This is a genomic window from Pseudomonas sp. UBA3149, from assembly GCF_002364655.1.
Classification (GTDB): Bacteria; Pseudomonadota; Gammaproteobacteria; order Pseudomonadales; family Pseudomonadaceae; genus Chryseomonas; species Chryseomonas luteola.
Window position 1 is genome coordinate 1 of the sequence record NZ_DEYV01000013.1, and the last position, 57406, is coordinate 57406.

Below are 57406 nucleotides of genomic sequence, written 5' to 3' on the forward strand. Positions count from 1 at the left end.
GCTACTTCAGACCTTCCTTAAAGAATGTATCTTTTTTTGTTTTCCTCCTATGCTCGAAGCTTCAAAAGCTCAATACCGCTCTGCTTCAACACTCTACTTGTTCCCAGCGCCGCATCTTACAGACGCCGCCAACACAGGCCTACAGGCGAACATAAGCCTGAATGCAAGCCTGTTAATGAACCTGTATGTAAAAAAGCTTTATATAACCGTCCCTGAGCCACTTACGCAAAACAATAACCAAATATTCTTACCAGCCATTTGAACTTAATTAATCTCAGGCTATTCCTATTACGTGTTTCACAAAAAGACACGCTTCAGGCTACCGCTATAATGGGATGCTGCTTTTGCTTGGGACCATTCGTATAGATAGGCGACATTGAGAAATCTATAAATAGTAATCAATCCCGTTTTAAAGGTTTAACTGCTCATTGGACGAGGAACAAAATGATCAATGTTACGCAGCCTTTCCCTGGTAACAAAGCCAAACTCCAGTCTTATATAGATCAGATATATGCTTCCGGCTGTTTTACCAATCATGGTCCTCTTACTCGTCAGCTTGAGCAGCGCCTAAAGGAGTATCTAGGCGTACGGAATATCGTGCTTACAAGCAACGGTACCCTGGCTCTTCAGATCGCCTATCGTGCTTTGGGTATTCAAGGTAGCGCAATCACAACACCGTTCAGCTTCATTGCAACCAGTAGCACACTGCAGTGGGAGCATATTCGTCCGGTTTTCTCAGATATCGATCCTGTCACCTGGAACCTTGATCCCGGCCAGATCGAAGCCAGGCTACAAAAGGACACCTCAGCCATTGTCGCAACCCATGTATTCGGTAATCCGTGCGATGTGGAGCGCATCCAGGCAATCGCTGACCGTAACGGTCTGAAAACCATCTACGACGGCGCCCATGCCTTTGGCGTTCGCTATAAGGGAGAATCGATTGCCAACTGGGGCGATATCTGTACCTTGAGTTTTCACGCTACCAAGGTTTTCCATACCATCGAAGGGGGCGCCATCGTCACCAATGATGATGATTTGGCTCAACGTGCCCGTGAACTTGCCAACTTTGGTTTCTCCGAAGGCAATCGATTAAGTGGTCCGGGTATCAACGCCAAGCTCAACGAATTCTCTGCCGCAATGGGCCTGTGTGTTCTTGACGATATTGATCTGATCCTAGAGGAGCGGGCTGAAATCGGTCATCGGTATGAATTAGCCTTGGCAGGCTATCTGGATCTTCAGCATCAGCAGCCGGGTAGCGAACGTAACTACAGCTATTTTCCAATCGCTCTGCAGGAAGAAAGCGAGCTGCTCAAAGTTACAGGTCAGCTTAACGAAAGGCAGATCAATCCACGCCGCTACTTCTACCCTTCTCTCGATACCGTTGAATACCTTCAGCCGCAGCAGCCTCAATGGATTTCCAGAGGCTTGAGTAAACGCGTGCTCTGCCTGCCGATCTTTCCCGGACTTACTTGGGAGTCGCAGCGCACGGTTATCGAAACGGTGCTCAGAGAAGTCGAGGCCAGAAAGCTCGTACGCTCGCAGCGCGAGACGTCCGGGCCTTACCAGGACGCCTTTACTTTCAACACCATGAGTGCCCTACCTCTGTCCAACATGTGCAAGAAGTTCACTCTGTGAGCACTTCCCTAAAACGTTTTATGCTTAAGAACACCGGGCTCAGTTACCTGGGTCAGATCTATGTAATGCTGGCCGGCATCCTGATCATGCCGTTCTACCTCAGGCATATGGGTGCCGAAGCCTATGGCCTGATCGGTTTTTTTACGGCCATGCAGGCGTGGCTTTATCTGTTGGATGCGGGACTGTCGCCCGCGCTTGCCCGTCAGATCGCCCATTTTCGGGGCACTCAGCAACACAGCCGATACACCTCCGGCCGTCTGCTGCGCTCGTTCGAGTTGCTTATCCTGCCGATAGCCGTGCTGACCGGCCTGGCTATTCATATGGGCAGTAATGCCATAGCCCATGGGTGGCTGCAGGCGAGCCAGCTCGATCCTGTGATGATTGGGAAGTGCATTAGCCTGATGGGGCTGATGATAGTGCTGAAGCTTTACGCCACGCTCTACAAGAGCGGTATTCAAGGCATGGAGCAGCATCATTGGCTCAACGGTATCAATGTCTTTTTTGCAACGCTCCGGTATTTTGGCGCGCTGTTGTTTATTACCTATGTCAGCGCACAGCCCCTGCACTTCTTTCTCTATCAGACACTCGTAGGACTGCTGGAAACGTTGTCCTTTGCTCACCGAGCCTATGATCTGATGCCCCGTCCTCGTCGCCTGACTGGATTTCACTGGCGGCTGGTCAAGCCTGTTTTACCGTTTGCCCTGGGTATGTCGTCCAGCACCGTACTGTGGATGCTGCAAACCCAGCTGGATAAGGTGCTGCTTTCCAAAGCGCTTACGTTGCAGGAATACGGCTATTTCTCTTTAGTTGCCCTGATCGCGACCGGCATTCTGTCGCTGAGCAACCCCCTTGTACAAACGTTGTTGCCACGCCTGACCATGCTGACAGCGGAAGGCCGAATGACTGAGATGCGGGCGTTATACCTGAACGTATCACGTCTGTTTTGCAGTGTGCTGTTTCCTATGGCTGGTGTGATCGCCTTTCATGGACAAGCGATTCTCCATGCCTGGACAGGCAACGCCGAGGCCGCGCTCTGGAGCGGTCCTGTCCTGGTCTGGTACGTTCTTGGCAGTGCGTTACTCGCCATGAGCGGGTTTCAATTCTATTTGCAATATGCTCATGGCCAACTGCGGATGCATGTCTGGTTTGGTATCTGCTCAACGGCTATCAGCGTGCCGCTCATGGCTTACGCCATTTTGACCCATGGCGCGCTAGGGGCTGCCAGCGTCTGGTTTGCGGTCAGCCTTGCCTCCCTAGTCATCTGGCCTCATATCGTTCATGAGCGGTATTCACCGGGCCTCAGCTTCCTTTGGTTGTCGGACCTTTTGCGTATAGCCGCCATGACCGCCCTCGGCCTGGCGGTAGGCGACTGGCTGCTGCCAGCCCTGGATAGCAGCCAACGGATCGAGACCTTTATAGGTCTGGCAGGACGAGGACTGCTCTGCCTGCTGCTGGTGTTTGTGTCTGCCAAAGCCGTATTTTCAAAACCGTATCTCTTGGATCAAACCCCGAGCGTTTAATCATGGAAGCAAGAACCGAACAGGTCATCAGGGAGCACTGGGGTGCTGATGAGAAACCGCTGGTCAGTGTTGTCTGCCTGACCTTCAACCAAGCGGCGTTCATCCGAGAAACGCTGGAGGGCTTCCTGATTCAGGAGACGCGGTTTCCCTTCGAGGTCATCGTGCATGACGACGCTTCGACGGATGGAACACAAACCATCATCCAGGAATATGCCGCACGCTATCCCTCCATCATCAAGCCTATCTACCAGCAGCAGAACCAATACAGCCTGGGTGTTCCGTTCATTACTAAAATCTTTGCCTCGCTGGATACCCCTTATATTGCCATTTGCGAAGGTGATGATTTTTGGACGGACCCGCACAAGCTACAGCTGCAGGTCGACTTTCTTGAGCGCCATGAAGACTATGTGATGGCGTTTCACGACGCCTATATGTTCAACGAGCAGGGCATTATCCGAAACGTTCAACTGGCCGGACTGCATCGGCGCGATGCAAGTCAGCAGGAACTGCTGCGGGCTCGGTACTTTTCTACGCTCACCGTCTGCTTTCGCAATGTGATCAAGGCCCTTCCGCCCGAGCTGCACGGTGTGCGTATGGAGGACATGTGCTGGTGGTCATTGCTGGGCGCTCACGGCAAAGGCAAGTACATGAAAGAAATCCGTCCGGCTGCCTACCGTGTGCACAAGAATGGTGTCTTGTCGATGCGTCCGCAAAAGCACCGCACCGCCATGAGCCTGCACGCCTACTATAGCCTGGCCCGCTACTACCAGCGCATCGGCCAGCAAGACCTGTATGAATATTTCATGACCCAGGTATTCAGCCAGTCTCTGATTGTAATGACCCACCGCAACCGCATTCAGGCCTTCCTGCAATTGGCCCGCAAGGTTCTATTCAAACCCTTCACCAACATCATTCCTTCGGTCATTCGAAAATGATCAGGCTTTCCTCAGCGTTATTGCTGCCTTGCAATACCGCTTCTGGCCCAAGAACGCTTACGCGAACGCACGCCTATCCGATTCCTGTCATGCCGTGCAAGGAGAAGCACCATGCTTAAAACGATTTCGATGATGCAGCCCTACCTGTTTCCTTACCTGGGCTACTTTCAGCTGATCGCCGCCAGTGACGTCTTTGTGCTGGTCGATGACCTGCAGTTCGTCAAAGGCTCCTGGATGAACCGCAACCGGGTATTAACTCACGATGGTCAGCCCAAGCTGATTACCTTTCCGCTGCGTAAGGGCAGCCGCCGGGCCGCTATCAATGAGCGCTGGCTGTCAGAGACGTTCGACCAGGAAGCAGACGCACTGCTTACCATGCTTGAGCACACCTACAAGAAAGCCCCCTATAAAACAGAAGTCCTGGCGCTGCTCAAAAGCATCTTTGCCAATCCGGATCGTAACCTTGCGCGGTTCGCCGAAAACTCGATTCGAGCCCTGTGCCGGTATATGAAAATCGAGACGCCCATCCTGATGCTTTCAGAACTGGCGGATACCCGGGCGATGGATAAGCAGGACCGCATCATTCGGATCGTTCAGCAGCTGGAAGGCACCCGCTACCTCAACTCAATCGGCGGCGTCCCGCTCTACTGTCCTGACTATTTCGCCAATCATGGGCTGCAATTGCGCTTCATCAAGATGGATGAAGTGACCTATCCTCAGCTTTCTGCTGAGTTCGTCCCTTCCCTTTCCATTATCGACGTGCTGATGTTCAATTCAGCGGAGTCTGTAAAAGAACTGCTTACTCGCTATACGTTGATAGAGGGCGTGGCACACTCGGACTCACAGGTTAAGGTTGATACAATCCAGCCTGAGTGTGCCGTCATATAGACGCGATCACTTGACGGGTGTATCAGCATCAACAGGCAGGCTACTGGGTTTTCAGTACAGTACCGTAGCCTGCCATCATAACGATTTACTCAGACTAACCCCGCAACGAAGGACTTTTTGGCAGTCCTTACGCCGTTGGGTTCAAGATCGTCAACAACACCTGAGCGTGTTCTGCTGCATCCCTTCCCAAGCCTGTCAGATAACCACCGTCGACTTGACTGATCAGGCCCTTTTCATGAAGTCGCTTGATAGCGGCCAGGACTTCTTGCGTGGCGTCGTGGTGCACCTTTAAACCGGCCAGACTGTTGCTGAGGTCATATCGAGCCAGAAGGTTCATTTCTTCGATGAGTTCTTGGGTATACGGCATGGCGTGTCCTTATTTAAGTGACCCTCTTTCTGAGTCTAGCTGCCCTGCTTCAAAAAGCCTGCCTGAGAAAATGTTTCACTTTAAATCACATGCGGTATGCCGTTATCCGCTTACGGCCATATACAACACCAGTGCTGAAGCCATAACGTAAACCGCACTATGCAAAAAGGTGTTCATGATGCGCTTCCCTCACGTTTGATGACAGGAAGGAGCCTAATAGTCATCCAGATCTGGAAAAAGCCAGTACACTAGGAATGACTGTCAACCAGGAAGAGACTCAGGCCATGCAATTTGAGGATTTAAGGCTGTTTGTAACTACGATCAACGAGCAGAGCTTTACCGCTGCGGCAGAAAAGCTGGGGCTTTCCAAACAGTACGTCAGCCGAAGAACCATGGCGCTGGAAGAGGAACTGGGTGTACGCCTGCTCAACCGGACGACACGCAGCCTGAAACCTACTGACCTGGGCATGACCCTTTATGAGCGTGCCGTTCGGATTCTGGATGAAGTCAACGAGACGCAGGAGTTGGTATCCAGCCAGGGGGTGAACGTTCGCGGGACTTTACGTGTTTCGGCCCCGATGACGTTTGGTACGTTGCATGTCAGCCCGCTGTTGCCCAGGTTCATGCAAGAGAATCCATTGATCAGTCTGGAACTGGACCTTAATGATCGAGCAGTAGACCTGGTGGCCGAGGGGTATGACATGGCGATCCGCGGCGGGATGCTGGAGGATTCTACACTTATCGCCAAGCGTCTGATGGACATTCCAATGACGGCCTGCGCAAGCCCGGCGTACCTGGAGCGCCACTCAACCCCCGAAACACCGGATGATTTGCGTCACCATGAGTGCTTGCTTTACGGCCATGTGAAAAGCGTAGAGTGGAAATTTCAAACCCAGGGCCAGCTCGTATGCGTACCCGTGAAAGGCAAGCTGCGGACCAACAACGGGGAAGTTGTCCGGGACGCGGCGGTGGCCGGTCTTGGCATTGCATATCTGCCGGTTTTCATTGTCAGTGACGCGCTCAACGATGGGCGTTTGCAGCCGGTCTTACAAGCGCACCAGCCACCCACTTCAGCCTTCTATGCGGTCTACCCTCAGCATCGTCAGTCATCCCGAGCCGTCCAGACATTCGCCAACTTCCTCAAGGACCATCTGGCGGTGTAGGTATGCCCATAGTCCGCGCAACCCTCAGGCTTGCCGCATGACCTGCTGGTCTCCCGAGCGACGCCAGTTGAGCGGTGTGCATCCTACCGTCTTTGTGAATACACGGGTGAAGTGTGATTGATCTGAAAAACCACATTCCGCACCGATCTGGCTTATCGGCAAACACGTGTTCAGAAGCATCCGCTTGGCCTTGGCAATTCGTAATTGCTGATACCAGTCACGTGGCGAAACGCCTGTGTTTTTCTTGAAGGCTCGGGAAAAATGGCTTCTTGACAACGAGCAGGCACTGGCGATTTCGGATACCGATAGGCCATCGTCCAACTGCTCCATCATCAGACGCTTGGCCAGCTGTTCCTGCCAACGAGACAAGGCAATCCGATCCTCACTCGGTAAGGTCACGTGCAAAGCGTCTGGCAAAAGGCGGGCTTGCAGTTCATCTATCAAGGTACGGCTGATCGGACCTTCCCCGTCTTGAACGCTATCAAGCGTTTCGAGGAGGCGCTGCATAAGTACCTGCGCAGTGTTAGGAACACTCGACTCAGGCTTTTCAGCCGTAATTGCAGGTAAGCGGTACGATAGCTTGGAACCCAGCGTGGCCATTGCAACGCTCCTTGAGGCGGTAAGGTTGGTGTCCAGTATCGGCTCTGGGAACCCTTAAGGTCCTTGTCTTAAGTTGAAGCGTTCTTAAACGAGAATGGGTGCCTGTCATCAAGTATTAATATGTGATCGCAGCGCCTTTTGCCTCAGGTGAAACGAAAAAAGGCCGACTACCTGAAAGTAGTCGGCCTGAAGACACTAGCGTGGCTCAAAAAGAATCTGAAACGATCCTTAAGATTTCTTAATCAGCGCTTCGACTATATTTCTCGGTGCCTCCGCATAGCGTGAGAACTCCATCGAGTAGCTGGCACGACCCTGTGACATAGAACGTACATCAGTCGCATAGCCAAACATTTCGCCCAACGGAACCTCGGCCCGAACTACCTTGCCGGAAAGGGTATCTTCCATGCCTTGAATCAGGCCCCGCCGACGGTTGAGGTCTCCCATTACATCACCCATGTAGTCTTCAGGTGTCACCACCTCGACCTTCATGATGGGCTCGAGCAGTACCGCGCCCCCTTTCTGGGATAGCTGCTTGGTTGCCATCGAGGCGGCGATCTTGAATGCCATCTCGTTGGAGTCCACATCATGGTAAGAGCCGTCGAAGACCGTGGCCTTGAGACCTAGCAAGGGATACCCGGCGAGCACACCATTCTTCATCTGCTCTTCGATACCCTTTTGAATAGCCGGGATATATTCCTTGGGAATCACGCCACCCACGACCTCACTGGTAAACACCAGACCCTCCTCGCCTTCATCAATGGGTGCAAATCGAATCCAGCAATGACCGAACTGCCCACGACCACCCGACTGGCGAACAAACTTGCCTTCGATTTCGCAGGTATTGCGTATGGTCTCGCGATAGGCCACCTGAGGCTTACCAATATTCGCCTCAACGTTAAACTCACGCCGCATCCGGTCGATAAGGATATCGAGGTGCAGCTCGCCCATGCCTGAGATGATGGTCTGTCCGGTTTCCTCGTCGGTCTTGACGCGGAAAGAAGGGTCTTCCTGGGCCAGTTTGCCTAGGGCAATCCCCATCTTTTCCTGGTCAGCCTTGGTCTTAGGCTCAACCGCTACGGAGATAACCGGCTCGGGGAAATCCATACGCTCCAGGATGATCGGCTTTTCAACCGAACACAGAGTGTCGCCGGTCGTCACGTCCTTCATGCCGATCAAGGCTGCGATGTCGCCTGCGCGAACTTCTTTGATTTCTTCCCGCGTGTTGGCATGCATCTGCACCATACGGCCGACGCGCTCCTTCTTGCCTTTTACCGAGTTGAGTACCGAGTCACCTGATGAAAGCACGCCCGAATACACCCGCGCAAAAGTCAGGGTGCCCACGAAGGGATCCGTAGCGATCTTGAACGCCAGCGCCGAAAAAGGCTCGTTATCGTCGGCATGGCGCTCGTCAGTCCGCTCGGCATCGTCAGGATGCACGCCTTTGATGGCGGGAATCTCGGTAGGTGACGGCAGGTAATCGATGACCGCATCGAGTACCAAGGGTACACCCTTGTTCTTGAAGGATGAGCCACATACAGCCGGAACGACTTCACCCGCCAATGTCCTCAGCCGTAGACCCGTGCGGATTTCATCATTGGTCAGGGGCTCCCCTTCCAGGTATTTGCTCATGAAGTCTTCATTGGCTTCGGCAGCAGCTTCGACCATGCGCTCGCGCCACTCCTCGGCCTCAGCCTGCAGCTCGGCAGGAATGTCCTCTTCACGATAGGTCATCCCCTGATCATCATCATTCCAGTAGATGGCCTTCATCTTCAGCAGATCGATCTGGCCGACAAAGTTCTCTTCACGGCCAATCGGCAGCTGAATCGGAACCGGAGTATGACCCAGGCGTTTCTTGATCTGGTCAACGACGCGCAGGAAGTCCGCTCCCGCACGGTCCATCTTGTTCACATACGCAATACGAGGCACATGGTATTTGTCTGCCTGACGCCAGACCGTCTCGGATTGAGGTTCCACACCATCCGCGCCGCTGAACACCACGACCGCACCATCGAGTACCCGCAGCGAGCGCTCCACCTCAATGGTGAAGTCCACGTGCCCAGGCGTATCGATGATGTTGATCCGGTATTTGTCGAACTGCTTGGTCGAGCCAGACCAGAATGCAGTAGTCGCCGCGGACGTAATGGTGATGCCGCGCTCCTGCTCCTGCACCATCCAGTCCATGGTCGCGGCGCCGTCATGCACCTCGCCCATTTTATGGTTCACGCCGGTATAGAAAAGGATTCGCTCGGTTGTGGTGGTTTTACCAGCATCCACGTGAGCGACGATGCCGATGTTGCGATAGCGGTCGATAGAGGTCGTTCGGGCCATAGAAGATTCTCCTAGAAACCAGCATGGGTCAGCCGGCAGACAGGCGATACGGATATCCGCCCGGGTTGCAATAACAATAGACTGACTTACGAGGCTTGTATTGAACGTTTGTGCGTATCGCTAAAGGGAGCCTGTCTGATCGAGCAGACTCGTCTTACTGTCAACCAGATGGAGACTTTTTTACGCATTTCAAGTGATTTATCACCCCGCTTGATCGCTTTACTCTTGGTCGCATACCGATACAGGTAACAACATACTGTTGATTGACCAGGAGACCGAATATGTTAGCCCTTCGCAAAGCAACCGAACGTGGATTTGCCAACCATGGCTGGCTCAAGTCTTTCCACACCTTTTCCTTTGCCAATTACCGCAACCCACAAGAACAAGGGTTTTCGGATCTGTTGGTCATCAATGATGACCGTGTCGCTCAGGGGCAAGGGTTTGGCACTCATCCCCATCGGGACATGGAGATTTTCTCCTATGTACTGGAAGGTGCGCTTGAGCACAAGGATACCCTGGGTACAGGTTCCGTCATTCGTCCGGGCGACGTGCAGCTCATGAGCGCCGGAACGGGAGTCGCCCACAGTGAATACAACCACTCCCAGAATGATCCCGTACACTTTTTACAGATCTGGATCGTGCCCAACGCTCGAGGTGCTGAGCCTCGCTACCAGCAAACGCACTTCAGTGCGGATAGCAAACGTGGCCAGTTGCGCCTGATTCTTTCACCTACAGGTGAGCAGGGCTCACTGGAAATTCGTCAGGATGCTCGTGTCTACGCCGGTTTGTTCGACGGTGAAGAGCAAGCGACTCTAACGTTGGGATCAGATCGCTACGCCTATGTGCATGTAGCCCAGGGGCAGATCGAACTCAATGGCCAGACATTGACGGAGGGAGACGGTGTGCGTGTGCGTAACGAGCAGGTGCTTACGCTAGCCAAGGGCAAGCAGGCCGAGGTTATCGTTTTTGACCTGCGCCCCAATGAGCTGCCCATGATGCCATGATCGACGAGGGCCTCGAGTAGTCGAGGCCCTATCAGCCTCCGCTGTCGCTAACCGTAAACACAGTGTTTACGCCCCGCCTAGACATAAGGCCCACAACCCCACGTAGCCAGACGGAATACCTCCTTCCTTGACGCTAAGCAGATCACACGTTTACGAGGTCCATAGCGTTGCCGTAATAGGACTTCAGCGATGGATACTACTGTTGCTGCACGACAGGAGACCCGATCGATTCAGCCGATGGTCTGGCCTATAAAAAAGGCGCCACGTAGGCGCCTGAGGGCATGTCTTCCATCCAAAGGAGCATCAGAAGACATGCATAACCTTAATTAAGGACGGTCTCGGCTCCAACCTCCGCCAAGGCTCTTGAACAGATTGATCTGTGACAAGGCCAGCTGAAGCCTGGCGTCTATCAGGGTATTTTCAGCCTGATACAGCGTGCGCTGACTATCCAATTGCGTCAGGTACTCATCGAGCCCCTGCTGATACCGTTGCTGTGCAAGGACAAGGCTTCGGGCAGCGCTATCACGAAGCCGCTTTTGAGCGTCGAGCTGACGCTGAAGTGGCTGACGCGCAACCAGCTCATCGGACACCTCTTTAAAGGCGGTCTGTATGGATTTTTCATATTCCGCCACACTGATCTCTTTACGCAGCGTCGCTACCTCAAGCTGTGCGCGGTTACGACCGCCTGTGAAAATCGGCAGGTTGATCTGAGGCGTAAAGCTCCATGAGCGATTACCGCCGTTGAACAGGTCTGAAAGTTCTGCGCTGCTAAAACCGGTATTGCCCGTGAGACTGATGCTTGGAAAGAACGCAGCGCGCGCAGCTCCGATAGTGGCGTAATTGGCTTTCAGCCGGGCTTCGGCAGCCTGTATATCCGGTCGGCGGGTCAGCAGATCTGCTGGAAGCCCGGTGGGTAAGGGCTTGTCCAACCCTTGCCTTTCCAGCGAAAGGGCGGGCGGCAGATCATGAGGCAATGGTTGACCGAGCAGGAGGGCCATCGCATTGTCCGCCTGTCCTATACTACGCTCCAGTGCAGCAAGATCACTGGCAGTTGTCTCTAGCAGTGTTTGGGCCTGAGCGATATCCAGTTCAGAACCAATCCCATAGTCGAAACGTTGATGAATCAATTCCAGACTCTGCTGACGGCTCTCATAGGCCTGTCGGGTTACGGCCATTCTCTCGCTCAGGGCACGCTGGTTGGTATAGGCCGTAGCGATTTCAGCGATCAGTGATAGCTCAACCGAACGTCGCGTCTCCTGCAACGCCAGATATTCACCCAAGGCTGCATCTCGAAGATTGCGGACACGGCCAAATAGGTCTACTTCGTACGTGCTCAGCCCTACCCCTACGGTATACAGATTGGTGACTTGGCTTCCACTGCTTACGGCCTGAGCCGGTAGCCCACCGGTGTTTTCCAGCCCGAGCGCTGGAGAGCGCTGACGGGTTGCCGAGCCGCTTACGCTCACATTCGGCAACAGGTCCGCCCGCTGGATTCTGTATTGCGCCCGCGCCTCTTCAACGCGAAGCACTGCCATACGCAGGTCACGGTTCTGATTCAACCCGATCTCGATAAGCCGACGCAGGCGCGGATCTGTAAACAATGCCTGCCAGTCCGGAACCGTTTCAGCTGGGTTCACCGGAGCTGATACCACCGGATAGTCCGCTGGTATGGGTGCAGGGGGCTGCTCGTAGGTAGGCGCCAAAGAGCAGGCACCCAGCAGGCCGGCCAGCAGAAGAACAGGCAACTTACTCATGGCGCTGCCCTCCTCTGGCTTGCGAGCGGGTAAGGCGAGAGACCCAATGCATGACGCTCACAAAAAACACCGGAACAAAGACAACCGCGAAGGTAGCAGTCAGCATGCCACCGATCACGCTTGTGCCAATGGCCTGTTGACTGGCGGAGCTGGCACCCGTCGCAATAGCCAGGGGAACCACACCCAGGATAAATGCAAGCGAGGTCATTACGATCGGACGCAGACGCAGACGTGCTGCCTCGACGGTGGCCTGGAATAGGCTATGGCCCTGGTCATGAAGACTCTTGGCAAACTCGATGATCAGAATCGCATTTTTTGCCGACAGTCCAATGATGGTGATGAGCCCAACCTTGAAGAACACATCGTTTGGCATGCCTCGCAGGACGACTGCGACTACGGCACCCAGGATGCCCAGTGGTACGACCAGCAGAACGGCTGTCGGAATCGACCAACTCTCGTAAAGCGCGGCCAGAACCAAAAAGACAATCAACAAGGACAGTCCCAGCAATAAGGGAGCTTGTGCGCCGGAGGTCTTTTCCTGAAGCGAAAGCCCTGTCCATTCCAGACCAAAACCCTGAGGCAGCTGATCGACCAATCGCTGGATTTCGTCCATGGCTTCGCCTGTACTGTGCCCTTCCGAAGGCTCACCCGAAAGGCTGACCGCGGGATAGCCATTGTAACGAGTCAACTGCGCCGGTCCCGTGGTCCACACTACTTCGCAGAAGGCAGCCAGGGGTACCATCTTGCCGGACGTGTTACGCACCTCAAGCTTGAGGATATCTTCTGCCTGAAGGCGGGAATCGGCTTCGGCCTGAATAATGACCTGCTGCATGCGGCCCAGGTTGGGGAAATCATTCACGTAGGCCGAACCCATGGCAGTCGAAAGCAGGTTGCTGATATCGGCGAACGAGACACCCAGAGCGCTCGCCTGGAGCCGATCGACTTTGACCTCTACCTGTGGCGCTTCGGCCAGCGCGGTCTCCCGTACGTTTGCCAGTAGGGCGCTTTTTGCAGCGGCAGACAGCAATGTATCCCGCGCCTTCTGCAAAGCCTCGTATCCTTTTCCGCTTCTGTCCTGCAGACGTAGCTCAAAGCCGCTGGAAGTCCCAAGCCCTTCGATCGGCGGTGGGCTGAGCGAATAGGCAATGGCATCCTGCAGTCCGGCAAATGCCATATTGGCACGCTCAGCAATGGCGTCGGCCGAATCTTCGACACGGCGTTCGGCCCAGTCCTTTAATGTAGTAAATGCCAGAGCTGCATTCTGCCCGCTGCCGGAAAAGCTGAAGCCCAGCACCATGGTGGTATTGGCTACGCCAGGTTCCGTAGCATTGTGCGCCTCGATCTGCCGTGCGATTTCAATCGTGCGGTTCTGGCTGGCTCCGGGCGGCAGCTGGATATCGGTAATGGTAAAGCCCTGATCCTCGATAGGCAGAAACGAAGACGGCAGGCGAGTAAAGAGCAGCATGAGCCCTGCAAGCAGCAAACCGTAGACCAGCATGTAACGACCTGTACGGCGTATGGCATTGGCGACCCAACGCTGGTAGCCGTCCGCGGCATGATCAAACCGCTGGTTGAACCATCCAAAAAATCCTTTCTTCTCGTGATGTACACCGTGCGGTATCGGCTTGAGTAGCGTTGCGCACAGCGCAGGTGTCAAGCTCAGCGCCAGAAACGCCGACAATAGAATCGAAACCGCCATCGAGACAGAAAACTGCTGGTAAATGATTCCGACCGAGCCCGGCATGAATGCCATCGGGATGAACACCGCCGTCAGCACCAGCGTGATTCCGATAATCGCACCGGTAATTTCTGTCATGGCTTTTCGCGTGGCAGCCCGAGGCGTCAGGCCTTCGCTCGCCATGATTCGCTCGACGTTCTCAACGACAACGATAGCGTCGTCCACCAGGATACCGATCGCCAATACCATGCCAAACATGGTGAGCACGTTGATGGAAAATCCTAGGGCCAACATGCAGGCAAATGTCCCCATCAAGGCCACAGGAACCACCAGTGCGGGTATCAGGGTATAACGGAGGTTTTGCAGAAACAGAAACATGACGGCAAAGACCAGCACCATGGCTTCGATCAAGGTATGAACCACCTTTTCGATCGAGACCTTGACGAACGGCGACGTATCGTAAGGAATGTCGTAGTTCACACCGGCCGGGAAGTAGTGTGACAGCTCTTCCATCTTGGCTTTGACCAAGGTAGCCGTACTCATCGCATTACCGCCTGGCGCCAGCTGGATAGCCACAGCGGTGGTCGGCTTGCCATTGAGGCGAGTCCCGAACTGATAGCTTTGGCTGTCCACTTCGACCCGTGCGACATCACCTACGGTAACCGTCGATCCGTCGGCGTTGGCTTTGAGTACGATGGCCGAGAATTCCTCAGGTGTAGACAGCTGCCCTTTCACCTGTACGGCTGCGGTAATTTCCTGCGTGCTGCGGGTAGGCAAGTCGCCGATACTACCGGCGGGCACTTGCACATTCTGATCGCTGATCGCCTGGCTAACATCGGCCGGCGTCAGGTTGAAAGCTACCAGTTTTTGCGGATCAATCCATATTCGCATGGCGCGCTCGGCACCAAACAGCTGGGCCTTGCCTACCCCTTCGATACGCTTGAGCTCATTAACGACGTTACGCGCCATGTAGTCGCTCAGGCCGGTTTCATCCAGGCGTCCATCAGTAGACGTCAATGTGATCAGCATCAGAAACCCGGCCGAGACCTCTTCTATCTCCAGACCTTGCTGCGTAACCGCTCGGGGCAGTCTGGACTCGATCGTTTTCAAGCGGTTCTGTATATCGACCTTGCCCAGCTCCGGATCAGTGCCTGGTTTAAACGTAACCGTAAGCGTCGCCATTCCCTGGCTGCTGCTGGAGGAGAAATAGAGCAGGTGATTGACCCCGTTAAGCTCCTGCTCGATCAGACTGACAACACTTTCATCCAGGGTTTGCGGCGTGGCGCCCGGGTAGGTTGCGGTAATCTCGATCTGGGGGGGCGCAACATTGGGATACTGCGCCACCGGAAGATTGGGAATGGCCAGCACACCTGCCAGCAGAATGAACAGGGCGACGACCCAGGCAAATACCGGGCGCCTGATAAAGAAGTCTGGCATTATCGGGCTTCCTTGTCGGCAGGTGCATCGGTTGTAATTTCTGCCTCTTCTGCCTGGACAGGCATCCCCGGCCTGACGTATTGCAGGCCTGCAACGATTACGCGGTCACCTTCATGCAGTCCTTCGTCGATGATCCAGCGATCATTCTGGGCACCGCCAAGACGGACCGTCCGTTCCTCAACCTGATTCTGAGCGTTGACCAGCAAAACATTAGCCTGCCCTGCCGAGTCGCGCTGAACGGCCCGCTGCGGAACACTGATACCTCGCTCGTTCCTGGCCTGCTCAAGACGCACTCGAACAAAGCTGCCGGGCAGCAAGTCAGCCTGCGGATTGGGAAACTGGCTACGCAGGGTAATCTGCCCTGTGCTTTGATCCACTGTAAGATCCGAGAATAAGAGTTTTCCGGCTATTGGGTACGCTGTACCGTCATCCTGTACGAGCGTTACGGCGGCCTGATCCTCCCCTACGGTTTGTAACTGCCCCTCCCGCAGCGCACGGCGCAACGCGTTGATCTGCCGGGTGGATTGAGTCACATCGGCATATATAGGCTGGAGCTGCTGAATAATGGCCAGAGGCGTGGCGCTATCCTGCCCTACCAACGCGCCTTCCGTGACCAATGCCTTGCCGATGCGTCCGGAGATGGGTGCTGTGACGGTGGCATACCCCAGATTGAGCCGGGCACGTTTGAGCGTGGCCTGCGCAGCAGAGACTTCGGCTTCTGCCTGCAAAAAGGCAGCGTGCGCATTTTCGAAGTCCTGCTGGCTGACGGCGTGAGTCTTGATCAATGCAGAATAACGCTCGGCCTGCAAATGGGCCTGATAGCGATTGGCCTGGGCTTTTTTCAGGCCTGCCACGGCGCTGTCGACGTCCGCCTGCAGCGGCGCGGGGTCAATCCGAAACAATACGTCGCCTTGCTTGACTTGGCTTCCCTCACGGTAAACCCGTTGCAGCAGAACGCCTGCTACGCGGGCTCTCACTTCCGCCACACGGGGCGCTACCAAACGGCCATTGAGTTCAGTCACCAAGCTGAGCGGCTGAGGTTTGATCGTCTCGACGGTGACAGACGTATCGGGTGCTTGCTGTGCAGAGGGCGCTGGGCGGTCACATCCTGCCAGCGCTAGTAACATCAATAAGCAAAAGGGGCGTAGGGAAAACTTAACGGGCGGCATCATGGTGTGCATCCTTCAGGAACAGCGCCATGCTAAAAGCCCCGCCCTGTCGGCTTTGTAAAAGCTTGTAGGGCATTTGTGAAAAAGTGTAATGACCGCTACAGAAGCTGTCGGGTTTGTTTATGCTCTTTCAAACCCTTCAGCGTGTCCTGCTATGCCTACCATCCTCCTGGTCGAAGACGATACCGCCCTGGCTGAACTGATTGCCACCTACCTGACACGTCATGCCTTTGCGGTTTCCATACTGTCCCGGGGCGACGAGGTTCAAGCGTATGTCCGGAAAACATACCCGGATCTGGTCATCCTGGATCTTATGCTGCCGGGGCTTGATGGCTTGCAGGTGTGCCGCCAGCTCCGCGCAGATCATGCTGGCCTTCCTATTCTCATGCTCACCGCCCGCGACGATAGTCATGATCAAGTGGTCGGTCTCGAGTTGGGGGCGGATGACTACGTCACCAAACCTTGTGAACCACGGGTGCTATTGGCCAGGATTCGTACGCTGCTCCGGCGCAGCCAGCCGGAAACAGTTCGCAAGGATGCTTCGCGTGTCACCTTTGGTCGTCTGGAAATCGATTTAACCGAACGGGTTGTTCAGTGGCGGGACCAGCCGATCGAGCTGTCATCAGGCGAATTCGATCTTCTGGTGGCCCTGGCTCGTCATGCCGGTGCAGTACAGAGTCGAGACCAGCTCTTGCAACAGGTACGTGGTATCGAGTTCAACGGTATCGATCGCTCCATCGACGTCGCCATCTCGAAGTTACGTCGTAAATTCGAAGATAGCTCTGGCGAAGCACGCAAGATCAAAACGGTTTGGGGCAAGGGCTATCTCTTCAGCCGCTCCGAGTGGGAAGACTAGGATGCACCGGTCATGCTGAAGGTTCTGATCCGTTTATACCTGGTGGTGCTGATTACCTTCAGCCTCGCCAACTATGTAGTGCCCGAACTTGTCGTTTCATTGTCCAAAGATCGTTACGTTGCCTGGAATCTGGATCAGTTCAGAGGTCAGATGGCCTTGATCCAGCAACGATTCCTGGAGCGCCCCAAAACAGAATGGGATCAGTTGGAAAAGGAACTCAAAACCTCTTTTGCACCGCTTGAGGTCAGTCTTCGAGAAATGGCGAATGCTCGATTGAGCCCGGATGAGCGTGAGCAGCTTGAGCAGGGACTTATGGTCATACGCCTTGGTGAGTATGGCCTGCCTGATACGGTCCTGGCTCCGCTGGACAATGAGCATTTCATAGAAGAGTCCAGTCCCCCCCTTCCGCTGGATATCAACCTGCTGTTCTGGGCCATGAACGTCCTGACAGGCGCAGCGCTTCTGGCCTGTCTGCTGCTCTGGCTACGTCCTCATTGGCGGGATCTGGAATCGCTGAGGCGTACCGCCTCGGCATTGGGCAGGGGAAACCTGTCTGCCCGAACTCACCTTCCCTCACGGTCCAACATTGCCGAGCTGGGCCATGTATTTGACTCGATGGCCACCGATATCGAGCGCCTGCTCAATCAGCAGCAGGAGCTGCTCAATGCAGTATCCCATGAACTTCGCACTCCGCTTTCCCGGCTCGACTTCGGCCTGGCCCTGGCGTTGTCCGAAGATATTCCAGAAGCCTCTCGTACCCGCCTACTGGAGATGACCCGTCACGTTCGCGAGCTGGACGAACTGGTACTGGAGCTGTTGTCTTACAGTCGGCTGCACAGCGTGGCCGCTCAGTTGGAGCGGGTCGAACTCAATCTGGGTGAGTTTATCGATAGCATCGTTGGAGGGTTCGCTGAAGAACTGGAGCAGCGTGGAATCCTCTTGGAGGTGGACATGGCGATGGAGAAACAGCGAGTAAGTCTGGAGCCTCGTCTGACAGCCAGAGCATTACAGAACCTGATCCGAAATGCCATTCGCTACTGTAACCACCGCATCCGCCTGAGCGTAAGTGTTTTGGATCAGGATCGTTATCAGATCACAGTTGAAGATGACGGCATTGGCATCCCGGAGGCAGAGCATGAAAAGATCTTCGAGCCCTTTTACCGGCTCGACCGCAGCCGCGACCGCACAACAGGCGGCTTCGGGCTTGGCCTTGCCATCAGCCGCAGAGCGATCGAGACCCAAAACGGGATATTAGCTGCAGACACCTCACCCTTGGGCGGCGCACGTTTCCGCCTGGACATGCCATTTCATATGTAGCAACCGAGAGGCTCTATGTTCTTTTCTCTACTGGCCGCCACCTTTGTCGTTGCATTAATCACTTCCGCCACAGTCGTCGTCTTGTTCTACCATTCGACCAAGGCTGTCCTGGCCCGAATTATCAAGGATGACGTCAGTAGCGCCTGGCATCGATACATCACGTTCGCCAGCTTTGTGGTAGGTATTTCAGGTGGCGTGCGAATCTACGACCTTGAGCGCTATATCAGCGCGCCTACTACGGATGCTCAAGTACTGGTGCTTAATTCAGAACGCTGGACGCTCGAGATCTATCGCTCGCTGATTGAGACATTACAAAGTATCGCCTGGATGTATCTTGTCGTGTTTGTCGTTGCGTTGATTGCCTTCGTCATTGTTCGCGGAATCGAGGCCCGACATTCAAGATCCGGATGATGCCAATTCCACAACTAGCGTTTTGGAGGCATGCAAAGGTTATTAGGCTTATTGTGCTTGCGGATAGATGACTACATTCGCCCACCGAGCATGCTCACGACAACCAAACCAAGTGGATATAAAGTCCATACAAGGGCCGCGCATGCCCAGTGACAACAGTAAGAGTCCGTGGAAGGTCTGAACTGGATATGCGGCTCGGGTAGGCCAGACCCTTTAACCAGCGATGGATACCGTTACCTGGGTCCTACGGTAAGAAACCGAGCCAAGCGTGGCGATAACGACAGAACTCACGAACCAACGCGTCACGCTTGGCATGATGAAAGGCGCCGATGCAAAGGTGATCAGCAGGTTACTCCCAATAAAGCCACCCAATATGCGAACCTGAAAATAAGATGGCATAGATGTGGAATGTTCATGACTAACGTACGGTTTAAGGGATCAATCAGGCCGTTTCCGAGTCAGCAATGGCGCTTGGCATGGTAGCTCTCCAGCTGCAATGAATGTACGACAACTTTTGTCGAAGTGCGCCGCGGGAGCTTGAGCGGTTGTGCTGTGTTTGGAACGTATGTGCTATTGATTGCGCTTTTTAGGCCGTTCCTCTGCTTTCGAATGCCTATCACTGCACACTTGATTAACCGAGGTCAGGCAGCCTTAACCAACAGGCAGGCTCTCGGCTTTATTGTCCACCAAAATGTGACTATTTTTCGTTTTTCACCTAGTTACTTATTTAATCAGGCGACATTAAGCTTTCTTTCATACCGCTTCGGCACTTCGGCGAAGCCCTTGAACCCTTAATGGAAGAACTGAACATGACTACCCTAAACTCCTCTCAAGCCTTTACCGCCACTGTTGGACGTCTGCTGCTAGGTACTCTGTTTCTGTTCAGCGGTATCGGCAAGTTGGCAGCGCCTGCGGCAACCATGGGCTACATCGGGGCCTCCGGCATGCCCTTTCCACTCCTGGCCTACCTGGGTGCAATCGGCGTTGAGATAGGTTTGGCCAGCCTGTTGCTGGTGGGGTACAGAACACGCTGGGTGGCAGCCATCATGGCGGGCTTCACCATCCTGACGGCTGTGGTCTTTCACAACAATCTTGCCGACCAGAACCAGCTGATCCACTTCCTCAAGAACATCGCAATCGCCGGTGGCCTGTTGCAGATCGTTGCATTCGGCGGCGGCGCCCTCAGCCTGGACGGTGTTCGCTCCAAGCGCCGCCTCGCCCTCGCCTGATCTGAACCTACGGTACGCCCCCAGCGGGCGTACTACCTTGCCCTGCACGATCAAAGAGACTCGCTGCCATGTCGTCCGTGATGAACGCCTTGCTGACTGGAAATGCCGTGTTGCTGTTCGTGAATGTCTTCGCCGAGCAGTTGGGCGCGCCGTTACCTTCCTATCCGCTTCTGGCCGCTTCTGGCGCCTCTGCCGACGCTCCCATGAGGCTGGTCGAGTTTCTGTTTCTCGCTTCGCTGGCTTGTGTTCTGGCAGATCTCGCCTGGTACTGGGCAGGGCGCCATCATGGCGAGCGCATTCTCACATGGTTAGCAAAACTACCCTTCTCTCACCGCAAGAACGCCGGTACCTGCTCGGCTCGCTTCACCGAACGGGGTGCACGGTGGTTGCTGGTGTCCAAATTCGTACCCGGCATGGGAGCAGTCGCCACATTGATGGCAGGCGCGCAAAGAATGTCGCTGGCTCAATTTCTCGTGTACGACATTCTGGGTTCAATGTTGTGGGCTGGTTCAGCGCTGGCGTTAGGGCATGCCTTTCAGGCCCCGGTGCTCCTGGCGCTGGACATGGTTCAGGAATACCTACTCCCCGGGCTGGCTGCTGCCGGGCTGATGCTTGCCGCAGCCCTGCTGGCGGCACATCACCTGAAACACCGTGCCACAGACACCTTAATCAGCAAGCCGTCACCCATCCTCGATAACCGGCGAATCCGTCCTTTACAGAACCTTCGGTCGAAGCGTCTTTAATCCGCACGTTCAGCGTCACGGCATTGCCGGCTTTTCAACAGGTCAATCGGTTCCCCGTCTACACAGTGATAATGCCGAGGTCCTGCATGAGTCGCGCTGGCAGGTGGGGGCATTACCTTATTGGCCGGCTGGCTGGTGCAAACCGATATCGAAAGCGGTCGACTGACTCGGCTATTTCCGGATCATGACATCAATCTGAATCAGGCCAGTGCCGCCGTTTCGGCGCTGTATATGCCAATCGGCGCGGCTCAAGGCGGGGCAGCGCCTTTATCGAGTTTTGCGAGGGACGCCTCTTTACTCTGCGCACCCGCTAGGCATTGCGCCTGACGCAACGCTGCATTGTTCTGCAGTCCAATTCTCTCGCGCTGCCCCCCCTCTTTAAGGTGTGCCTCATCAAAGGCAGAATGAAGCACCCGCTATGCACCCGACTGATCGTAACATTATCCGGGCTGTTTTCTGCTCTAGGTGTGGGGCCGGTAGTAGTTGTGCAGATACAGAAGATAGAGTAGCACTTCGCCTGGAGCCCATCGGGAGTAAAGGCACCTCCGCACCTGAGGCGAAGAGATAAGAAAAGATGAGAGTCAAACCTTCTGACTTTATGGCCTTTCTGGTTACCTGAAACGCGACCTGACGGAGCATTACCCGTACAGGCAGACCACCAATAGACGTGTTCCCACACGCTTATATTAAACAAGCGGGCCTTGCTCCATTCTGTTTGTTGATTTTCTTGAAAAGACCTTGAACCGAATTGAATAACCGTTGCCTTGCCAAGAGACTTTAATGAGTACCGCATCGATGATCGAACATGAACATTCTACTACTATTCTCTCAAAAGGGCTGGTATTACTTTTTGCCTTTTGCTGTGGCGCCATTGTTGCCAATCTCTATTACTCACAGCCCATCATCGAGCTGATCGCTCCCGCCGTCGGACTCAGCGAGCACGATGCCAGCCTGATCGTCTCGCTGACCCAAATCGGATATGCCCTGGGGCTGCTCCTTTTAGTTCCGCTGGCCGATCTCCTGGAAAATCGTCGTCTGATGGTTATCACGGTCCTCGCCTCGGCAGTCATGCTGATGGCGGCAGGCCTTTCGACTCAACCCAGCGTCTTTCTAGTGGTCTCGCTATTAATCGGTATCAGCTCGGTGGCCGTACAAATACTGATTCCGCTGGCCGCCCATCTTGCCCCCGAACAGTCACGTGGGCGCATTGTGGGCACCATCATGAGCGGGCTGCTGCTGGGTATCCTGCTGGCACGTCCGGCCTCTAGCCTGATAGCCGATCACTTCGGCTGGCGTACCGTGTTTTTTATCAGCGCGTTGATCATGTTGGCGATTGCCGGCGTGGTCTTGAAAGTGGTTCCCGCACGTCAACCGTCCCACCAGGCACATTATGGCCAGCTCCTGTTGTCATTGGTTCATCTCTTCAGACGTGAATCTGTGCTACGCCAGCGCTCGCTGTATCAGGGGTTAATGTTTGCCGCCTTCAGCCTCTTCTGGACGGCCGCGCCCCTTGAGTTGATCCGCCATTATGGTCTATCGCAAACCCAGATTGCCGTCTTTGCTCTGGTAGGTGCTGTCGGCGCAGTGTCTGCACCGATTGCAGGACGCCTTGCCGATGCAGGCCATACCCATCGTGCCTCGGCAGTTGCCATGCTGCTTGCCGCCCTCAGCTTTTTGCCAGCGCTGGTTCATTCACCTTATGGGGTCGTCAGCTTGGCAATAACCGGCATCCTGCTCGACTTTGCCGTGCAGATGAACATGGTTCTGGGTCAACGTGCCGTCTATATGTTAGATGCCAAGAGCCGCGCCCGTTTGAACGGCCTGTACATGACCAGCATCTTTATCGGAGGTGCCATGGGATCAGCGATAGCCAGCACCGTTTATGAACGAGGCGGCTGGCCAGCTATCGTTCTGGTGGGCAGTAGCCTGCCGCTGCTGGCCCTGTTGTTCTTCGGCATTGGTCGCTTACGAGGCGCCAACGCATGATTGAGCTTTGATACCGAGGCGGTCTTTTCAGACCGCCTTTTTTGTATCGCGTCGGCTTATTAGCTACGAGGGGCTGCCACAAAATTCACCATCCACTGCGCGATCAGGGCGCCCTGATGAGGCTGCTCCAACGAGGCTACAGCCGTCTCGTATTGTTCGGTGGAAAAGACTGATTGGCGCCTTACCAATAGCCGGTTCGCATACTCCGCTACAAACTCCGGATGCCCCTGAAAGCACAACACCTGATCGCCCATGACGAACGCCGCATTCGGGCAGTAGGCGCTACTGGCCAGGCACTGCGCAGCGGGAGGCAGCGCCGTGACCTGGTCCTGATGCGAGACGATCAGCGTGACATTCTCCAGCGGAGGCTGCTGCCAGGAAAAGCCCTGCGCGACCTCGAAACGCTGTACCCCAATTCCCCACCCTCCCTTGGCGCGTTCGGCCACCCCTCCTAGCGCCAGGGCCAGGAGCTGATGACCAAAGCAGATACCCAGGAGCTTGTCACCGTGCTCATAACGTTGTTGCACATAAGTTTTGAGGCGTTGAATCCAGGGCTCTTCGCCAAAGGAGTCCGCCTTGCTGCCGGTAACCAGATACGCATCAAAACGGGCGCCTTCCGGTGGGTAGTGGCCTTCAACGACGTTATAGACCGTACATTCAACCTGCTCCGGCACCTGCTCGAACAGACGAACAAACATGGCGCCATAGCCGTCGTACAGCTCGGCCAGTTCAGGGACAAGAATATCGGTTTCGAGAACACAGATCCGAACAGACATGGGACTCCGAGGCAATAGCAAGGGGTATGAAGCCGCTGCGCAAAAGCGCGGGCAGGAGAAATATGGTACGTCAGCTCAGGAGCGTGGTTCTACCTGGAGCTATTTTTTCGCTCCTCCTCCCTGCGAACTTAATGTTCATGGAAGCGTTTTTCCTGCGCTTCGTCGCGAACTTATTGAACAAAATGCCATCAGTAAATTTTACAAAATGTGTATTCAGAGAGAGCACTTTCGAGGCCAGGTGCACTCCACGTTTCATATAAATAGAAAAACACTATTTCACTCAAAGCACTCTTTTGGCCTACCACATCCGCTGTACATTTTATTCAATCAAAAGGAGCAGTACGTTCACGGAAGTCATGAGCAACTTTGACAGGATCAAGGAGATAAAGGCGCATGGCTATAGTTTCGCACAAGCATCAGGATGAAGAGCTTTACTGTCCCGACCATACCCGAACGTTCGACTACTTCGAAGAATTGCTCGATCTTGCTGGAATCAAGGTCAACGGTTCCAGCCCTTGGGACATCCGGCTACATAACAAGGGCGTTCCAGAGCAGGCATTTGCTCGAGGCAACCTGGGCCTGGGCGAGACGTACGTTAATGGCGACTGGGATGTCGGTCGGGTGGATGAATTCATCTACCGCATCCTGAAGGCAGACTTGTCCTCGCGCATACAGCCGTCGCGGCTGGTGTTTCATTACCTGAGAAGTCAACTGTTCAACCTTCAGACCCAAAGCCGTGCCTGGCAGGTTGGGCAAACACATTACGATCTCGGTAATGACTTTTATGCCGCCATGCTGGATCCGCGGATGACGTACACCTGCGGTTACTGGAAAAATGCGACGGACCTTGCTTCTGCGCAGGAAGCCAAACTTGACCTCATCTGCCGAAAGCTCAGCCTGCGTCCCGGCATGAAGGTGTTGGATATCGGCTGCGGCTGGGGCAGTTTCATGGGCTACGCAGCGGAGCACTATGGCGTTACGTGTGTAGGGGTTACGATCTCAAGAGAACAGGCAGAGTTTGCCAAACGCCAATACGCAGGACTGCCGCTCGAATTCAGGCTGCAGGATTATCGCGACCTGGATGAGCCTTTTGACCACATCGTCAGCATTGGTATGTTCGAGCATGTTGGGCGCAAGAACCACAGGACGTTCATGGAGGTCGCTCATCGCTGCCTGAAGGATGATGGACTCTTTCTGCTCCATACCATTGGCAAGAATCAGCGGCATTCCTCTCCCGATCCCTGGATCGACAAGTATATTTTTCCTAATGGCGACCTTCCCTCGATTGGTCAGATAGGCGATGCCCTTGATGAATTATTTGTGGCTGAAGACCTGCATAATTTCGGAGCGGACTACGACAAGACGCTAATGGCCTGGTTTAAGCACTTTGATGCTGCCTGGCCAAGCTTTGAGAAAAAACTCGGCACACGCTTCTATCGCATGTGGACGTATTACCTGCAGTCTTGCGCTGCCGCCTTTCGCGCCCGGAATATCCAGTTGTGGCAGTGGGTCTTATCCAAGCGGGGCGTGCCGGGCGGCTATAACCGGCTGAGCTGAGCCTTGTGCAATCGACCCAGGCACAAGAACCATGCCTGGGTCGTTTTACCTTCAGGGCTGCGAATGCGCGCCATGATTTTGAGACCCAGTGGGATCCTTGATTTGGATGATCCTTCCCTTTTGCCAGGCATCGGCACCGGGATCGATGGCCGGAGCGACGATATCGGCCCGGGCAGCTTTTTTCGCCTTGCTGTCGATGCCCATACGACGATCACGCGCCTCGACCATCTGTGGATTGGCCTGGCCGTCGGCAGTAAATCCCATCATCAACTGAGGGACACCCAGCGGTAAGGTCTTGTCTTGGTCTGTGTGCCAGGTATGCCAGGTTTTTCCATACGTATGAACAAGCTTTTCCATCAGCTTATGCTCCGCCGGTTCGGGGATCCCGGGTGCTACCAGCTGCCCCGATTTCACCTCGTGGACATGGCTGTGCCACAGGGCTTTCTCCGCGGCAGGCAGCTGCTTGAAGAGCGCCTCATCGATGATGTACTCCACGCCCATGATCTTGGCATCCCTGGTATTGCCGTCATAAATGACACACTGGATGACCTGTTCGTTAAGGACCGAGCAGTAGTGATGAGCCTCCATCTGCCCATGCGGGTGCCCGTTATAGAAGTGGAAACCGTCCAGGTAGGCATTGAGGGCTTCGATAGGCGGCTTGCTCTGCAACACGTCGGCACCGGTTTCCAGGGTCTTGGTCATCGCCTGCTTGGGCGCACCGGGCGCGGTGACATAGGACTCCGTATTACCGCCGCTGGAGCAGGCGGCCAATAGGCACACCAGGGAAAGGGGAATCGCTCTTGCATTGACGCTCATGAAACACCTGTAATGATTACGCGAAATCATTTTCAGCGTAATAGAGATCTCCAGGAGCGCAACGAGGCAAAAGCTGAAGATAGGTTGCGCAACCTATGCATTAAACGAGCGACTGGGTCATGCAACAAGGGGCGCCGCAAGCAATAGAGCAGATCAACTTTTCGTTTGGTCACGGCATGACACCGCTCCTCCAGTCACAGGAAAAGAGGACATCAACCGAACCCACCCATGAGCGCCGGGTCGCTATAGAAACTTGGGTAGTTGATGGAGCGGAGCAATGGTCGAACGATGGAAATGGTTTTTACTTAGGAAGAGCAAGCGCCCCTGGTTTAGGGCAACGCTTTTTTCGGTATTGGGCGTTGTGACCGCTCTACTGGCCTTAGTGTTTGCCCCGTACATTCCAGATGAGCTTCCTACCAAGATCGGCGCCGATGCCGTTGACAATATTTTGGGCATCATTGCGTCAAGTATGCTGGCCGTTACTACCTTTTCTCTAAGCACCACAGTATCAGCCTACAGTTCAGCCACCAATAATGTTACCCCACGGGCAACCTCTTTACTGGTAGAGGACCCTACTACACAAAATGCTCTTTCGACCTTTATTGGGTCGTTTATTTTCAGTCTTGTCGGAATCGTTGCGCTAAGCACTGGGCTCTATGGCGCCAAGGGGCGCGTTATTCTGTTTGCGGTAACGCTTTCGGTCATCGTCCTGATTATCTATGCCCTGCTACGCTGGATTGATCGCTTAAGCAGCCTAGGTCGGGTAGGCGAAACCACAGCCCAAGTTGAACGTGTCACCCTTAAGGCGCTACAGCACCGCCTGGAGCAACCCTACCTGGGCGGCAATCCATTACCGGAGAACGCCTTCTATAAAACCCTAGGCCGCCCTGTATACGCAAACCGGATTGGGTATATACAGCATCTGGACATGCCGGCTCTGGCGGAGCTGACCAAACATGAGCGAAGTCGCGTATACGTGAATGTCTTGCCTGGCAGTTTCGTTGATCCTGGTTGCCCTTTAGCATGGGTAGACGGACTCAATGAGCAATGTGACGACGAGCTCCGGAATGCCTTTGTCATGGGTGAGCAACGTACTTTTGAACATGATCCTCGCTTCGGCCTTTCGGTAATGGCCGAGATCGCCTCACGAGCGCTGTCCCCAGGCTTCAATGATCAGGGTACAGCCATTGATGTCATTGGACGCGCGGTGAGAGTATTCGCCTGTGTGGCAAATCGGCCTAAATGTTCACCTCCAGTCGAACAGGTCTTAAGCCGCATTTACATAAGGCCCCTTGACGTGAATGACCTGTTCGACGATCTGTTTACCCCAATCGCACGGGATGGCGCAGCCATGATCGAGGTAAACATACGCCTGCAAAAAGCACTCTTTTCCCTTAGCCACCCGGATAATGATGCAATGCGCGTCGCTGCTGTCAGGCAAAGCGAGCTGGCCTACACGCGTGCCAGCCAGGCGTTGGCAATGGACGAAGACCGGCGGCGACTTGAGCAGCTACGGGCCGAACTGGAGCGGGAGTACTGATTGAGTGCCGCTGCTATCGCCTTTCTCAAAGCGCCTTCTCAGGTGCATTTTGGAGGATGGAAAAACTGCCGTCTGTCTCAAGCACCACCGCACCGACTTCATTCAATGCACTTTTTCCCTGAGTCCGCAGGGCCTGCATGACTTCATCTTCCGTGACACGGTTGCTCCGTAGGTTGTCATGCATCCATTTCCCTTGGTAAACCAACAGGGACGGCGACGATCGGGCCAGCTTACGCACAGCTGGCCAGCGAACGCTGCTCCAGGTAACCACATACTGCAGACCAATAAGCAGCGCGAACGCAGTCAACCCTTCTGCCAGCGCCACGCTGGACGACAACAGCACCGTAGCCAGGGTTGAGCCCAATGCTACCGTCACGACAAAATCAAAGGCATTGAGCTGGGCCAATGTCCGTTTGCCCGAGATACGCAAAAGCGCAATCAAACAGACATAGGCCGCCGTTCCGACTACGATGACCCGGATCAACCCACTCCAACTATCGAAAAACATAACGCCCCCTGTCTGGTGCATTGGCCGGTGTATGAGGTATTCAAAACCTACAGATGTGAGGGGCAACGGGCCGGAGTCGTTCACTAAACCATCGACGATATACGGTCCAGCCCTGCGACGTTCTGGCTCTTCGTGACAACGGTAGGTCTATAGCGCGACGGGCAAAGCATGAGCGCGGCGGCCAGCTGCAGAGTCATGACCCGCTCTGCTGCGCTTCCCACGCCTTGCAAGGCTATCGGTAGAGTTCAACGGAAGACAGGCGCACGTTCAATCGGTCTGCAGACGCCGCACCTTACATAGGTTCAAGGCTGCCAGGGTTCGCCTTTGGTCTTTTCGGTGCGTTTCAATCGCTGTTGCATTGCGCTTTTACACAGGATTTGAGCGCTGACGGGCGCGGTAATGAACAAAAACAGGGGAATCAGCAATTCATGCAGGCTGAGGCCATCGTGCTGGGTCGTGAAATACAGCATGGATGCAATGACGGTACTGCCTACGCCCAACGTCGTGGCCTTGGTTGGGCCATGCAGCCGGGTAAAGAAATCAGGCAGCCGTAACAGCCCAATCGAGCCAATCAACGTAAATACGCTACCCACCAGGAGTAATACACAAACAATACCTTCAAGCCATGGGTTCATATGTCTCCTTACTCGATGATGTCGCCACGGGTAATGAATTTGGCCAGTACGACCGTGCTGATAAACCCCATCAACGCAATGATCAGCGCCGCTTCGAAAAACAGGTTTGAGTCCAGCCACAGGCCAAACAGTACAATCAATGCAATCGCGTTGATGTTAAGGGTGTCCAGCGCCAGGATACGATCGGACTGATGTGGCCCTCGTACCAGCCGGATAAACGCCAGCAGCACGGCAATAGTACATAGAGCCAGGCAAATAGGAATCACAATGGTCAGCATGGAAATATCTCCATCAGCGGCTGCTCGTAACGCGTCTTGATACTTCTAATCAGCTGCGCGGGATCTTCTTCGTTGAGTGCATGAACCAGAATGAGGGAATGATCCTCATTGAGTTCAGCCGATACGGTTCCAGGCGTCAGCGAGATGATACTCATGAGCAGGGTAAGGCCAAGGTCATCCCGAATATCCACAGGTACCTCGACAAAGATGGGATTGAGCCGCCGTGTCGGCCCCAAGACCAGTACAGCTACCTGAATGTTAGCGACGAGTGCGTCCCTGGTAACTCTAAGAAGCAACTTAACTGTCAGCCAGCCATGTTGGGGCCGCGCGTTCTCGAACCACATTCGAGTACATAACCGTGGAATAGCCCAGCCCAGGAAAAGGCCCATAATCCAGCTTCCCAGACTGATACTGTTGACCAATAGCAACCAGAGCACTACCAGAACTGCGCTTAACCATGGATGCGGAAACAATAGGTTCATCGGCTACCCTCCTGTAATACAGCACTGGCGTAAGCCGCTGGAGACATGATTTGTTGCGCAGCCTGGTCAAGGTAAAGCGTCAGCGGTTTTGCGACGACTACCAGCACGACACTGGCGGACATCAGCGTTATCACGGCTAGCAGGCGCCAGCCATTTGCCCTCTCCTGCCCGGCGATGCCCTCACCGCCTCGCCAGAACACCGTACTGCCCGCCCGGCTTAATGCAATGACGAGGCCGAGACTGGAGATCAGCAATACCGGCCAGAGCCAGCGCGCCTCCGAAAGTGGTGCAGACTTCAGGATCAGCAGTTTTCCAAAAAATCCTGAAAACGGCGGCAGGCCCGCTATGGACACCGCCCCAATGAAAAACAGGCTGCCCAGAAGCATGGGCTGTCGCAGGGTAGGCCCTTTCTCCAGTCGGGCCCCGGTTTCCCCTCGCTGCCTGGCGACCATATCACTGAGCAGGAAGAGCCCTCCGGTAATCCATGTGGTATGAATCAAGTAGAACAGACAAGCCGAGATCGATTCCACACGTCCAAGCGACATACCAGCCAACAGCAGCCCCACCGATACCAGCACCAAATAAGCCACCAGCTCCTGAAGTTGGCGCGCCGCCAGGGCACCAATGGACCCCAGGGCAAGGGTCAGCAAGGCCAGAGGCCACAGCAAGGGTTGCGCCAGATGAGATAATGCTCCGGCGTCAGGGCCGAACAGCAGCGCATAGATGCGCAAAATCGAATATACACCGACCTTTGTCATCACGGCGAACAATGCAGCGACCGGAGCCGTTGCCCCTGCGTAGGCACGTGGTAGCCAGAAGTAAAGAGGCAGCAGGGCTGCCTTGAGTGCAAAGACTAACAGTAGCAGGAGCCCGGCGGCTGCAATCAGCGGGGCATCGTTCGGCCCTACCTGTGCGATGCGTTCAGACAGATGTGCCATGTTCAGGGTGCCTAGCAGCCCATACAGCACGCCTACGGCCACCAGAAACAACGACGAGCCCAGGAGATTAAGCAGTATGTAGTGCAGGCCCGCACTTGTGCGCTCCTTGCCACCGCCGTGCAACAGCAGCGCGTAGGAGGCGATCAGCAGGATTTCGAAGAAGACATACAGATTGAACAGGTCGCCGGTAAGAAAGGCGCCATTCAGGCCGGCTACCTGAAACTGGAATAACGCATGAAAATTAGGGCCGCGAGCATCGTCGCCCTGGCAGGCATAGAGTATGGCACCACTCGCCAGAACCGATGTAATCAGCACCATAATCGCACTCAGCCGATCCAGCACCAGCAGAATGCCAAAGGGAGCCGGCCAGTTACCGAGGGTGTAGGTTACGATTTCATCGCGGGCAGCAACAGTGATCAGCCACGCTGACAGCGGGATCAGCAGGAAGGTAGCCAACGCTGAAAAGTACCGTTTGTTTTGCGATGTCATACTATTGAACAGTAACAGGGCCGCCCCGCTGAAAAGCGGCAGTAGAATCGGCAGGATGATCACATGACTCATTGTTCCTCTCCGTCCACGTGATCGTTTCCAAGTTCGCAAACCGCACGGATGGACAGCACCAGCACGAATGCTGTCATCGCAAAGCTGATGACGATGGCAGTCAGCACCAGCGCCTGGGGCAAGGGGTCAGCATAGGTCTGGCTTTGACCAATGATGGGGGCAGCACCGGTCGACAAGCGCCCCATGGCAAAAAGAAAAAGATTCACGGAATAAGTGATCAGGGTCATTCCCAATACGACCGGGAACGTACGCCCACGTAGCATCAGATAAACACCGCTCGCTGTCAGCACACCCAAGGTGATGGCAAATAACAGTTCCATCAGGACACGCCCTCCTCTTGCGGTCGGCCGCTTGAGGCCAAATGCGCCAGTGTCAGCAACGAGGAGCCTACAACGGTTAGGTAGACGCCCAGATCAAACAGCGTCGCGCTGGCCAGTTCGACGTCACCGATCACTGGAATATGCAGGTGCGTGAACCCAGAGGTCAGGAAGGGCTTGCCAAACAGCCATGCGACCAGCCCTGTCGCCCCGGCCAGCAAAATGCCGCTGCCTGCCAGGCGGCGATAATCGAGAGGCAAGCGTGCAGTCGTCCAACGAAGCCCACTGGCAATGTACTGCAGGATCAACGCTGCCGTTGTGATCAGGCCAGCTATAAAGCCGCCACCGGGCAACTGATGGCCACGCAGAAATATAAAGACGGAAACCAGCAGGGCCAGCGGTAGTAGGAGCTTGGCCATAACCTTGAGCATCAGAGGGTGCCGATCACGTATCCAGGGGTACCCACCCAGCCCCCGCTCGGGAAGTTTAGGGTTTAGCCCGTCCAGCATGGCGTAGACGGCGATGCCGGTAATGGCCAGTACGCTGATTTCGCCCAGCGTATCGAACCCCCGAAAGTCCACCAGAATCACGTTGACGACGTTGCTGCCGCCGCCTTCCGGTACGCTCCGGTCCAGGAAGAACTGCGCAATGCTCTCGTAGGGCCGCGTCAGTACCGCATAGGCCAGCAAAGAAACCAACCCACCGCATCCCACCGCCAGTAGGCCGTCCCGTCCTCCTCGCAGTGCGGAGGACTCACGCGGTGTATGCCAGGGCAGGAAGAACAGTGCCAGTACCAGCAGGACCGTGGTGACAACCTCAACCGACAACTGAGTCAATGCCAGATCAGGCGCCGAGAACCGGGCAAACAGCAGAGACACCATCAATCCGGCTACACTGCTAAAGACGATGGCTTGCAACCGCCGACGGTGGAACAGGACGACTGAAATCGAGGCGGCCATAAGAATCACCAGCCCTGCCGAGGTAACCGGGTCGAGTGGAGTCATCGCCACCGGCCCCGTCACTACCTCGAGATCCCACAAGGCACTCCCGGTTACGAGCAGTACGCCTATCAGCATAAGCGTCATGTATCGTTGTAGCGAGCCGTTCTCTACACGTTCGGTAAACAGGACGGTCAGCCGGACCAGACACTGGATTGCGCCCTCGAACACATCCCGCGCTTCGGCATCAGGAAGTTGGTTATACAGGCGAAACAGGGGACGCCGCATTCCAAAGTACAGCAGTACGCCACCGCCCAGCGCAATGAGGCTCATGACAAGAGGCAGATTGAACCCATGCCAGAGGGCCAGACTGTATTCGGGTAACGGTCCGCCTAATGAAACCCGTGCCGCCAGCGCAAGTAGATCGCCTACGGTCTGCTCAGGCATCAGACCTACCAGGACACACAGCAAGACGAGGATATTGACCGGCGCGCGCATCCAGAACGGCGGCTCATGGGGTGGAAAGTGAGGCATTGCCGAGTGATCAGGCGTCTTGTCCAGAAACGCCTGATGAATGAAGCGTACGGAATATGCCATGGTGAGCAGATTGGCAATGGTGGAGACGACGGGAATGACCCAATTGAACGGACCCAGCAACCCTTGCTCCAGGGTCTCACTCAAAAACATTTCCTTGCTCAGGAAACCATTGAGTAACGGCACTCCTGCCATCGACAACGACGCGACGATCGCAAGCAATGCCGTATGCGGCATGTAACGGTAGAGCCCTCCCAGCCGACGCAGGTCACGCGTACCGGTCTCATGGTCGATGATCCCCGCCGCCATGAACAGTGAGGCCTTGAACGTCGCATGGTTGATGGTGTGGAAGATGGCAGCTACCGAACTCATGTCGGTATCCAGCCCGAACAGCAAGGTGATAAGGCCCAGATGGCTGATGGTGGAATAGGCCAACAGCCCTTTAAGGTCTTGCTGAAAGAAGGCCATGGCTGACCCAAGCACCAGGGTAACCAACCCGGTAAGGCTGACGATATAGAACCACTCATCTGTACCCGAAATAGCCGGATACAGGCGTGCCATGAGATAAATGCCAGCCTTAACCATGGTGGCTGAGTGCAGATAGGCTGAAACAGGCGTGGGCGCTGCCATCGCGTGAGGAAGCCAGAAGTGGAACGGAAACTGGGCAGACTTGGTAAAGGCACCTAGCAGAATCAGCACCAGCATCAGCGGATAGAGAGGATGTTCGACGATACGTGAGCCGGAAACCAGGATCTGGCTCAGCTCGAAGCTGCCTGCAATGTGCCCCAGCAACAGTATGCCTGCCAACAGGGCAAGCCCCCCGCCTGAAGTAATCGTCAGGGCCATTCGCGCCCCGCGTCGCGAGTCGGAGCGATGGGACCAGAAACCGATTAGCAGAAACGAGGAAAGACTGGTGATTTCCCAGAAGACGAGCATCAGCAGCACGTTTTCGGAAAGAACGACCCCCAGCATGGCTGCCATGAATAACAGCAGGTAGCTGTAGAATCGTCCAATGGCCTCCTCAGACGATAGGTAGTATCGCGCGTAGAGAATGACCAGAAGGCCGATCCCCAGAATCAGCAAGGCAAAAAGAAAACTCAGCCCGTCCAGACGAAGGCTCAGGTTGAAGCCCAGGTTTTCCAGCCATGTGTACGAAACAGTGATGGCGGCTCCCTCTGCCAACCTGGAGCGCAAATTCAACAGGATGAAGAAGGCAATCGCCGCGGGTATCGAGGCCGCAATGGCAGGCAGGCGTCGACCGCCCCGATCAAACACTATAGGTAACAGGCTGCCAAGCAGCGGCAGTACGACAATCAGCACCAGCATCATACGGTGCGCCTGCTCATCACAATGTAAACAATCATGGAATGCCTTCCGACTCCCCTATTCCAGATACAGGCTCGACTCCAACGAGCTCATTAGGGGGTGGGACAAGCGACCGTCGCGTTAGTGCGCTGCATAATGGCATTCAGACAGGCACATGATTGATGACAAGACGTTAACAATAGCCATCAGGCGATTGATACCCTTATCCGCTCCCGGGGATCGTTCGTTACGATGGGGCTGTGTGCCTGCATCAACATCGTCCAGGCTCCAGCGGAAGCCCTCTATGCTTAATCACGCCTGCGCCGAAAACGCATGCAATGATCAATCAGTGGCTAAGAGAAGAAGGCGTTCGGGCTTGAGCTGTTGAAGACCCAATGTGTTTGAGCCTGCCGGTAACTGCCTCATAAGCCCTTCGTAACAATCCTGTTACGCCATGGTGACAGTGCTGGGTCAATGCGTAACGAAATCAGGAACAGCATCGGAACACCAAAACAGGCAAAACCTTCAAGTCACTGATTAATAAAGATTTTTTTAAAGTTGGCACGGCACCTGCTTTATTCCTGGTATAACAAGAACAACAAATAAAACAGATCACTTCAAAACAACAAAAACAAGATTGAAAGTGGCGAAGCGAACTGATCATTTTAGAGCTTGTGAAGTGTCTAAAGTAATCCGTTCACTTAAAGACAACATAATGCATCCGAAGCATCCAGGGGTTGCTTAGGGCCATACAAGAAAAACAAAAGGCATCGTGCAGCATGGTTGAGAGGGAGCTTAGGCTCCCTTTGTGCTATTTGCAGTATCGTTCAGTCAATGAATAGTTCTGAGCACGTCGCCGATTATCCAGCGCTAGGCAACCTGATGGAACGAAATCAATCCAGGCGGGTATAGATGTAGAGTGCGGAAATTGTTAACGCAAAAAGCATCGTTACAACGCTGAGGGTGCCAGACAGTGTAAGCGCCGAAACCCTGCTTATCAGTCCCAGCCAGTCTGCTACTATCAATCCTGTGGCCATGCACACCAAAAGAGCAACTACTCGCGCCAGCATCACATCACCTGCGTTTTGCTATTTGACCATTAAGGAGCATTGCGAGATGGCACGCAATGCTGGCATATAAGTGTCAAATTGCCTCCACAAGTTCACCAAGTCACAGACCGCTTGTCGACCTGATAGCAGTTAAGTGCACACACCTGTGACGGACTTCTCTTTTGTTGAACAGGCTTATTGCTGATGCCGTCCTCGACGCCATGATTCACCCACTAGGATGACCAGATAAATCGCCCATGCACTCAGCAGGACGAATACGTCTCGAGAGGACCAGTGAAGGGGATTGAAACCTTCTCGTACACCTTGAACCCCATAAAGAATCAACGCAACGACAACCGCGCTACGACAAAGCCGCGCAAACGTCATGACTGGCTCCTTAAAAATCTCTGAACACCGTGACTATAAAGTTTTCATCAGACCCATACAGTACACGAGCGTTGAAAGCAGTGGCTGGCCTGTCACCCAGTCCCAGCCAGAGCACGCTACCCACACATTCAGGTAACCATTTTTGATTTAACGCCTGTCAATCCTTGCAGCGCCGTTTCGTCCTTGCTTGCGAATCACTTGACGACCCACTGAAAAGGCGTACGGCTTAGGGTAAAATGACTACGTAATGTAAAAGCAGATCTTGATAATGATCACGGAGGATAACCGCAATGCTGTTTGCTCTGGGTACATTACTCTGCCTGAGCGGTGCAGGTTGCCTGGCATTCGACCCGCTGGACCCTATGCTTCAGCTTGAAGGATTAGCGTTGATAGGATTGGCGCTATTGATTGTTCGTGAGGGCATACTCGAACTTAACTGAGGTATCGCCCGTAGTTGTCACGATACCTTGCCCGCCTCGCTCCGGCACATCTGATCCACCAGCTCCCGTGGATACTCGTTGAGTTCCAACTCATCACAAATGTAAGCCAATACGCTAAGACCATCCGGCTCCAGCAATCGGACCGCTAAGAGTTCACCGCATCGATAGTCATAACAGGCCCAGCTGCCTGGGTGTTTCTGACAAAGCAGAAAAGCTCGCGAGACATTTATCTCCTGCGAAACCAGCAGAGCCTGCAGCGCGGCAGTATCAACCTCACCTGTGGATTCAGACGCTTCTGAGCCGGAACTGCACACAACCATAATTGCGTCTTGCTCAAACCTGAAGACTTCGATGTCCGACTGAGCGGTGTGACTGTAAAGGGTCGGCTGGTCCGGATTCTCGGGCTTCAATGGCGCAGGCTGGATACTCATGGGTGGGCTCATATAAGGGATAGGCATGTCATTGCAGCACTTTGACCAAGCGCACCTGGGTAGCCGCGTGGAAAAGGCTGATCCATATCAACGAACTCTGGCATTTCCGTATCCAGACTGTACGCCGTGCTTTGCAGCCAGCCAATAATCTATTTACATTTTTTTCACGAAATTTTCACGATGTGATCATGTCTAGCGATAAGGTCTGCCTGTTGTATCAGGGAGCAGTTTGGGTTCGGGTGGTGAAGTGAACTGAAAGGGAGCAAACAAGGTATGAGTCACTTTATTAGCAATACGTACGAGCTTTTAAAGGAGCCGGCCGGCCGGCTGATACTGGAGTGCCTGCAAAGCGTTGAAAGCTATGGTCGCTCCTGGCGCCTCGATAAAGGCTCGGTGTATGGAAATCGCCTGTCTACCCTATTTTCTGCAAGCAAACCAGACGGCCAGGGCCGTGATCGGTTGATGGTCGTTGCCGTGGAGACCCCGACGTGCGACTGGACGGTTAGCTACCAGCTCTTTTAACGCTATTTTGCCCGAACGCAGGCGTATCCCCTGATACGCGGCGCGCACCACGCTTTCGGTCGCTTGTCTTGCCCTGCTTATTCCTTAGTAGGTGGGTAAAAAAAGAAAATCTTTATGGGCTGGTATTACCAATTAAATCATAGCAAAGCTTAGACATGTGTTGCGCAGTAGTCCTACCGGCGGCGGTTTTTAAACGGCATGCAGCTAACTAGGGTATGCCTGGCGTCTGAGCGGTACTCCCAGCGCCTTTTAAGGGAGAGGGCCGTAAGCCTCACCGATGCGTATCGATTCGTCAGGACGATCCGTCTGCTGCGCTCCAGCCTCGCACGCATAATGTACCTGCAAACGCTACCCCTCCCCCTTTCGCCTGATTAAACCCGTAGCCTCCACATAAGTGATGCCTGCTTGGTATGGCGGCTCGGCAGTAAGACGCAAAACGGTACGTCACGCTACACATTAGTAGATGAGCCCGCTGCACAACATCACGTCGTTGCGGACGATTTGGATGCTGTCAAGGCGGGTCGGCAGCGAGGATCAAGTCCCATGGCAGCCAGGAACAATTCTTGCCACCCGAACGCTGCATTAATAGAGGCATGAGCTTGCTAGCGTGGCTCAAACGGTCACTTTTATTTTCGTTCGTCCAGGCAGTCCCATGATTACAATAGAAACGCCTACCTACTACACCGCTACCAAGAAATACAATCTGAGCTTCCCAACGCTCGATGCGGACATCGAAGCCGACGTCGTTGTGATCGGAGGCGGCTTTTCAGGAATCAATACCGCTCTTGAGCTAGCCGAGAAAGGCATCACCAATATCGTGGTGCTCGAAGGTCGTTACCTGGGCTTTGGCGGCACGGGCCGTAATGGCGGACAGATCATGGCGGGTATTGGTCATGACCTGGACAAGATCAAGAACCAAGTAGGTGAAGACGGCCTCAAGACTATTTTCGAGATCAGTGACAAAGGCGCTGACATCATCAAGGGCCGGATTCAGAAATACAATATCGATGCGGACTTCCATCATGGCTACGGCTATATGGGCTTTAACGCACGCCAGGAAAAGACACTACGCACCTGGGAAAAAGAATTCAAATCACTGAACTCCGGCCATGAGATTGCCTTGCTGACAGGCTCGGAAGTCCGCCGCATCATTGGATCGGAAGCCTACACCAGCGCCCTGTTGCACATGGGCGGCGGTCATGTTCATTCACTCAACCTGCTATTGGGCGAGGCCAAGGCGCTAGCCAGCTATGGCGTCAAGATCTTCGAGCACAGCCCTGCCCTTGCCGTTGAGTATGGTGAGCGGATCACTGTGCGCACCGGGCAGGGCTCTGTCAGGGCAAGCAAGCTGCTTTGGGCATGCGACAGCTTCCTCAACAAGCTGGAGCCGGAACTCCATACCAAAACGATCAACACCTATGCGTTCCAGATCATGACCGAGCCGCTCTCGGATGAATTGATCGAACGCATCAGCCCAATCCGTGGGGCCTACAGCGATATCCGCCCGGTCATTGACTATTACCGCGTTACGGCCGAGAACCGGTTGCTATTTGGCGCTGCTACGCCTTATCTCGACTATATCCCCAAAGACCTGAAGGCCTGGAACCGCAACCTGATGCTCAAGATCTTCCCATACCTCAAGGACGTGAAGATCGATCTGGCCTGGGGTGGCCCGATGGCATGCGGTGCCAACTTGTTTCCACAGATCGGCACCTTGTCCGGTCGGCCCAATGCGTTCTACGTACAGGGCTATTCAGGCTTCGGCGTAACGCCAAGCCACATTATTTGCAAGGTTCTGGCTGAGGGCATGAGCGAGGGTTCTGCCCGCTACGACCTGATCAGCTCGGTTCGCCATAGCAACATCATAGGCAAGGATCATTTCCGCCCGGTTATCTGCAGCCTGGGCAAGATCATGCATCAGAGCGCCGGCTACATGACAGGCCGCCGCTGATATTTCCCCTTAACGAAAAGGACCATTTCATGTCGTTATTCACTGTTAAACAAGGCACCGCACTGACCGATCTTGAAGCCTGGGGCACCGTGGCGGATCTGGGTTCGGAAATCCTGGAAGGCGACGGCAAGTGCTTTGGCAAAATGACCTTTGGTGCGCCGACCGATCCGGTCAGCTCTGCTTATTTTGGTACCACTAAAAGCAAGTTCCGAATGGTGTACCCGTTCAATGAGCAGGCAACGGTTGTTTATGGTGAGGTCATCCTAACTGACGAATCCACAGGCAAAAGTACCCATTACAAGACCGGAGATAGCTGGTCTGTCACCAAGGGCACACCTGTCCTGTGGGAAGTCGTCAGTGATGGGTTTGTCAAACACTACCTCGCGGCTGCATAAATCAGAGCCCAGGCAGACCTTCGTCATGATGCCGGCCACTGAAGGCAAACAGCGATGCCTACAGGCGGTAACGCGAATCGTACCGGCTTCCTCTGCCGTGCTCTATCAGGTAAATCAGCAGCTTGAGGCTCACCACTACGAGCTGCTGACTATGACGCCTCAGGTACATCAGTGCTACCTGGACGTCTACCGCGAATTTGATCCGTTGCGGCCCATCTGCTGTCACGAACTGGGATTGGCAGTCGTTCCCCTCAGCGTGGCAGCGACTCGGCAAGAAGCACATCGCTCGCGCCGATACGCCACCTTTCTCGATACCTACTCCATTTGCGATGTCATCGAAATCCTGACCTATCAGGCCGGACGGCCGGCATTTGGTATCTCGCTTCTGCGCACACGGGCACTAGGCGCATTTACAGCCGAAGAGATAGAGCGGCTGACAGGCCTGCAAAGTCTACTGGAGCTTACGCTGCCGTTGGCCTTCATCCATGAACCTGGCGAGACAGCCCGCCTGACCGGCCTGACGCCTCGAGAGCAGGACATTGCGTTGGCACTCAAGGATGGCCTGAGCAACAAGGCGCTGGCGCGGCATCTGGATATGGGACTACCGACCGTTAAAACGCACCTGAATAACCTGTATCGCAAGTTCAACGTCACGAACCGCACTGAATTGATCCGGCACCTGTTTCTGTGAGCGTTCTCCTGCCGACCTCAACCATCTGGTTGATACCGGGCGCCAGGCCGCTGGTGGATGATGACCTCACCTATCAAACGGAGTGTATGACATGACCCAACAACAGGACTGGATCACCGTAGGCGCACTGGCCGATGGCTTCAACCTCGACAACTACACGTTGCCTGTCTCGAACGACCTCAACGGCAGGACGCTGGTGCTCGACGGCCCGTCCGGCGAATCCATTACCTACCGCTTCAGCCAAAATGCGGTTGGCTGGTCCTCTGCAGACCATTCGACATCTCACGAGGCGGCCTCTCGTGTCACTTCCATCCGGGAAGGGATCTACCTGATCGACTTCCTTCAGCAGACCGACACCTCCACTGCCTCGACCAGCCTCGTGCTGGACGTGAAGCAAGGCGTTTTCACGCGGGTCTACGGGCAGCTCCCAACGCAGGATGATCAGCGCAGCGATCTGTTCAGGTGTGCCTTGTCGGGCCAGGATCTAACGCCAGTCTCGGCGCAGTTCACTCATGGGACGATACAGGGCCTTTATTCAGGTACATCACCGTCGGAAGCGAATCACCCACATCAGCCGACCCACGAACTGGTCGGCATCCGCAACTGCTACGCCTACAGTCCTCATGAGGTTTATGAACACATCTATCTCAACGAAAACCTCTACAGCTGGCATTGCCTGAGTGGCGTTGAACGTGGGCTGGCCGATACGGACCGCTGCCATTATTTCAAGCTGGAGAACGAGCTCTATCTGTTCGTATGGCGGGAAAAGATCATTCCTACGCTCGGGCTGGTGCTGATCGACCTGAAGCAACACCGCAGCGACGGAAAGATTTGCGGCCATACGGGTGATGATCTAGGGCAGTGGTCGAACTTCCCGGTTGGCTCATTCAGCAGAATCCTCAACACAACCGAGTACCCAGGCCATGAATGAGGTGAAAACCTACGTAATCACCGGGGCCGGTAGCGGTATCGGTGAGGCATGCGCCTATCGCCTTGCCGATGAAGGCGCCCAGCTTGTACTCATTGGTCGCCGTCGGGAACCGCTAGAGGAGGTAGCCGCTCGTACAGGTGGGCTGGTACTGACGGGCAATGCGGCCAGCAGCGCGGACTGGGAGACGTTCATCCCTCGGATCATCGAACGCTTCGGCAGCATCGATGGCCTTGTGGCGTCAGCGGGCGGTCTGGGCCAGGGCACTGCACTCGAGACCAGCGATACCCGATGGCAGCAAGCAATGCAAAGCAATCTGGACACCGCTTTCTACAGCGTCAGGGCGTGCCTGCCCTCATTGATCGAGCGACGGGGCGCTGTCGTGCTGCTAGGCTCAATCGCCTCGCTGGCCGCAGGAGGGGAAGTTTGCAGCTATACCACCGCCAAACATGCCTTGATCGGCTTGACCCGCTCACTCGCCAAGGATTATGGCCCTGCCGGCGTCCGCGTCAATGCGGTCTGCCCAGGTTGGGTGAAAACGCCGATGGCCGACGAAGAGATGCAGCCGCTGATGCAGCATTACGGCGAAAGTCTTGAGGCGGCGTATAGCCGGGTAACCCGCGATGTCCCTCTTCGCCGCCCCGCCACATCAGCGGAGATCGCTGAAGTCTGCCGGTTTCTGCTTTCTCCTGAAGCCTCGATCATCACAGGCGCTTCAATCGTGGCGGACGGTGGATCCAGCATCGTCGATGTGCCCACGCTTGCCTACGAGCACCTGTAAGGCCAGCCACGCCAGCGCAACAGCCAACGTAAACACAGGCCCAGTGGCGGGCCTACTTTCATTCGACATAACCGCAGGAGCAGGATGATGCAGGATCAGACATCAGCAGGATCGATACACGACTTTACCGGCAAGGTCGTTCTCGTCACCGGGGGCGGCCAAGGCATCGGGCGAGGAATTGTCGAGCACTTTGCCGGAGCTGGCGCACAGGTCGTCATTGCCGACCTCAATGCGGAGAACGCAGCAGCGGTCGCGCAGGGATTGCAAAAGGAAGGAAGACACGTGACCGCCCATCCGGTAGACCTGGCCGAGCGCGATCAGATCAGGACACTCATGGAAACCGTCAAGCAAATCTACGGCCGGCTGGATGCCCTGGTACACAACGCCGGCTACTTTCCACTAACTCCGTTCGCCGATATTACACCTGAAGTGCTGGAGCGTACCCTGGCCGTCAATCTGTCATCCCTGTTCTGGCTGACGCAGCAGGCATTGCCACTGTTCCGGCTACAGGGCAAGGGATGTGTACTGGTTACGTCTTCTGTGACAGGACCTCGAGTCGCTTATCCCGGACTCTGTCATTACGCGGCGGCCAAGGCCGGCGTGAACGGATTCATCCGTAATGCCGCCCTGGAACTGGCACACCATAACGTTCGGGTGAATGGCGTCGAACCGGGCATGATTCAGACACCTGCGATGGGTAATCTGGGCGACAGCGACCTTACCCGACAGATCAGGGCCGGCATCCCGCTCGGGCGGCTTGGTCAGCCGTCCGACATTGCCGGTGCGATGCTATTTCTGGCCTCAGAGGCCGCCTCGTTCATTACAGGGCAGACCCTGGTCGTTGACGGTGGCATGACGCTGCCTGAATCCAAGATGGCCCTGGTGTGAACGCGCTACCAAATAGCCATTTTTGGCACATCTACGTCTGGATGGTACGTTGAGGAACAGAACTTGCCTCAGTACGCAGGAAAGGCCTTTAACGAGCAGAAAGGTTTCCAAAATGCACCAAGACATCAAGGCTGCGTTACCGGTAAAGGCTCGAATGCATCACACCCATACTCAGGACGTATCGGAGCACTCCCACGCCATGACAGGCTGGGCATTGCATTATGACCAGGTCTCGTCTGGACGCTTCGAGGGCGAACTGATCGATATCCAGCTGGACTGGATGCATCTGACCCGCGATCGGTGCAATCAGGCATTGCGCAAGAACGGCTCGGCATGGCCAGGTGCGATTGCATTCAGCCTGCCCCTCAACGAAGCGTGCGAGCTTCATTGCGGCGGACACTCGTTGAGAGAAGCCAGCCTGTTGGTCGCCCGCGGCGCTCACCTGCCAGAGTTGCAGACGCCTGCCAATCTCGACCTGCTATGCATCACCGTTGCAGAGGCCGAGCTGCTTCCCATCCTAGAGCAGCAACAGAGCCCGTTCACACTTGACGACTTGCCGAAGTGTTACCGTCTCCGCCCCCATCAGCGTTACAGCGAGTTCGTCAGGTTGCTTGACGACATCGCAAATACGCAAAGCCAGAGTCAAGGCCTCTTGAGGCACGAGGCTATCCGAAACGGTATCCGGGAAACCGTTCTGTTGCACCTTCTGGATCTGCTCGATGCTGGCGAAGAGGTTCCGGCACTAACTCCCACAGCCCGCAAGCGGATGGTAGACCGAGCCCGCGAGTATGCGCTTTCGTGTCAGGAAACGCCGCCTTCGATTTTGGAACTCTGTAACCGCATCGGCGCCAGCCGACGCAAACTGCAGTACTGTTTTCAGGAGGCGTTGGGCGTCAACCCGACCACTTATCTGCGTACGCTGCGCCTGAATGCGGCGCACCGTGCGCTTTGTCACAGTGACGGCACGGTTTCGGTGCAGGACGTAGCAGCCCAATGGGGCTTTTGGCACCTGAGCCGCTTTGCCAACGACTACGCCAAATTGTTTGGCGAAAAACCATCCGCCACTTTACGCCGTGTTCGTGAAGACTATATGACCAGTTTTGCCAAATCCGGATAACAACCCTCGCTTGACCTCCCCCACCCTAAGAAAAAACAAAGGGAGAGGTTTCGATGTACGAAGCATACAAGATCACAACAATTAGCTCCGTATTGTTAGCCACTTTATTCCTGACTCATCCCGTCCAGGCGACTGAGGACGGAGCCCCTACAACAGCCTTTGGTGTCTATGATTTTGGCGCCGGGTTCACACCGCCACCGTCGCCAACAGGCACCGTTGGCCTGCGTACCAACTACTACTGGGCCAATACTGTCAAAGACCGCCACGGCCGAGACAACGGGACTGATTTTTCCCTTGGCGTCCTCTCACTCGGCCTGGCTTATATCCGCATGACCGATACCGAACTGCTGGGTGCAAAATACGGGTTTGGTGTGATCGCGCCTTTTTTCGACATAGACGCTGATCTCAAGGTCAAGGTGGGCGGCACCACCGTCTTTTCGGACAGCACTCACGTATTCCGGCAGGCGGACCTGCAGGTGTTGCCACTGATTCTACAATGGACGCCCTCACGTAACCTTGGTATCAACGCGCAGTTCCAGATTCAGGCACCCACCGGCGATTACGACAAGAACCGTCTGGTCAGCCCCGGCCTCAACCACTGGACGTTTTCACCTATCGTCAACGCCACCTATATCAGTGATTCAGGATTCGAGGTGTCATCCAGCTTCGAGCTGGACGTGAACACCCGTAACCATTCTACGGATTACAAGAGCGGAACTGAGTACCGCCACGAGTTCGCAGTGGGCCAGCATTTCGGGCCTTGGACAGCCGGTATTGGCGGTTACTACTACCGCCAGCTCAGCGACGATGACGCACCCAACATTACCTACGGCAACCGCGCCCGGGTACTGGCCATCGGACCTGCAGTGAGCTTTTTCCAGCCGGGGCTGCCACCTGTCTGGGTGCATGCTTACAAGGAATTCGACGCTCGTAACCGTACCGAGGGTTATGCCGTCGCCGTGCGTTTTTCCCACAGTTTCTGAGGAATTACCATGTCCCAGTCCTATCTAGAAGGCCGGCATACCGCTGGTCGCGCGCAGGGCGCTGTCCTCATGCTTGGTAGCAGCCTGACAATCATGGGCTCCGTGATGGTCGCGCCGGTTCTACCCAAGATTGCCGCAGAATTCGGGCCGGTAGAGCCCCAGACGGGCGTTCTCATACCACTGGCCATTACGGGGCCGGCACTGGCCATTGCGCTTTGCGCACCGCTGGCCGGTTGGCTGGCCGACCGGCTCGGACGCAAACGTCTGCTGATTCTGGCGACACTGGTCTATGCACTTTGCGGCGCCACACCTGCATTTTTGGACAGCCTGAAAGGAATTGTTGGTCTGAGACTGCTCTTTGGCTGTGCCGAGGCGGCAGTCATGACTTGCTGCGTCACGCTCATCGCCGATTACTGGCATGGCGAACAACGCATGCGCTACGTAAACGGGCAAGTCATCACGATTGGTCTGGTAGGCTCGATCTTCTTTGCCATCGGTGGCGCACTGGGGGAACACTCCTGGCGAACACCGTTTCTGCTGTACCTGCTTCCCCTCCTGCTTGTCCCGGCCATGCTCAAGCTGCTCTGGGAGCCCGAGGTTCATCATGCCCGGGCAATGCATTCAACCGAGCCTGGGCAGTCCTCCCTTCCGCCGCTAATCATCAACTATCTATTGGTGTTCTTTGGCATGGTGCTGAGTTTCATCGTCCCAGTCCAAAGCCCCACCCTGCTGGTCGGGCTGGGGGTTACGTCCAGTACGCTGATCGGGCTGTGCGCAGGGCTGGGGCTTCTCACTTCATTGGGAGGCTCGCTGCTCTGGCCCTTCGTTCGTCGACGTGTAGGGCTCGCGGGGTGCAATGTGCTGCTGCTCCTGCTCATGGCCAGCGGACTGTGGCTACTCATTACCGCCCACACCTATTACCAGGTTCTGCTCGCCGTGACGACTCACGGTCTGGGCGCTGGCATGCTGGTTCCCAATTCCATGGCACCGGTGATGAATGCCTTGAGCGCGACCGCCCGTGGCCGGGGACTCGGTATCTTCACCGCCTGCCTGTACCTGGGCCAGTTCTCAAGCCCACTGATCGTCATTGCTCTGCTTGGCCAAACCGGTGATCTGCACCATGCCATTGGCCTGCTTGCCGTCGCCAGCGCCATCACCGCCGTTGTGTGGGCGCTGCTCAGCTTCCTGCGCCGTGGAATCAACAGCCCGGCCCGCTCCACCCATCCCTGAATTCAGCTACAAGGAGCTCCGTTTATGAATGACATCGACCACCTGCTGGACACCCTGGATGCCACAGCCCTGAGCCTGCTCGTACGGCAAGGTGAAGTGACGCCAATCGAATTGCTCGACGCGGCGATCCAGCGGCTCGACCGGGTAAACCCGCAACTCAACGCCATCAGCGAGCGGTGCTATGACGTGGCCCGGCAGATGGCACAACGACCGGAAGCCCGACAAGGCGTACTGGCCGGTGTTCCGACCCTCATCAAGGACCTATTCTCCCCTGTCCAGGGCGCCCGCATGACACAGGGCTCGCGCGCCATGGGTGAGGCACGCGCTGATCTGGATTGTGAAGTGGTTGCCCGTCTGCGTCGCGCGGGCTGTGTGTTTGCAGGCACGACCACGTCACCGGAATTCGGAACCTCCTACACCACCGAGTCGACCCGTTTCGGCGCCACCCGAAATCCCTGGAATACGGAACGCAGTACCGGCGGGTCCAGCGGTGGTGCTGCCGCCCTGGTCGCTGCCCGTGCCATCCCGTTTGCTCATGGTAACGATGGGGGCGGCTCACTGCGTGTCCCGGCATCCTGTTGCGGGGTCTTCGGTCTGAAACCCACCCGAGGCCGACTGCCTTCCGGTCCGCTGGTAGGCGAAGGGTGGGCCGGAATGGGGACGCCCCATGCCATTACGTTATCCGTACGCGACAGTGCCCTTCTGCTGGACGCCACCGCTGGGGCGGACCTGGGTGCGCCCTACGCAGCGCCGGCTCAAGCGATGCCGTTCGTCCAGGCCGTCTCGGCTGATCCCGCACCGCTTCGTATCGCGGTGATCGAGCAACTGGGACCGTGGCCAACAAGTCCGGAGGCGTTGAAGGCGGTACGTCATACTGCATGGCTGTGCGAGCAGCTCGGCCATCATGTGGAGCTTGCCACGCTACCCGTCAATCTGCCGGGACTTCTGGACCACCTCTTCAATATCATTGGCCCAAGCACTCGAAACTTTCTGGATATGGTCGGCCAGCTGAGAGGGCAACCTGTAGCAGACGAAGAGTTGGACCCCCGTACGCGCATCATTCTACGCGAGCGGGGTGATATTCCGGCCGCACGTTATGCCGCCGCGGTAGAAAGCATCCATGCGCTGGGCAGGCAGCTGGCTTACTTCCTGATTGACCATGATCTGATCCTGACGCCAACCCTGACTCGGGAACCACCCCTGATCGGTGACCTGGACGCCTTTGACCCCAGCCTCAGCCTGGCCGAAGTAATCGAAGCCTTCCATAGCTATTCACCCTTCACGGCGCTGTTCAATGCGTCCGGCCAACCGGCCATGTCCGTTCCGCTCTACTGGACAGAGAATGGGCTGCCACTCGGCTCGCATTTTGCGGCACGCTTTGGTGAGGAGCACACCCTGCTTGCGCTGGCGGCACAACTCGAACGCGCTCAACCCTGGGCGAACCGCAAGCCACTGGTCTGTGCATAAAGGTACGAGGCACAGGACGGAGCAGGTCCTGTGCCTTATTTCCGTACTAACGTGCCTCAACCTACCAGGGCAGCGACTCGCCCTGGTAACTGACAAAATCACACTGGCAGCGACCCGCCTGCTGCTCGATGACGGCAATCAGACCCTTGGCGCTTTCGGTTGTGGTCAGTGGTGCCGAGTGGCCGCCCATGTCGGTCTGAACCCACCCCGGGTGTAACGCCAACACACTGAACGACAACGGGGTATGCGAGGATGCCCAGCTCCTGAGCAGGCTGTTTAGGGCCGCCTTGCTGGCTCCATACAACGGCATATCTGCGGCACGATCAAGCGTGACACTTCCCATCTGGGAGCTCATACACGCCACCACACCGCCGTCTGCGATGCAATGGCTTAACCCTTCGACAATACGCAGCGGCGCAACCGTATTAGTCGAGAACAACTCTGCAATCTCTTCGGTATTGATTGCCATGACATCCTGGTGATCAGGCCCATAAATCCCTGCGTTGACGATCAGACGATCCAGCGTTGTGTTCTGCAATTGCTTCTTGAGAGAAGGAATCAGTGCCGGGTCCGTCATATCGCCGGACAGCAGCACCAGCCGATCGCCGTAAGTCGCGCTCAATTGTTGCAAGGCTTCGTTATCAGACCGACGAACCAGCGCAAAGACTTGCGCACCGCGTTCCAGGTACTGCGTAACCAGCGCCAATCCGATACCCCGTGACGCACCCACGATCAATACATTCATTTCGTTCAGCTCCCCTGGCGAGATTCATCAGCCCGAAATGGCAGATGAAATCGCTCCATGAAAAGTACAAGCGGTTGTCTGGAAAAGCCATTCTTCCGCCGCGGCGGCAGGCTCATGATCTCTTCCAAGCGTTACGCATTACCTGCATAAGAACAATGATACGGAGACATGCCCTCATGATGCCCGAAGATTATCGTGCCGAGAAAAACCGTCCACTGACGGGCGAAGAATACTTGGCCAGCCTGCGTGATGATCGTGAAATCTACATCTATGGCGATCGCGTCAAGGATGTCACTACCCATCCGGCCTTCCGTAACGCCGCGGCCTCCATGGCCAAGCTGTACGACGCCCTCCATGATCCCGAAACCAGAGAAACGCTCTGCTGGGAAACCGACACGGGCAACGGCGGCTATACACACAAGTTCTTTCGCTTCGCCCGTAACGCGGATGAACTGCGCGAACAGCGTGATGCCATCGCCGAGTGGTCGCGTCTGACCTATGGCTGGATGGGCCGCACACCGGACTATAAGGCCGCCTTTGGCAGCGCACTGGGCGCGAACGCCGAGTTCTATGGCAAATTCGAGCAGAATGCCCGCACCTGGTACAAGCGTATCCAGGAAGCGTGCCTCTACCTCAACCATGCTATCGTCAACCCGCCCATCGATCGCGACAAGCCGGTCGATCAGGTAAAGGACGTATTCATCTCCGTGGATGAAGAAGTTGACGGTGGCATCATCGTCAGCGGCGCGAAAGTCGTGGCGACCAACTCGGCCCTGACACACTATAACTTCGTGGGGCAAGGCTCTGCGCAGCTGCTCGGAGACAACACAGATTTCGCCTTGATGTTTATCGCCCCGATGAATACCAAGGGCATGAAGCTGATCTGCCGTCCCTCCTATGAGTTGGTGGCCGGGATGACGGGTTCTCCATTTGACTATCCGTTGTCGAGCCGCTTCGACGAGAACGACGCCATCCTCATCATGGATCGGGTGTTCATCCCATGGGAGAACATTCTGATCTATCGAGATTTCGATCGCTGCAAGCAATGGTTTCCACAAGGCGGCTTTGGTCGACTGTTCCCCATGCAAGGCTGTACCCGTCTGGCCGTCAAACTGGACTTCATCACCGGTGCACTGTTCAAGGCACTGCAATGCACCGGCTCGCTGGAGTTCCGTGGCGTGCAGGCACAAATGGGCGAAGTGGTCGCATGGCGTAACCTTTTCTGGTCACTTACTGACGCCATGTACGGTAATGCTTCCGAGTGGAAAAACGGCGCCTGGCTACCCAGCGCTCAAGCCTTGCAAGCCTATCGTGTGCTGGCGCCACAAGCCTATCCGGAGATCAAGAAGATCATTGAGCAGGTCGTGGCCAGCGGCTTGATCTACCTGCCGACCGGATCGCGCGATCTCAAGGACCCGACGCTGAACAAATACCTGAGTACCTATTGTCGCGGGTCCGGCGGTATGGGCCATGAGGAACGTATCAAGATCCTGAAGCTGCTTTGGGATGCCATCGGCACGGAATTTGGCGGACGCCATGAGCTGTACGAAATCAACTATGCCGGGAGCCAGGACGAGATCCGCATGCAGGCGCTGCGCCATGCACAAGGAACCGGTGCGATGAAGAGCATGACTGATATGGTAGAGAAGTGCCTGTCGGACTACGACCTAAACGGTTGGACCGTTCCGCACCTGACCAATCCGGACGATATCAACATGCTGGACCGTATTCGCCAGTAATCCTGCAATGCTGTCGCCGGATCGCTGATCCGGCGCCCCGTGGAGGTAGAGGTCATGACCCAACTCAGTCCAACCCAACAAGCCTTTCGCAATGCCATGGCGTCGCTGTCCGCCGCCGTGAATGTCCTGACCACCAATGGCCCTGGTGGACGCTGTGGCATTACGGCCACTGCCGTCTGCTCGGTCACGGACACGCCGCCCACCGTTATGGTGTGCATCAACCGCAACAGTGCCATGAATGGTGTCTTCAAGCAGAACGGGCGGCTGTGCGTGAATGTCCTGGCGGGCGAACATGAAGAAGTGGCCCGTCATTTTGCCGGGATGACCGGTATCGACATGGATGAGCGCTTCAAGCGTCACGCCTGGAAGGAGGGCCGCGAGGGCGTTCCGATTCTTGACGATGCCCTGGCCAGCCTGCAGGGAAGGATTACCGATACCCAGGAAGTCGGCACCCACTCGGTGCTTCTCGTAGAGCTTGATGAAATCTGTACCCGCGAGCGATGCGACAGCCTGGTGTATTTCAGCCGTAATTTTCATCGACTGCAACGCGAGCACAGCGCTGCCTGACCGGTCGCCCCCTTGCCGCGTCATACGTGGCGCGGCTTTTTTAGGGATTACGACTCGGTTGCCAGAGTGCTGGCGCGACGGCTGAGCCGATAGTCGCTGGGCGTAATACCTGCCTGGCGCGTAAAGAAGCGACTGAAGTAGGCCGGATCCTTGAAGCCCAGGCGAAAGCATATTTCGTTGGCTGAGCTCCCTGTGAACACCAACAGCCGCTTGGCCTCTTGCATAAGGCGGTCATGGACGAGCCGTTTCGAGGGAATGTCTGCGGTACGTCGGCAGATGTCGTTCAGCCGCGATTCCGTCAGGCCCAACTGACCAGCGTACCGGGACAACGGCCAATGCTCAGTGTAGTGCGCCTCGATGAGTTCATTGAAGCGCCGAAACAACTGCAGGTCATCCTGCCGCGCAGGCTGTGCCGCGATTGATTTTGGAGAGAGACGAAGCATGCTAATAAAGATCAGGCGAGCCAGGGCTATCAGGCCACAGGCCTGGCCAGGACGAGGTGTACCCGCCTCCAGCCTTAGCAACTCAAACAACGAGGCCAGCCGCTCGGCCTCTTCGCGAAACTCAGCCTCCAGGCTGGCCAGGCCTACACAGATCGGCAGGAATCCCGATGCGGTCCAGAGATCAGGCACCTCCTGCAATAGCGACCATACCAGCTGTTGGCGAACCGTCAGGACATGTCCGTCGCTGCCCTCCTCCGTCACAAAGGCATGGGGGACCGGAGGCGGTGTGATGAAGAACATAGGGCCCTGCTCTTGGTACTGCCGGTCATCCAGGTACACCCGAACCTTGCCGGTCTTCACGTAATGCACCTGAAAGAACCGGTCATGCCGGTGGGCACGCATGTTGCGCCCGAAGAACTCCGCCAGTCTGCCTAGCGCATCGTAATGCACCTCGGCATCGGCATAACGCTGGTCGTAGACCTGACCGATGTTGATGTTGGGGATCGGCTGGATAGACACGGACGCAAGACTTTTCATGAACATCATTCTTTTTGTTGTTGAACCAAGCATACGCGAACTCAGGTAACACTTGACCTTAGTTAACATATTAAATATAAAGTTAACACATTAACTATTTACTCCCAAACAGGCATGCCCTGTTTCCACACCAATAACAAGGGAGAGCGCCATGTCGCGATCACTTAGCGAATCTGCCAATGGAACACTGTTCGGCGTCGCCCTGAATTTCCAAGGCCTTTTGCGCAGCCGACTTGAAGAGTTTCACGAACCGCCTTACCAACAGCCCCCACTGAAACCGGTCCTGTTCATCAAGACGCCCAACACCCGTAACAGGCACCAGCAGCCCGTCATCATGCCCCAGGGGGAGCGTCTGCAGGCAGGCCCAGCCCTGGGAGTAGTGATTGGCAAACGGGCCAGCCGGGTAACTGAAGACCAGGCCATGGGCTACGTGGCGGGGTATACCGTCGTCAACGAATTCAGCCTGCCGGAAGAGAGCTACTACCGGCCTGCGGTGAAGGCCAAATGCCGGGACGGATTCTGTTCCATAGGTCCTGAGCTGGTGCCGGCAGAGGCCGTGAGCGACCCGAATCTGCTCACCCTCAAGCTCTATGTAAACGGCACGCTGCGCCAGGAAAACACGACGGCTAACTGGGTACGCACCCTCCCTCAGCTGATCGCCGAGCTGAGCGAGTTCATGACGTTGAACGAAGGCGACGTGCTGATCACCGGTACGCCTGAGGGCCGCGTCGATGTCACGCCGGGTGATCGCGTAGAGGTCGAGATCGACCGCATCGGCCGCCTCATCAATACCGTAGTTGCGGAATAAGGAGCACCCCATGAAACATGCACGTATTCGCTATCAGGGTGAGATCCATACCGTTACCGTCGACGATGACCATGCAGTACGTCTGCCCAGTGGCGAACGGCTATTGGAAGACCAGGTGGAATGGCTGCCGCCCGCCACAGGCAGCATGTTTGCCCTGGGCCTCAATTATGCGGACCACGCGGCAGAGCTGGCTTTCAAAGCACCCACCGAGCCACTGGCCTTTATCAAATCGCCCAACACCTATACCGGACACAGGCAGATCACCTGGCGGCCTGACAACGTCAAGTACATGCACTACGAGTGTGAGCTGGTGGCTGTCATTGGCAAACCGGCACGTCATGTAAAGCGCGCGGACGCTCTGGACTATCTGGCTGGCTATACCGTGTGCAATGACTACGCGATCCGCGACTACCTCGAGAACTACTACCGCCCCAACCTGCGGGTGAAAAACCGCGACTGCACCACACCGATCGGTCCCTGGATCGTCGACACCGCCGATGTGCCAGACCCGTCCAACCTGCGCCTGCGCACCTGGATCAACGGTGAGCTGAAGCAGGAAGGCACCACGGCGGACATGATCTTCGATATCCCCTACCTGATCGAATACTTTTCGAGTTTCATGACCCTGCAGCCCGGCGACATGATCGCCACCGGCACGCCGGAGGGCCTTGCCGATGTGGTGCCTGGAGATGAAGTCGTCGTGGAAGTGGAAGGCGTCGGTCGCCTCGTCAATACCATCGTCAGCGAAGAAGCTTTCTTCGTCGCAGCTGCCAAAGAGGTCTGAAATGATCAAGCACTGGATCAACGGCCGTGAGGTCGAGAGCAAGGAAACGTTTACCAATTACAACCCGGCGACCGGCGAGGCACTGGGCGAAGTGGCCAGCGGCGGCGCCGAGGAAGTCGCCCAAGCCGTGGCGGCTGCCAAGGAAGCTTTCCCCAAGTGGGCCAACACCCCAGCCAAGGAACGGGCCAAGCTGATGCGCAGGCTGGGCGAGCTGATCGACAAGAACGTGCCAAATCTGGCCGAGCTAGAAACCCTGGATACGGGGCTTCCAATTCATCAGACCAAGAACGTACTCATACCCCGAGCCTCCCATAACTTCGACTTCTTTGCAGAAGTCTGCACACGGATGGATGGGCATACCTATCCGGTCGATGACCAGATGCTGAACTATACCCTGCACCAGCCGGTAGGGGTCTGCGGCCTGGTTTCACCCTGGAACGTACCGTTCATGACAGCGACATGGAAAACGGCGCCGTGTCTGGCACTAGGCAATACCGCCGTGCTGAAAATGTCCGAGCTGTCGCCCCTTACGGCCAACGAACTAGGCCGTCTGGCCTTGGAAGCAGGCATTCCGCCAGGCGTATTGAACGTCGTGCAGGGCTATGGCGCCACAGCTGGAGACGCCCTGGTTCGTCACCCGGACGTGCGGGCCATCTCATTCACTGGCGGCACCGCTACCGGCCGAAAAATCATGGAAACGGCAGGACTCAAGAAGTATTCCATGGAGTTAGGCGGCAAATCGCCTGTGCTCATCTTTGATGACGCCGATTTAGGCCGCGCGCTGGACGCCGCTCTCTTCACCATCTTCTCGCTCAACGGTGAGCGTTGCACGGCGGGCAGCCGTATCTTCATCCAGGAAACGGTTTACGACCAGTTTGTCGAGGAGTTCGCTGCACGCGCCAAGCGCCTGATCGTGGGTGATCCGCAAGATCCAAAGACCCAGGTCGGCTCGATGATTACCCAGGCTCATTACAACAAGGTCACAGGCTACATCAAGATCGGCCTGGAAGAAGGCGCCACGCTCATGGCAGGTGGTCTGGAGCGTCCAGCGAACCTGCCCGCCCATCTGACAAAGGGGCAGTTCATCCAGCCCACCGTATTTGCCAACGTCGACAACAGGATGCGTATCGCTCAGGAAGAGATTTTCGGTCCTGTCGTCTGCCTCATCAAATTCAAGGATGAGGCCGAAGCCCTGCGCCTGGCCAATGATACCGAATACGGCCTTGCGTCCTATATCTGGACCCAGGACATCGGCAAGGCGCACCGTCTGGCCCGAGGCATCGAGGCCGGCATGGTGTTCATCAACAGCCAGAACGTACGGGACCTGCGCCAGCCATTCGGTGGCGTGAAAGGCTCTGGTACCGGCCGTGAAGGGGGCGAGTACAGCTTCGAGGTGTTCACGGAGGTGAAGAACGTGTGCATCTCCATGGGCAGTCACCACATCCCGCGCTGGGGTGTGTAACCACTCCCGTCCCCAGGGCCAGAGCCTGCTAGCGGTCTCGGCAGGCAAGCACCCGGGTTTTCGGGCTTATCACGGCCAAGCAGTTACAACACAGCGCCCTGATCTTCTGTTCGGGGCTAACAAGGAGAACTGTCATGGGCGAAGTCGTCCTTGCAGCCAAGATTACACATGTTCCATCCATGTATCTGTCTGAACTGCCCGGAAAGCACCAGGGTTGCCGCGAGGCAGCCATCGCCGGTCACAAGCTCATCGGTCAGCGCGCCCGCGACCTGGGCGCCGACACGGCCGTCGTGTTCGATGTTCACTGGATGGTCAACAGTGGTTACCACATCAATTGCGGGCAGCAGTTCGAAGGGATCTACACCAGTAACGAGCTGCCGCACTTCATCAAGGACATGGCGTATCAATATCCGGGCGATCCCGAGCTGGGAGCCCTGATCGGTGGGGAAGCCAATGCCGCGGGGATCCGCACCATGGCCCATAACATCCCTAGCCTGGAGCTTGAATACGGAACACTCGTTCCCATGCGCTACATGCACATGGGCGTACCGGACAGCCAAAAGCTCAAGGTCATTTCCATTGCCGCCTGGTGCGCCTGGCATCGGCTGGAAGACAGCTTTGCCTTTGGTGCTGCGGTTCGTCGCGCCATTGAAAAAAGCGACCGCAAGGTACTGGTACTGGCATCCGGATCACTCTCCCACCGGTTCTCGGACGATCGGGTCGCCGAGGCGAATATCCACAAGTGGACCCGCGAATTCGACAAGCAGGTCGACCTGCATGTGGTGGAGTTGTGGCGGCAAGGTCGCTTCAAAGAGTTCTGCGCCATGCTTCCAGACTACGCCGAGCACTGCTATGGCGAAGGCAAGATGCACGATACCGCCATGTTGCTGGGCTTGCTGGGTGGCGCTGAGTACGACAAACCCGTCGAAATCGTGACCGAGCCGTTCGGAAGCTCGGGCACCGGCCAGATCAACGCCATCTTTCCTGTTTGACTGGTGTTAGCAGCCTCCAGGGTCCGCACAGGCTCCTGGAGGATGCACGTCCGCTGGAGTAAAAACCATGCCCCACTTTATTGCCGAATATTCAGCCAATCTTGAACATGACGCAGACCTGCCGGGTTTGTTTGAAAAAGTCCACGCCTGTCTCGGCAACAGTGGTGTTTTCCCCCTAGGCGGTATTCGTAGCCGCGCGATCCGCATGGATACGTTCCGCATGGCTGATGGAAAACATGACTATGCGTTCGTTCATATGACGCTGAAGGTAGGTGCTGGCCGCGACCTGGAGACAAGGCGTCAAGTAGCTGATGCATTGTTCGAGGTGATCAAGCATCACTTCGCCGAGCTTCAGAGCAGACGCCTGCTGGCACTGTCGTTCGAGATGACCGAACTCTCGGCCGAACTCAATTACAAGCACAACAACATCCATGCCTTTCTGAGCGAGCAGGCCGGTTAGGCAGCGCTCCGTTTGCGTCCTTACAACAACAATAAAAGGCACCCACCATGGCACAGGCAATCGATACGCTTTCGGTTTCGGAAAAAAATGATGCAACTTACCGGCACATCACTTGGCGACTGATGCCATTGCTGCTGGTCTGCTATGTCTTCGCTCATCTCGATCGCATCAATATCAGCTTCGCCAAGCTGCAAATGAGCAGCGACCTGCACTTCAGCGATACCGTGTATGGATTTGGCGCAGGCCTGTTCTTTATTGCCTATGCCCTGTTTGGCGTACCCAGCAACCTGATGCTGGACCGTGTGGGGCCGCGCCGCTGGATTGCCACGCTGATGGTGGTCTGGGGCATCCTGTCCACCGGCATGATGTTCATCGAGTCCGCCACCGGCTTTTATACCCTGCGCTTTCTGTTAGGCGTGGCGGAAGCGGGTTTTTTCCCTGGCATCCTGGTTTATCTCAACCGCTGGTTTCCAGCCCATCGGCGGGCGTCGGTCACTGCACTGTTTGCCATTGCCGTCCCTATGGCAGGGGTCATCGGCGGCCCCCTGTCCGGCTGGATTCTGGAGCTGTTCAAGGACAGCGGCGGTCTGCGGGGGTGGCAGTGGATGTTCATGTTGGAAGGTCTGCCAGTGGTGTTGCTTGGGTTGGTCGTCCTCAAGGCCCTGCCGGACAGCTTCGAGAGCGTCAGCTGGCTTGAGCCTACCCAAAAGCGTCAACTCCGTGATGCCCTGGCGGGAGAGGAGCAGCGCAAAACGATTACCTCCTTTTCAGGCATTGTTCGCAACGGACAGGTGTGGTTGCTCGTGGCGATTTATTTTGCCGTCATGTTGGCCGTCAATACCCTTGCCTTCTGGATGCCAGCTCTCATTCACGGCGCTGGCATCGGTCAAGACAGCAACGTCGGCATGCTCAGTGCCATCCCTTATCTGGCAGGCTGCTTCTTCATGATCGCTGCAGGCCGCTCTTCCGATCGCCACCGCGAACGCCGCTGGCACCTTTGCGTCCCCCTTCTCATGGGTGCGGCCGGTATCGCCATCGCCGGGCTGGCATCTCAAAACACAACCCTCGTCATGCTGGGCCTGGTCATTGCAGGTATGGGCGCAAGCTCCGCGCTGCCCATGTTCTGGCAGTTGCCCCCGGCGTTTCTATCGTCAGGCACACAGGCGGCCGGCATTGCCATGATCAGCTCCTTTGGCAGCGTGGCGTCATTCCTCGCTCCCTACTTCATTGGCTGGATGCGCGATACCACGCAAAGCGCCAGCCTGGCGCTCTATGTTCTGGCGGCGCTCATCGCTGTCGGTGCCTTTTTGGTACTGCGCACCCCTGCCGCCATCGTCAATCCACAAGGAAACTAGCCATGCTCGACAACGCCTTTATCCGTGCGGCCGCTGAACGTCTTGACCA

Annotated in this window: 55 protein-coding genes (1 of these 55 cut by a window edge); 36 read left to right on the top strand and 19 right to left on the bottom strand. The window is 55.8% G+C overall.

Annotated features, from left to right (window positions below; all coding sequences use genetic code 11):
• From B3729_RS11260 to B3729_RS11280, 5 genes are all read left to right on the top strand, one after another.
• Positions 1 to 262, top strand: a 262-nt coding sequence (locus tag B3729_RS11260) for a hypothetical protein (RefSeq protein WP_286787918.1), incomplete at its 5' end; no start/stop codon positions are given.
• Between the two features lie 182 nt (positions 263 to 444).
• Positions 445 to 1635, top strand: a complete 1191-nt coding sequence (locus tag B3729_RS11265; protein ID WP_286787919.1) for a DegT/DnrJ/EryC1/StrS family aminotransferase — start codon at positions 445 to 447, stop codon at positions 1633 to 1635.
• Between the two features lie 20 nt (positions 1636 to 1655).
• Entirely contained in the window at positions 1656 to 3155 is a 1500-nt protein-coding gene (locus B3729_RS11270; RefSeq protein ID WP_286787920.1) for a lipopolysaccharide biosynthesis protein, read from the top strand.
• Between the two features lie 2 nt (positions 3156 to 3157).
• Entirely contained in the window at positions 3158 to 4090 is a 933-nt protein-coding gene (locus B3729_RS11275; protein WP_150346107.1) for a glycosyltransferase, read from the top strand.
• A 111-nt stretch (positions 4091 to 4201) separates the two neighbouring features.
• A complete protein-coding gene (locus B3729_RS11280) occupies positions 4202 to 4978 on the top strand; it encodes a WbqC family protein (RefSeq protein ID WP_286787921.1) in 777 nt (258 codons plus the stop codon).
• 127 nt (positions 4979 to 5105) lie between these two features.
• Here B3729_RS11280 and B3729_RS11285 read toward each other — a convergent pair whose 3' ends face one another.
• Complete coding sequence (locus tag B3729_RS11285) at positions 5106 to 5345, bottom strand: TIGR02647 family protein (RefSeq protein WP_019366276.1); 240 nt, start codon at positions 5343 to 5345, stop codon at positions 5106 to 5108.
• A gap of 284 nt (positions 5346 to 5629) precedes the next feature.
• Here B3729_RS11285 and B3729_RS11290 point away from each other — a divergent pair, with 284 nt between their 5' ends.
• Positions 5630 to 6508 carry a LysR family transcriptional regulator gene (locus tag B3729_RS11290; protein WP_037031207.1) on the top strand — a complete coding sequence of 293 codons (879 nt, stop codon included), beginning with the start codon at positions 5630 to 5632 and terminating at the stop codon, positions 6506 to 6508.
• A gap of 24 nt (positions 6509 to 6532) precedes the next feature.
• Here the strand turns inward: B3729_RS11290 and B3729_RS11295 are convergent, their stop codons facing one another.
• Together B3729_RS11295 and fusA are read right to left on the bottom strand one after the other, a co-directional pair.
• The gene (locus B3729_RS11295; RefSeq protein ID WP_286787922.1) at positions 6533 to 7108 is read right to left on the bottom strand and encodes a helix-turn-helix domain-containing protein; all 576 of its coding nucleotides are present in this window, start codon (positions 7106 to 7108) and stop codon (positions 6533 to 6535) included.
• 228 nt (positions 7109 to 7336) lie between these two features.
• A complete protein-coding gene (gene fusA, locus B3729_RS11300) occupies positions 7337 to 9436 on the bottom strand; it encodes an elongation factor G (RefSeq protein ID WP_019366274.1) in 2100 nt (699 codons plus the stop codon).
• A 281-nt stretch (positions 9437 to 9717) separates the two neighbouring features.
• On the opposite strand from fusA, the gene B3729_RS11305 reads away from it, so the two are divergent.
• Positions 9718 to 10440, top strand: coding sequence for a pirin family protein (locus B3729_RS11305; RefSeq protein WP_286787923.1), 723 nt, complete (start codon positions 9718 to 9720; stop codon positions 10438 to 10440).
• 326 nt (positions 10441 to 10766) lie between these two features.
• On the opposite strand, the gene B3729_RS11310 is transcribed toward B3729_RS11305, so the two are convergent.
• Genes B3729_RS11310 through B3729_RS11320 form a run of 3 tightly spaced genes read right to left on the bottom strand, consistent with a single transcriptional unit; the run spans position 10767 to position 16481 of the window.
• Positions 10767 to 12194, bottom strand: coding sequence for an efflux transporter outer membrane subunit (locus tag B3729_RS11310; RefSeq protein WP_286787924.1), 1428 nt, complete (start codon positions 12192 to 12194; stop codon positions 10767 to 10769).
• Positions 12187 to 15309 (bottom strand): efflux RND transporter permease subunit, encoded by a 3123-nt coding sequence (locus B3729_RS11315; protein WP_286787925.1) that lies wholly within the window; start codon positions 15307 to 15309, stop codon positions 12187 to 12189. Before B3729_RS11315 ends, B3729_RS11310 begins: the two co-directional genes overlap by 8 nt.
• Entirely contained in the window at positions 15309 to 16481 is a 1173-nt protein-coding gene (locus B3729_RS11320) for an efflux RND transporter periplasmic adaptor subunit (protein WP_286787926.1), read from the bottom strand. The genes B3729_RS11315 and B3729_RS11320 overlap by 1 nt, the downstream gene beginning before the upstream one ends.
• 151 nt (positions 16482 to 16632) lie before the next feature.
• Between B3729_RS11320 and B3729_RS11325 the strand changes: the two genes are divergently transcribed.
• The 6 genes from B3729_RS11325 (at position 16633) to B3729_RS11350 (ending at position 23020) form a co-directional block, all read left to right on the top strand.
• The gene (locus B3729_RS11325) at positions 16633 to 17334 is read left to right on the top strand and encodes a response regulator transcription factor (RefSeq protein WP_286787927.1); all 702 of its coding nucleotides are present in this window, start codon (positions 16633 to 16635) and stop codon (positions 17332 to 17334) included.
• Positions 17335 to 17346: 12 nt separating this feature from the next.
• Positions 17347 to 18651 (top strand): ATP-binding protein, encoded by a 1305-nt coding sequence (locus B3729_RS11330; RefSeq protein WP_286787928.1) that lies wholly within the window; start codon positions 17347 to 17349, stop codon positions 18649 to 18651.
• Positions 18652 to 18666: 15 nt separating this feature from the next.
• Entirely contained in the window at positions 18667 to 19062 is a 396-nt protein-coding gene (locus B3729_RS11335; RefSeq protein ID WP_286787929.1) for a hypothetical protein, read from the top strand.
• 809 nt (positions 19063 to 19871) lie between these two features.
• Positions 19872 to 20291 carry a DoxX family protein gene (locus B3729_RS11340; protein ID WP_074826201.1) on the top strand — a complete coding sequence of 140 codons (420 nt, stop codon included), beginning with the start codon at positions 19872 to 19874 and terminating at the stop codon, positions 20289 to 20291.
• 68 nt (positions 20292 to 20359) lie between these two features.
• Entirely contained in the window at positions 20360 to 21034 is a 675-nt protein-coding gene (locus B3729_RS11345) for a DedA family protein (protein ID WP_286787930.1), read from the top strand.
• Positions 21035 to 21814: 780 nt separating this feature from the next.
• A complete protein-coding gene (locus B3729_RS11350) occupies positions 21815 to 23020 on the top strand; it encodes an MFS transporter (RefSeq protein WP_286787931.1) in 1206 nt (401 codons plus the stop codon).
• Positions 23021 to 23079: 59 nt separating this feature from the next.
• Here B3729_RS11350 and B3729_RS11355 read toward each other — a convergent pair whose 3' ends face one another.
• Complete coding sequence (locus B3729_RS11355; RefSeq protein ID WP_074825991.1) at positions 23080 to 23796, bottom strand: amidotransferase; 717 nt, start codon at positions 23794 to 23796, stop codon at positions 23080 to 23082.
• A 393-nt stretch (positions 23797 to 24189) separates the two neighbouring features.
• On the opposite strand from B3729_RS11355, the gene cfa reads away from it, so the two are divergent.
• A complete protein-coding gene (cfa, locus tag B3729_RS11360; RefSeq protein WP_286787932.1) occupies positions 24190 to 25353 on the top strand; it encodes a cyclopropane fatty acyl phospholipid synthase in 1164 nt (387 codons plus the stop codon).
• Positions 25354 to 25404: 51 nt separating this feature from the next.
• On the opposite strand, the gene B3729_RS11365 is transcribed toward cfa, so the two are convergent.
• Positions 25405 to 26169, bottom strand: coding sequence for an OBAP family protein (locus tag B3729_RS11365; protein ID WP_286787933.1), 765 nt, complete (start codon positions 26167 to 26169; stop codon positions 25405 to 25407).
• Positions 26170 to 26446: 277 nt separating this feature from the next.
• Here B3729_RS11365 and B3729_RS11370 point away from each other — a divergent pair, with 277 nt between their 5' ends.
• Positions 26447 to 27709, top strand: a complete 1263-nt coding sequence (locus tag B3729_RS11370) for a DUF2254 domain-containing protein (RefSeq protein WP_286787934.1) — start codon at positions 26447 to 26449, stop codon at positions 27707 to 27709.
• A 25-nt stretch (positions 27710 to 27734) separates the two neighbouring features.
• Here B3729_RS11370 and B3729_RS11375 read toward each other — a convergent pair whose 3' ends face one another.
• From B3729_RS11375 to B3729_RS11410, 8 genes are all read right to left on the bottom strand, one after another.
• Positions 27735 to 28217: a DUF421 domain-containing protein gene (locus B3729_RS11375; RefSeq protein ID WP_074826005.1), complete on the bottom strand. Its 483-nt coding sequence runs from the start codon at positions 28215 to 28217 to the stop codon at positions 27735 to 27737.
• 302 nt (positions 28218 to 28519) lie between these two features.
• On the bottom strand, positions 28520 to 28852 hold the full coding sequence (locus B3729_RS11380) for a Na+/H+ antiporter subunit G (protein ID WP_010799056.1): 333 nt from the start codon (positions 28850 to 28852) through the stop codon (positions 28520 to 28522).
• An 8-nt stretch (positions 28853 to 28860) separates the two neighbouring features.
• Positions 28861 to 29130 carry a K+/H+ antiporter subunit F gene (locus tag B3729_RS11385; RefSeq protein ID WP_010799055.1) on the bottom strand — a complete coding sequence of 90 codons (270 nt, stop codon included), beginning with the start codon at positions 29128 to 29130 and terminating at the stop codon, positions 28861 to 28863.
• Positions 29124 to 29612 (bottom strand): Na+/H+ antiporter subunit E, encoded by a 489-nt coding sequence (locus B3729_RS11390; RefSeq protein ID WP_286787935.1) that lies wholly within the window; start codon positions 29610 to 29612, stop codon positions 29124 to 29126. The genes B3729_RS11385 and B3729_RS11390 overlap by 7 nt, the downstream gene beginning before the upstream one ends.
• Positions 29609 to 31111, bottom strand: coding sequence for a monovalent cation/H+ antiporter subunit D (locus B3729_RS11395; RefSeq protein ID WP_286787936.1), 1503 nt, complete (start codon positions 31109 to 31111; stop codon positions 29609 to 29611). Before B3729_RS11395 ends, B3729_RS11390 begins: the two co-directional genes overlap by 4 nt.
• The gene (locus B3729_RS11400) at positions 31108 to 31431 is read right to left on the bottom strand and encodes a Na+/H+ antiporter subunit C (protein ID WP_010799052.1); all 324 of its coding nucleotides are present in this window, start codon (positions 31429 to 31431) and stop codon (positions 31108 to 31110) included. Before B3729_RS11400 ends, B3729_RS11395 begins: the two co-directional genes overlap by 4 nt.
• Complete coding sequence (locus B3729_RS11405) at positions 31431 to 34229, bottom strand: monovalent cation/H+ antiporter subunit A (protein WP_286787937.1); 2799 nt, start codon at positions 34227 to 34229, stop codon at positions 31431 to 31433. Before B3729_RS11405 ends, B3729_RS11400 begins: the two co-directional genes overlap by 1 nt.
• A 1220-nt stretch (positions 34230 to 35449) precedes the next feature.
• On the bottom strand, positions 35450 to 35641 hold the full coding sequence (locus tag B3729_RS11410; RefSeq protein ID WP_286787938.1) for a hypothetical protein: 192 nt from the start codon (positions 35639 to 35641) through the stop codon (positions 35450 to 35452).
• A gap of 290 nt (positions 35642 to 35931) precedes the next feature.
• On the opposite strand from B3729_RS11410, the gene B3729_RS11415 reads away from it, so the two are divergent.
• Positions 35932 to 36081, top strand: a complete 150-nt coding sequence (locus B3729_RS11415) for a hypothetical protein (protein WP_010799047.1) — start codon at positions 35932 to 35934, stop codon at positions 36079 to 36081.
• A 17-nt stretch (positions 36082 to 36098) separates the two neighbouring features.
• Here B3729_RS11415 and B3729_RS11420 read toward each other — a convergent pair whose 3' ends face one another.
• Entirely contained in the window at positions 36099 to 36512 is a 414-nt protein-coding gene (locus tag B3729_RS11420; protein WP_286787939.1) for a hypothetical protein, read from the bottom strand.
• 273 nt (positions 36513 to 36785) lie between these two features.
• Between B3729_RS11420 and B3729_RS11425 the strand changes: the two genes are divergently transcribed.
• The 11 genes from B3729_RS11425 (at position 36786) to B3729_RS11475 (ending at position 47465) form a co-directional block, all read left to right on the top strand.
• Positions 36786 to 37034 (top strand): hypothetical protein, encoded by a 249-nt coding sequence (locus B3729_RS11425; protein ID WP_010799045.1) that lies wholly within the window; start codon positions 36786 to 36788, stop codon positions 37032 to 37034.
• 652 nt (positions 37035 to 37686) lie between these two features.
• On the top strand, positions 37687 to 38985 hold the full coding sequence (locus tag B3729_RS11430; RefSeq protein ID WP_019366256.1) for an NAD(P)/FAD-dependent oxidoreductase: 1299 nt from the start codon (positions 37687 to 37689) through the stop codon (positions 38983 to 38985).
• Between the two features lie 29 nt (positions 38986 to 39014).
• Positions 39015 to 39380: a cupin domain-containing protein gene (locus B3729_RS11435; protein ID WP_074826021.1), complete on the top strand. Its 366-nt coding sequence runs from the start codon at positions 39015 to 39017 to the stop codon at positions 39378 to 39380.
• Positions 39381 to 39405: 25 nt separating this feature from the next.
• Entirely contained in the window at positions 39406 to 40071 is a 666-nt protein-coding gene (locus B3729_RS11440) for a helix-turn-helix transcriptional regulator (protein WP_083397910.1), read from the top strand.
• 91 nt (positions 40072 to 40162) lie between these two features.
• Positions 40163 to 41002, top strand: coding sequence for a MoaF C-terminal domain-containing protein (locus tag B3729_RS11445; protein ID WP_286787940.1), 840 nt, complete (start codon positions 40163 to 40165; stop codon positions 41000 to 41002).
• Positions 40995 to 41780, top strand: a complete 786-nt coding sequence (locus B3729_RS11450) for an SDR family NAD(P)-dependent oxidoreductase (protein ID WP_286787941.1) — start codon at positions 40995 to 40997, stop codon at positions 41778 to 41780. The genes B3729_RS11445 and B3729_RS11450 overlap by 8 nt, the downstream gene beginning before the upstream one ends.
• Before the next feature lie 87 nt (positions 41781 to 41867).
• Positions 41868 to 42668 carry an SDR family oxidoreductase gene (locus B3729_RS11455; RefSeq protein WP_286787942.1) on the top strand — a complete coding sequence of 267 codons (801 nt, stop codon included), beginning with the start codon at positions 41868 to 41870 and terminating at the stop codon, positions 42666 to 42668.
• Between the two features lie 112 nt (positions 42669 to 42780).
• On the top strand, positions 42781 to 43785 hold the full coding sequence (locus B3729_RS11460; RefSeq protein WP_286787943.1) for a helix-turn-helix domain-containing protein: 1005 nt from the start codon (positions 42781 to 42783) through the stop codon (positions 43783 to 43785).
• A 53-nt stretch (positions 43786 to 43838) separates the two neighbouring features.
• Positions 43839 to 44768 carry a SphA family protein gene (locus B3729_RS11465; protein WP_286787944.1) on the top strand — a complete coding sequence of 310 codons (930 nt, stop codon included), beginning with the start codon at positions 43839 to 43841 and terminating at the stop codon, positions 44766 to 44768.
• Positions 44769 to 44777: 9 nt separating this feature from the next.
• Positions 44778 to 45998: an MFS transporter gene (locus B3729_RS11470; protein ID WP_286787945.1), complete on the top strand. Its 1221-nt coding sequence runs from the start codon at positions 44778 to 44780 to the stop codon at positions 45996 to 45998.
• Between the two features lie 24 nt (positions 45999 to 46022).
• Complete coding sequence (locus B3729_RS11475) at positions 46023 to 47465, top strand: amidase (protein WP_286787946.1); 1443 nt, start codon at positions 46023 to 46025, stop codon at positions 47463 to 47465.
• Between the two features lie 61 nt (positions 47466 to 47526).
• On the opposite strand, the gene B3729_RS11480 is transcribed toward B3729_RS11475, so the two are convergent.
• Positions 47527 to 48210 carry an SDR family oxidoreductase gene (locus tag B3729_RS11480; RefSeq protein ID WP_125889521.1) on the bottom strand — a complete coding sequence of 228 codons (684 nt, stop codon included), beginning with the start codon at positions 48208 to 48210 and terminating at the stop codon, positions 47527 to 47529.
• 176 nt (positions 48211 to 48386) lie between these two features.
• On the opposite strand from B3729_RS11480, the gene hpaB reads away from it, so the two are divergent.
• Together hpaB and hpaC are read left to right on the top strand one after the other, a co-directional pair.
• A complete protein-coding gene (gene hpaB / locus B3729_RS11485; RefSeq protein WP_010799032.1) occupies positions 48387 to 49949 on the top strand; it encodes a 4-hydroxyphenylacetate 3-monooxygenase, oxygenase component in 1563 nt (520 codons plus the stop codon).
• 54 nt (positions 49950 to 50003) lie between these two features.
• Positions 50004 to 50516, top strand: coding sequence for a 4-hydroxyphenylacetate 3-monooxygenase, reductase component (hpaC, locus tag B3729_RS11490; RefSeq protein WP_010799031.1), 513 nt, complete (start codon positions 50004 to 50006; stop codon positions 50514 to 50516).
• Positions 50517 to 50563: 47 nt separating this feature from the next.
• Here hpaC and hpaA read toward each other — a convergent pair whose 3' ends face one another.
• Positions 50564 to 51496, bottom strand: coding sequence for a 4-hydroxyphenylacetate catabolism regulatory protein HpaA (gene hpaA / locus B3729_RS11495; protein ID WP_286787947.1), 933 nt, complete (start codon positions 51494 to 51496; stop codon positions 50564 to 50566).
• 151 nt (positions 51497 to 51647) lie between these two features.
• Here hpaA and B3729_RS11500 point away from each other — a divergent pair, with 151 nt between their 5' ends.
• From B3729_RS11500 to hpaH, 7 genes are all read left to right on the top strand, one after another.
• Positions 51648 to 52304: a fumarylacetoacetate hydrolase family protein gene (locus B3729_RS11500; protein WP_286787948.1), complete on the top strand. Its 657-nt coding sequence runs from the start codon at positions 51648 to 51650 to the stop codon at positions 52302 to 52304.
• Between the two features lie 10 nt (positions 52305 to 52314).
• Complete coding sequence (locus tag B3729_RS11505) at positions 52315 to 53088, top strand: fumarylacetoacetate hydrolase family protein (protein ID WP_286787949.1); 774 nt, start codon at positions 52315 to 52317, stop codon at positions 53086 to 53088.
• Position 53089: 1 nt separating this feature from the next.
• Positions 53090 to 54550: a 5-carboxymethyl-2-hydroxymuconate semialdehyde dehydrogenase gene (hpaE, locus tag B3729_RS11510; RefSeq protein ID WP_074826051.1), complete on the top strand. Its 1461-nt coding sequence runs from the start codon at positions 53090 to 53092 to the stop codon at positions 54548 to 54550.
• Positions 54551 to 54684: 134 nt separating this feature from the next.
• Complete coding sequence (hpaD, locus tag B3729_RS11515) at positions 54685 to 55542, top strand: 3,4-dihydroxyphenylacetate 2,3-dioxygenase (RefSeq protein WP_286787950.1); 858 nt, start codon at positions 54685 to 54687, stop codon at positions 55540 to 55542.
• A 67-nt stretch (positions 55543 to 55609) separates the two neighbouring features.
• Complete coding sequence (locus B3729_RS11520) at positions 55610 to 56002, top strand: 5-carboxymethyl-2-hydroxymuconate Delta-isomerase (protein ID WP_010799025.1); 393 nt, start codon at positions 55610 to 55612, stop codon at positions 56000 to 56002.
• Between the two features lie 47 nt (positions 56003 to 56049).
• Positions 56050 to 57357 (top strand): MFS transporter, encoded by a 1308-nt coding sequence (locus B3729_RS11525; RefSeq protein ID WP_286787951.1) that lies wholly within the window; start codon positions 56050 to 56052, stop codon positions 57355 to 57357.
• Between the two features lie 2 nt (positions 57358 to 57359).
• Positions 57360 to 57406: the 5' portion of a 2-oxo-hept-4-ene-1,7-dioate hydratase gene (gene hpaH / locus B3729_RS11530; protein ID WP_286787952.1), read on the top strand. Its footprint extends 757 nt past the window's final position; only the first 47 of its 804 coding nucleotides appear in the window; its start codon is at positions 57360 to 57362; its stop codon lies off the right edge, out of view.

Bases quoted from the DNA above. Each gene is read 5' to 3' on its own strand.
- B3729_RS11265 (WP_286787919.1), top strand. From the start codon at position 445: ATGATCAATGTTACGCAGCCTTTCCCTGGTAACAAAGCCAAACTCCAG.
- B3729_RS11270 (WP_286787920.1), top strand. From the start codon at position 1,656: ATGCTTAAGAACACCGGGCTCAGTTACCTGGGTCAGATCTATGTAATG.
- B3729_RS11275 (WP_150346107.1), top strand. From the start codon at position 3,158: ATGGAAGCAAGAACCGAACAGGTCATCAGGGAGCACTGGGGTGCTGAT.
- B3729_RS11280 (WP_286787921.1), top strand. From the start codon at position 4,202: ATGCTTAAAACGATTTCGATGATGCAGCCCTACCTGTTTCCTTACCTG.
- B3729_RS11285 (WP_019366276.1), bottom strand. From the start codon at position 5,345: ATGCCGTATACCCAAGAACTCATCGAAGAAATGAACCTTCTGGCTCGA.
- B3729_RS11290 (WP_037031207.1), top strand. From the start codon at position 5,630: ATGCAATTTGAGGATTTAAGGCTGTTTGTAACTACGATCAACGAGCAG.
- B3729_RS11295 (WP_286787922.1), bottom strand. From the start codon at position 7,108: ATGGCCACGCTGGGTTCCAAGCTATCGTACCGCTTACCTGCAATTACG.
- fusA (WP_019366274.1), bottom strand. From the start codon at position 9,436: ATGGCCCGAACGACCTCTATCGACCGCTATCGCAACATCGGCATCGTC.
- B3729_RS11305 (WP_286787923.1), top strand. From the start codon at position 9,718: ATGTTAGCCCTTCGCAAAGCAACCGAACGTGGATTTGCCAACCATGGC.
- B3729_RS11310 (WP_286787924.1), bottom strand. From the start codon at position 12,194: ATGAGTAAGTTGCCTGTTCTTCTGCTGGCCGGCCTGCTGGGTGCCTGC.
- B3729_RS11315 (WP_286787925.1), bottom strand. From the start codon at position 15,309: ATGCCAGACTTCTTTATCAGGCGCCCGGTATTTGCCTGGGTCGTCGCC.
- B3729_RS11320 (WP_286787926.1), bottom strand. From the start codon at position 16,481: ATGATGCCGCCCGTTAAGTTTTCCCTACGCCCCTTTTGCTTATTGATG.
- B3729_RS11325 (WP_286787927.1), top strand. From the start codon at position 16,633: ATGCCTACCATCCTCCTGGTCGAAGACGATACCGCCCTGGCTGAACTG.
- B3729_RS11330 (WP_286787928.1), top strand. From the start codon at position 17,347: ATGCTGAAGGTTCTGATCCGTTTATACCTGGTGGTGCTGATTACCTTC.
- B3729_RS11335 (WP_286787929.1), top strand. From the start codon at position 18,667: ATGTTCTTTTCTCTACTGGCCGCCACCTTTGTCGTTGCATTAATCACT.
- B3729_RS11340 (WP_074826201.1), top strand. From the start codon at position 19,872: ATGACTACCCTAAACTCCTCTCAAGCCTTTACCGCCACTGTTGGACGT.
- B3729_RS11345 (WP_286787930.1), top strand. From the start codon at position 20,360: ATGTCGTCCGTGATGAACGCCTTGCTGACTGGAAATGCCGTGTTGCTG.
- B3729_RS11350 (WP_286787931.1), top strand. From the start codon at position 21,815: ATGAGTACCGCATCGATGATCGAACATGAACATTCTACTACTATTCTC.
- B3729_RS11355 (WP_074825991.1), bottom strand. From the start codon at position 23,796: ATGTCTGTTCGGATCTGTGTTCTCGAAACCGATATTCTTGTCCCTGAA.
- cfa (WP_286787932.1), top strand. From the start codon at position 24,190: ATGGCTATAGTTTCGCACAAGCATCAGGATGAAGAGCTTTACTGTCCC.
- B3729_RS11365 (WP_286787933.1), bottom strand. From the start codon at position 26,169: ATGAGCGTCAATGCAAGAGCGATTCCCCTTTCCCTGGTGTGCCTATTG.
- B3729_RS11370 (WP_286787934.1), top strand. From the start codon at position 26,447: ATGGTCGAACGATGGAAATGGTTTTTACTTAGGAAGAGCAAGCGCCCC.
- B3729_RS11375 (WP_074826005.1), bottom strand. From the start codon at position 28,217: ATGTTTTTCGATAGTTGGAGTGGGTTGATCCGGGTCATCGTAGTCGGA.
- B3729_RS11380 (WP_010799056.1), bottom strand. From the start codon at position 28,852: ATGAACCCATGGCTTGAAGGTATTGTTTGTGTATTACTCCTGGTGGGT.
- B3729_RS11385 (WP_010799055.1), bottom strand. From the start codon at position 29,130: ATGCTGACCATTGTGATTCCTATTTGCCTGGCTCTATGTACTATTGCC.
- B3729_RS11390 (WP_286787935.1), bottom strand. From the start codon at position 29,612: ATGAACCTATTGTTTCCGCATCCATGGTTAAGCGCAGTTCTGGTAGTG.
- B3729_RS11395 (WP_286787936.1), bottom strand. From the start codon at position 31,111: ATGAGTCATGTGATCATCCTGCCGATTCTACTGCCGCTTTTCAGCGGG.
- B3729_RS11400 (WP_010799052.1), bottom strand. From the start codon at position 31,431: ATGGAACTGTTATTTGCCATCACCTTGGGTGTGCTGACAGCGAGCGGT.
- B3729_RS11405 (WP_286787937.1), bottom strand. From the start codon at position 34,229: ATGATGCTGGTGCTGATTGTCGTACTGCCGCTGCTTGGCAGCCTGTTA.
- B3729_RS11410 (WP_286787938.1), bottom strand. From the start codon at position 35,641: ATGACGTTTGCGCGGCTTTGTCGTAGCGCGGTTGTCGTTGCGTTGATT.
- B3729_RS11415 (WP_010799047.1), top strand. From the start codon at position 35,932: ATGCTGTTTGCTCTGGGTACATTACTCTGCCTGAGCGGTGCAGGTTGC.
- B3729_RS11420 (WP_286787939.1), bottom strand. From the start codon at position 36,512: ATGAGTATCCAGCCTGCGCCATTGAAGCCCGAGAATCCGGACCAGCCG.
- B3729_RS11425 (WP_010799045.1), top strand. From the start codon at position 36,786: ATGAGTCACTTTATTAGCAATACGTACGAGCTTTTAAAGGAGCCGGCC.
- B3729_RS11430 (WP_019366256.1), top strand. From the start codon at position 37,687: ATGATTACAATAGAAACGCCTACCTACTACACCGCTACCAAGAAATAC.
- B3729_RS11435 (WP_074826021.1), top strand. From the start codon at position 39,015: ATGTCGTTATTCACTGTTAAACAAGGCACCGCACTGACCGATCTTGAA.
- B3729_RS11440 (WP_083397910.1), top strand. From the start codon at position 39,406: ATGATGCCGGCCACTGAAGGCAAACAGCGATGCCTACAGGCGGTAACG.
- B3729_RS11445 (WP_286787940.1), top strand. From the start codon at position 40,163: ATGACCCAACAACAGGACTGGATCACCGTAGGCGCACTGGCCGATGGC.
- B3729_RS11450 (WP_286787941.1), top strand. From the start codon at position 40,995: ATGAATGAGGTGAAAACCTACGTAATCACCGGGGCCGGTAGCGGTATC.
- B3729_RS11455 (WP_286787942.1), top strand. From the start codon at position 41,868: ATGCAGGATCAGACATCAGCAGGATCGATACACGACTTTACCGGCAAG.
- B3729_RS11460 (WP_286787943.1), top strand. From the start codon at position 42,781: ATGCACCAAGACATCAAGGCTGCGTTACCGGTAAAGGCTCGAATGCAT.
- B3729_RS11465 (WP_286787944.1), top strand. From the start codon at position 43,839: ATGTACGAAGCATACAAGATCACAACAATTAGCTCCGTATTGTTAGCC.
- B3729_RS11470 (WP_286787945.1), top strand. From the start codon at position 44,778: ATGTCCCAGTCCTATCTAGAAGGCCGGCATACCGCTGGTCGCGCGCAG.
- B3729_RS11475 (WP_286787946.1), top strand. From the start codon at position 46,023: ATGAATGACATCGACCACCTGCTGGACACCCTGGATGCCACAGCCCTG.
- B3729_RS11480 (WP_125889521.1), bottom strand. From the start codon at position 48,210: ATGAATGTATTGATCGTGGGTGCGTCACGGGGTATCGGATTGGCGCTG.
- hpaB (WP_010799032.1), top strand. From the start codon at position 48,387: ATGATGCCCGAAGATTATCGTGCCGAGAAAAACCGTCCACTGACGGGC.
- hpaC (WP_010799031.1), top strand. From the start codon at position 50,004: ATGACCCAACTCAGTCCAACCCAACAAGCCTTTCGCAATGCCATGGCG.
- hpaA (WP_286787947.1), bottom strand. From the start codon at position 51,496: ATGAAAAGTCTTGCGTCCGTGTCTATCCAGCCGATCCCCAACATCAAC.
- B3729_RS11500 (WP_286787948.1), top strand. From the start codon at position 51,648: ATGTCGCGATCACTTAGCGAATCTGCCAATGGAACACTGTTCGGCGTC.
- B3729_RS11505 (WP_286787949.1), top strand. From the start codon at position 52,315: ATGAAACATGCACGTATTCGCTATCAGGGTGAGATCCATACCGTTACC.
- hpaE (WP_074826051.1), top strand. From the start codon at position 53,090: ATGATCAAGCACTGGATCAACGGCCGTGAGGTCGAGAGCAAGGAAACG.
- hpaD (WP_286787950.1), top strand. From the start codon at position 54,685: ATGGGCGAAGTCGTCCTTGCAGCCAAGATTACACATGTTCCATCCATG.
- B3729_RS11520 (WP_010799025.1), top strand. From the start codon at position 55,610: ATGCCCCACTTTATTGCCGAATATTCAGCCAATCTTGAACATGACGCA.
- B3729_RS11525 (WP_286787951.1), top strand. From the start codon at position 56,050: ATGGCACAGGCAATCGATACGCTTTCGGTTTCGGAAAAAAATGATGCA.